Annotated in this window: 49 protein-coding genes and 3 pseudogenes; 29 read left to right on the forward strand and 23 right to left on the reverse strand. The window is 63.0% G+C overall.

Going from position 1 to position 57,227, the window contains the following annotated elements:
- Positions 1-223: 223 nt before the first annotated feature.
- The 9 genes and pseudogenes from H8S57_RS11290 to H8S57_RS11330 form a co-directional block, all read right to left on the reverse strand.
- Complete coding sequence (locus H8S57_RS11290) at positions 224-829, reverse strand: DUF3795 domain-containing protein (protein WP_186908198.1); 606 nt, start codon at positions 827-829, stop codon at positions 224-226.
- Positions 826-1,440, reverse strand: coding sequence for a signal peptidase I (gene lepB / locus H8S57_RS11295; protein ID WP_186908199.1), 615 nt, complete (start codon positions 1,438-1,440; stop codon positions 826-828). Before lepB ends, H8S57_RS11290 begins: the two co-directional genes overlap by 4 nt.
- Positions 1,441-1,480: 40 nt before the next feature.
- Positions 1,481-3,745, reverse strand: a complete 2,265-nt coding sequence (locus tag H8S57_RS11300) for an ATP-binding protein (RefSeq protein WP_186908200.1) — start codon at positions 3,743-3,745, stop codon at positions 1,481-1,483.
- Positions 3,742-4,836 (reverse strand): metallophosphoesterase family protein, encoded by a 1,095-nt coding sequence (locus H8S57_RS11305; protein ID WP_186908201.1) that lies wholly within the window; start codon positions 4,834-4,836, stop codon positions 3,742-3,744. Before H8S57_RS11305 ends, H8S57_RS11300 begins: the two co-directional genes overlap by 4 nt.
- A gap of 83 nt (positions 4,837-4,919) precedes the next feature.
- Positions 4,920-5,699, reverse strand: coding sequence for a TIGR00282 family metallophosphoesterase (locus H8S57_RS11310; protein WP_186908202.1), 780 nt, complete (start codon positions 5,697-5,699; stop codon positions 4,920-4,922).
- 289 nt (positions 5,700-5,988) lie between these two features.
- A pseudogene (locus H8S57_RS11315) lies at positions 5,989-6,111 on the reverse strand (alpha/beta-type small acid-soluble spore protein); the annotation flags it as partial.
- Positions 6,112-6,176: 65 nt separating this feature from the next.
- Positions 6,177-7,889, reverse strand: a complete 1,713-nt coding sequence (locus H8S57_RS11320) for a recombinase family protein (protein ID WP_186908203.1) — start codon at positions 7,887-7,889, stop codon at positions 6,177-6,179.
- A 36-nt stretch (positions 7,890-7,925) separates the two neighbouring features.
- On the reverse strand, positions 7,926-8,081 hold the full coding sequence (locus H8S57_RS11325) for a hypothetical protein (RefSeq protein ID WP_186908204.1): 156 nt from the start codon (positions 8,079-8,081) through the stop codon (positions 7,926-7,928).
- A 49-nt stretch (positions 8,082-8,130) separates the two neighbouring features.
- On the reverse strand, positions 8,131-9,051 hold the full coding sequence (locus H8S57_RS11330) for a tyrosine-type recombinase/integrase (protein WP_186908205.1): 921 nt from the start codon (positions 9,049-9,051) through the stop codon (positions 8,131-8,133).
- Positions 9,052-10,119: 1,068 nt separating this feature from the next.
- On the opposite strand from H8S57_RS11330, the gene H8S57_RS11335 reads away from it, so the two are divergent.
- Together H8S57_RS11335 and H8S57_RS18050 are read left to right on the forward strand one after the other, a co-directional pair.
- A complete protein-coding gene (locus H8S57_RS11335) occupies positions 10,120-11,397 on the forward strand; it encodes an ATP-binding protein (RefSeq protein WP_186908206.1) in 1,278 nt (425 codons plus the stop codon).
- Positions 11,398-11,677: 280 nt separating this feature from the next.
- A pseudogene (locus tag H8S57_RS18050) lies at positions 11,678-11,808 on the forward strand (IS200/IS605 family transposase); the annotation flags it as partial.
- Between the two features lie 159 nt (positions 11,809-11,967).
- On the opposite strand, the gene H8S57_RS11340 reads toward H8S57_RS18050, so the two are convergent.
- Both H8S57_RS11340 and H8S57_RS11345 read right to left on the reverse strand, forming a co-directional pair.
- Positions 11,968-12,312, reverse strand: a complete 345-nt coding sequence (locus H8S57_RS11340; protein WP_369807616.1) for a hypothetical protein — start codon at positions 12,310-12,312, stop codon at positions 11,968-11,970.
- A gap of 15 nt (positions 12,313-12,327) precedes the next feature.
- Positions 12,328-13,608 carry a DUF362 domain-containing protein gene (locus H8S57_RS11345; RefSeq protein WP_243204802.1) on the reverse strand — a complete coding sequence of 427 codons (1,281 nt, stop codon included), beginning with the start codon at positions 13,606-13,608 and terminating at the stop codon, positions 12,328-12,330.
- Positions 13,609-13,726: 118 nt separating this feature from the next.
- On the opposite strand from H8S57_RS11345, the gene H8S57_RS11350 reads away from it, so the two are divergent.
- On the forward strand, positions 13,727-15,124 hold the full coding sequence (locus H8S57_RS11350) for a sigma-54 interaction domain-containing protein (RefSeq protein WP_186908207.1): 1,398 nt from the start codon (positions 13,727-13,729) through the stop codon (positions 15,122-15,124).
- Between the two features lie 38 nt (positions 15,125-15,162).
- Here the strand turns inward: H8S57_RS11350 and H8S57_RS11355 are convergent, their stop codons facing one another.
- From H8S57_RS11355 to H8S57_RS11370, 4 genes are read right to left on the reverse strand one after another with little or no spacing between them, the layout of a single operon-like run.
- Complete coding sequence (locus tag H8S57_RS11355) at positions 15,163-16,485, reverse strand: hypothetical protein (protein WP_186908208.1); 1,323 nt, start codon at positions 16,483-16,485, stop codon at positions 15,163-15,165.
- 60 nt (positions 16,486-16,545) lie between these two features.
- Positions 16,546-16,833, reverse strand: coding sequence for a hypothetical protein (locus H8S57_RS11360; protein WP_186908209.1), 288 nt, complete (start codon positions 16,831-16,833; stop codon positions 16,546-16,548).
- Between the two features lie 33 nt (positions 16,834-16,866).
- The gene (locus tag H8S57_RS11365) at positions 16,867-18,090 is read right to left on the reverse strand and encodes a M24 family metallopeptidase (RefSeq protein WP_186908210.1); all 1,224 of its coding nucleotides are present in this window, start codon (positions 18,088-18,090) and stop codon (positions 16,867-16,869) included.
- 18 nt (positions 18,091-18,108) lie between these two features.
- Positions 18,109-19,356: a M24 family metallopeptidase gene (locus tag H8S57_RS11370; protein WP_186908211.1), complete on the reverse strand. Its 1,248-nt coding sequence runs from the start codon at positions 19,354-19,356 to the stop codon at positions 18,109-18,111.
- A 375-nt stretch (positions 19,357-19,731) separates the two neighbouring features.
- On the opposite strand from H8S57_RS11370, the gene H8S57_RS11375 reads away from it, so the two are divergent.
- The 8 genes from H8S57_RS11375 (at position 19,732) to H8S57_RS11410 (ending at position 28,394) form a co-directional block, all read left to right on the forward strand.
- Positions 19,732-20,976 (forward strand): M24 family metallopeptidase, encoded by a 1,245-nt coding sequence (locus H8S57_RS11375; protein ID WP_186908212.1) that lies wholly within the window; start codon positions 19,732-19,734, stop codon positions 20,974-20,976.
- A 27-nt stretch (positions 20,977-21,003) separates the two neighbouring features.
- On the forward strand, positions 21,004-22,236 hold the full coding sequence (locus H8S57_RS11380) for a M24 family metallopeptidase (protein WP_186908213.1): 1,233 nt from the start codon (positions 21,004-21,006) through the stop codon (positions 22,234-22,236).
- Between the two features lie 27 nt (positions 22,237-22,263).
- On the forward strand, positions 22,264-23,424 hold the full coding sequence (locus tag H8S57_RS11385; protein ID WP_186908214.1) for a thiolase family protein: 1,161 nt from the start codon (positions 22,264-22,266) through the stop codon (positions 23,422-23,424).
- A gap of 13 nt (positions 23,425-23,437) precedes the next feature.
- Positions 23,438-24,346 (forward strand): 3-hydroxyacyl-CoA dehydrogenase NAD-binding domain-containing protein, encoded by a 909-nt coding sequence (locus H8S57_RS18055; RefSeq protein WP_186908215.1) that lies wholly within the window; start codon positions 23,438-23,440, stop codon positions 24,344-24,346.
- A gap of 30 nt (positions 24,347-24,376) precedes the next feature.
- Complete coding sequence (locus H8S57_RS11395) at positions 24,377-25,219, forward strand: beta-keto acid cleavage family enzyme (protein WP_186908216.1); 843 nt, start codon at positions 24,377-24,379, stop codon at positions 25,217-25,219.
- A gap of 12 nt (positions 25,220-25,231) precedes the next feature.
- A complete protein-coding gene (locus tag H8S57_RS11400; protein WP_186908217.1) occupies positions 25,232-25,837 on the forward strand; it encodes a PduL/EutD family phosphate acyltransferase in 606 nt (201 codons plus the stop codon).
- A 12-nt stretch (positions 25,838-25,849) separates the two neighbouring features.
- On the forward strand, positions 25,850-27,019 hold the full coding sequence (gene buk, locus H8S57_RS11405) for a butyrate kinase (protein WP_186908218.1): 1,170 nt from the start codon (positions 25,850-25,852) through the stop codon (positions 27,017-27,019).
- A gap of 61 nt (positions 27,020-27,080) precedes the next feature.
- A complete protein-coding gene (locus tag H8S57_RS11410; RefSeq protein WP_186908219.1) occupies positions 27,081-28,394 on the forward strand; it encodes a hypothetical protein in 1,314 nt (437 codons plus the stop codon).
- A 210-nt stretch (positions 28,395-28,604) separates the two neighbouring features.
- Here the strand turns inward: H8S57_RS11410 and H8S57_RS17710 are convergent, their stop codons facing one another.
- The gene (locus H8S57_RS17710; RefSeq protein ID WP_369807617.1) at positions 28,605-28,766 is read right to left on the reverse strand and encodes a small, acid-soluble spore protein, alpha/beta type; all 162 of its coding nucleotides are present in this window, start codon (positions 28,764-28,766) and stop codon (positions 28,605-28,607) included.
- 387 nt (positions 28,767-29,153) lie between these two features.
- Between H8S57_RS17710 and nuoE the strand changes: the two genes are divergently transcribed.
- The 8 genes from nuoE (at position 29,154) to H8S57_RS11455 (ending at position 39,343) form a co-directional block, all read left to right on the forward strand.
- Positions 29,154-29,684 carry an NADH-quinone oxidoreductase subunit NuoE gene (gene nuoE / locus H8S57_RS11420; protein WP_186908221.1) on the forward strand — a complete coding sequence of 177 codons (531 nt, stop codon included), beginning with the start codon at positions 29,154-29,156 and terminating at the stop codon, positions 29,682-29,684.
- The gene (locus tag H8S57_RS11425; RefSeq protein WP_186908222.1) at positions 29,681-31,435 is read left to right on the forward strand and encodes an NADH-quinone oxidoreductase subunit NuoF; all 1,755 of its coding nucleotides are present in this window, start codon (positions 29,681-29,683) and stop codon (positions 31,433-31,435) included. The genes nuoE and H8S57_RS11425 overlap by 4 nt, the downstream gene beginning before the upstream one ends.
- Before the next feature lie 16 nt (positions 31,436-31,451).
- On the forward strand, positions 31,452-34,940 hold the full coding sequence (locus H8S57_RS11430) for an FAD-dependent oxidoreductase (protein WP_186908223.1): 3,489 nt from the start codon (positions 31,452-31,454) through the stop codon (positions 34,938-34,940).
- Between the two features lie 257 nt (positions 34,941-35,197).
- On the forward strand, positions 35,198-35,758 hold the full coding sequence (locus H8S57_RS11435) for an FUSC family protein (RefSeq protein ID WP_186908224.1): 561 nt from the start codon (positions 35,198-35,200) through the stop codon (positions 35,756-35,758).
- A 190-nt stretch (positions 35,759-35,948) separates the two neighbouring features.
- Positions 35,949-36,521 (forward strand): inorganic diphosphatase, encoded by a 573-nt coding sequence (locus H8S57_RS11440; protein WP_186908225.1) that lies wholly within the window; start codon positions 35,949-35,951, stop codon positions 36,519-36,521.
- A gap of 129 nt (positions 36,522-36,650) precedes the next feature.
- On the forward strand, positions 36,651-37,823 hold the full coding sequence (gene glf, locus H8S57_RS11445) for a UDP-galactopyranose mutase (protein ID WP_186908226.1): 1,173 nt from the start codon (positions 36,651-36,653) through the stop codon (positions 37,821-37,823).
- Between the two features lie 9 nt (positions 37,824-37,832).
- Positions 37,833-38,861 (forward strand): glycosyltransferase family 2 protein, encoded by a 1,029-nt coding sequence (locus H8S57_RS11450; RefSeq protein WP_186908227.1) that lies wholly within the window; start codon positions 37,833-37,835, stop codon positions 38,859-38,861.
- Between the two features lie 146 nt (positions 38,862-39,007).
- Positions 39,008-39,343 (forward strand): helix-turn-helix domain-containing protein, encoded by a 336-nt coding sequence (locus H8S57_RS11455; protein WP_243204803.1) that lies wholly within the window; start codon positions 39,008-39,010, stop codon positions 39,341-39,343.
- Positions 39,344-39,384: 41 nt separating this feature from the next.
- On the opposite strand, the gene H8S57_RS11460 is transcribed toward H8S57_RS11455, so the two are convergent.
- The 5 genes from H8S57_RS11460 to H8S57_RS11480 all read right to left on the reverse strand — a co-directional run bounded on the left by H8S57_RS11460 (position 39,385) and on the right by H8S57_RS11480 (position 43,572).
- Positions 39,385-40,209, reverse strand: a complete 825-nt coding sequence (locus tag H8S57_RS11460) for a metallophosphoesterase (RefSeq protein ID WP_287880253.1) — start codon at positions 40,207-40,209, stop codon at positions 39,385-39,387.
- Positions 40,206-41,648, reverse strand: a complete 1,443-nt coding sequence (locus H8S57_RS11465) for a nicotinate phosphoribosyltransferase (RefSeq protein WP_186908229.1) — start codon at positions 41,646-41,648, stop codon at positions 40,206-40,208. The genes H8S57_RS11460 and H8S57_RS11465 overlap by 4 nt, the downstream gene beginning before the upstream one ends.
- Positions 41,649-41,883: 235 nt before the next feature.
- Positions 41,884-42,198 (reverse strand): cysteine hydrolase family protein, encoded by a 315-nt coding sequence (locus H8S57_RS11470; protein ID WP_243204804.1) that lies wholly within the window; start codon positions 42,196-42,198, stop codon positions 41,884-41,886.
- A gap of 47 nt (positions 42,199-42,245) precedes the next feature.
- A complete protein-coding gene (locus H8S57_RS11475) occupies positions 42,246-42,749 on the reverse strand; it encodes a GNAT family N-acetyltransferase (RefSeq protein ID WP_186908230.1) in 504 nt (167 codons plus the stop codon).
- Positions 42,750-42,783: 34 nt separating this feature from the next.
- Positions 42,784-43,572: a TIGR04255 family protein gene (locus H8S57_RS11480; RefSeq protein ID WP_186908231.1), complete on the reverse strand. Its 789-nt coding sequence runs from the start codon at positions 43,570-43,572 to the stop codon at positions 42,784-42,786.
- 128 nt (positions 43,573-43,700) lie between these two features.
- Here H8S57_RS11480 and H8S57_RS11485 point away from each other — a divergent pair, with 128 nt between their 5' ends.
- The 8 genes and pseudogenes from H8S57_RS11485 to lysA all read left to right on the forward strand — a co-directional run bounded on the left by H8S57_RS11485 (position 43,701) and on the right by lysA (position 53,535).
- Complete coding sequence (locus H8S57_RS11485) at positions 43,701-44,579, forward strand: aldose 1-epimerase family protein (RefSeq protein WP_186908232.1); 879 nt, start codon at positions 43,701-43,703, stop codon at positions 44,577-44,579.
- 163 nt (positions 44,580-44,742) lie between these two features.
- Positions 44,743-45,090: pseudogene (locus H8S57_RS17395) on the forward strand (dipicolinate synthase subunit A N-terminal domain-containing protein); the annotation flags it as partial.
- A gap of 134 nt (positions 45,091-45,224) precedes the next feature.
- The gene (locus H8S57_RS11495) at positions 45,225-46,820 is read left to right on the forward strand and encodes a recombinase family protein (RefSeq protein WP_186908233.1); all 1,596 of its coding nucleotides are present in this window, start codon (positions 45,225-45,227) and stop codon (positions 46,818-46,820) included.
- 59 nt (positions 46,821-46,879) lie between these two features.
- A complete protein-coding gene (locus tag H8S57_RS11500; protein ID WP_186908234.1) occupies positions 46,880-48,691 on the forward strand; it encodes a sigma-54 interaction domain-containing protein in 1,812 nt (603 codons plus the stop codon).
- A 270-nt stretch (positions 48,692-48,961) separates the two neighbouring features.
- Positions 48,962-49,801, forward strand: coding sequence for a diaminopimelate epimerase (gene dapF / locus H8S57_RS11505; RefSeq protein WP_186908235.1), 840 nt, complete (start codon positions 48,962-48,964; stop codon positions 49,799-49,801).
- A 173-nt stretch (positions 49,802-49,974) separates the two neighbouring features.
- Positions 49,975-50,790 (forward strand): stalk domain-containing protein, encoded by an 816-nt coding sequence (locus tag H8S57_RS11510; RefSeq protein WP_186908236.1) that lies wholly within the window; start codon positions 49,975-49,977, stop codon positions 50,788-50,790.
- A 46-nt stretch (positions 50,791-50,836) separates the two neighbouring features.
- Complete coding sequence (locus H8S57_RS11515) at positions 50,837-52,111, forward strand: dicarboxylate/amino acid:cation symporter (protein ID WP_186908237.1); 1,275 nt, start codon at positions 50,837-50,839, stop codon at positions 52,109-52,111.
- 122 nt (positions 52,112-52,233) lie between these two features.
- Entirely contained in the window at positions 52,234-53,535 is a 1,302-nt protein-coding gene (lysA, locus tag H8S57_RS11520) for a diaminopimelate decarboxylase (RefSeq protein ID WP_186908238.1), read from the forward strand.
- Positions 53,536-53,676: 141 nt separating this feature from the next.
- Here the strand turns inward: lysA and H8S57_RS11525 are convergent, their stop codons facing one another.
- On the reverse strand, positions 53,677-54,846 hold the full coding sequence (locus tag H8S57_RS11525; RefSeq protein ID WP_186908239.1) for a MalY/PatB family protein: 1,170 nt from the start codon (positions 54,844-54,846) through the stop codon (positions 53,677-53,679).
- 104 nt (positions 54,847-54,950) lie between these two features.
- Here H8S57_RS11525 and H8S57_RS11530 point away from each other — a divergent pair, with 104 nt between their 5' ends.
- Together H8S57_RS11530 and H8S57_RS11535 are read left to right on the forward strand one after the other, a co-directional pair.
- Positions 54,951-55,523 carry an NAD(P)-dependent oxidoreductase gene (locus H8S57_RS11530; protein WP_256176132.1) on the forward strand — a complete coding sequence of 191 codons (573 nt, stop codon included), beginning with the start codon at positions 54,951-54,953 and terminating at the stop codon, positions 55,521-55,523.
- Positions 55,524-55,525: 2 nt separating this feature from the next.
- Entirely contained in the window at positions 55,526-56,110 is a 585-nt protein-coding gene (locus H8S57_RS11535; RefSeq protein ID WP_186908240.1) for a dipicolinate synthase subunit B, read from the forward strand.
- Positions 56,111-56,229: 119 nt separating this feature from the next.
- Here H8S57_RS11535 and H8S57_RS11540 read toward each other — a convergent pair whose 3' ends face one another.
- The gene (locus H8S57_RS11540; RefSeq protein ID WP_186908241.1) at positions 56,230-57,159 is read right to left on the reverse strand and encodes a sugar phosphate nucleotidyltransferase; all 930 of its coding nucleotides are present in this window, start codon (positions 57,157-57,159) and stop codon (positions 56,230-56,232) included.
- Between the last annotated feature and the right edge of the window lie 68 nt (positions 57,160-57,227).

Below are 57,227 nucleotides of genomic sequence, written 5' to 3' on the forward strand. Positions count from 1 at the left end.
AAAAAGTACATGAATATGAAGCACCTGGAGGCTGCCGTTGAGGACGCCTCCATTGCTGGCTGACTTCATTCATTCCAGAGCCTGCAAACCAATTTGCGCAAAATCCTTGACACTACCCGAACCGTAGGGCCAGGTGCATGGATTGCGTAAAGCGGCAACCAAAGGCGGATACGGGATTTTCGTGAAAAAATGGGAGGCCGCACTTGCAAGTGCGGCCTCCCATTCATAACAAACAAACTGTTTTCCTTAAGCAGCATACAGGGGATTCCAGTCCCAAAACTTCAGCATTTGGGCTCTTGCGCAGCTTCAGCTCCAATCCCGCCGCCTGGGCGGCGGCGAGGCACTGTGCCGCCAGGGCGGCACGGTCCCGGACGCAGGAAACGTCGGCACACTCCGCATCCAGGGCGGCCAATGTCTGCCGCAGCTCCGGAGGCGGAAGCAGATAGACCGCCGTGGTGAACAGCTGCTTGCGCCGCCCGTCATTATAGTGGGCCAGCAGGGTTTCCGACAGGGAAGATTTTTCGTCCAGCTCCGCCCGAAAGGCCGCCGCGCCCATAGACGCAAAGCGTTCCAGGTCCCGCACCATATTCCGGTGAGGGAGGAACGAGTCATACTCCATGGCCTGTGCGAAGCGGGGACAGGGGTATTGGGCGCACTGGCTGCAAAATTCCGCCGCCCCGCGCTCCCGGCTGCACCGGATGAAGGCGCAGCTCTGGTGCCCCTCTCCTCCGCCGCAGCCGGGACAGTGCCCGCCCCGGTGCATGGGACACAAGCCGCAGCAAAGGCCGCACAGGGAAAAGGCGGGGTCCGCTCTCCGGTAGCCCTTCATACGGTCTGCGCACCCGCGGGGATGGGACCAAAGTGTCCGAAAGGCAGCAGGATGAGCAGGGCGCGGCCCAGCACATACCGCTCGTCCACCACGCCCAGGGCCACATAACGGCTGTCTGAGGAGTGGTTGCGGTTGTCGCCCATGACGAAAATGGATCCCTCCGGCACGGTGAGCGAGGTGAGGTTTTCATAATAGGGCTCGATCATGGCCTCGTTGATATAAGGCTCATCCAGAACCTCGCCGTCCACAGCGACGGTACCTGCGCCGTAATCGATCTCCACCGTCTGTCCGCCCACAGCGATGACCCGCTTGACGATGGGATCGGTCACCGTGTCGAACGCCTTGGTGAGCACCACCACGTCCCCCTGCCGGGGCTCGTAACCGATGCTTTGCAGCAGCAGCATGTCCTTGTGGTGCAGGGTGGGGTACATGGAATTTCCGTCCACGCCGATGATGCGCCCCACCAGGGTGAACACCAGGATCAGCGCCACCAGGGCCATGACCAGGGCCTGGAGCCAGAAATACAGGTCCAGCTTGAGGGAGTCGCCGCTGGAAAGCTCCTCTTCCGGCTGCTGGGGGGTGTCTTTTTTTGCCAAGGGTATCAGCTCCATCGCGTTCAAATCAGTTGAAAGGTATTATATCCCATGCCGTTCAGGAATGCAAGCGGATGCAGGCGGCGTCCGCCCGTCCGGCCAGATACGCCCGCTCCCGCCCGTGGCAGGTGAACAGGAGGATCTGGCGCTCCCGCCCCAGCTGGGTCAGGTAATCCAGCGCCAGCCCCATGCGGGAATCGTCGAAATTGGCCAGCGCGTCGTCCAGCACCAGGGGGACGGGGTCGTCGTCCGGCAGCACCTGCCGGCACACCGCAAGGCGCACCGCCAGGTAGAGCTGATCCGCCGTGCCCTGGGACAGGGTCAGCGCCCGGCGGGGCGTCAGGCCGCCGGCCTGCGCCGCCAGCGCCTCAAACTGACGGGTGAGGGAGACCTGGCCGTATTTGCCGCCGGTAAGACGGGAGAGGATCTCCCCCGCCGCCCGGTTCAGCTCCGGTGAGAAGCGGGCCTGAAGCTCGCCGTTGGCCTGGGCCAGGCCGTCCAGAGCCAGGGTAAGCGCTTCCTGCTCCCCGCGGCGGCGCTCCAGCTCCTCCAGGATCTCCTCCCGGCGCAGGCGGAAGCGGTCCGGATCCCCCAGGGTGTTCAGCTCCCCCTGGGCCAGGGCCTGGGCGTTGCGCAGACGGGCGGCCTCTCCCTCTGCGGCCGCCCGGCGGGCGGCCGTCTCCGCCGGGTCAAAGCGGGGCTCCACCCCTTCCGGCGCTTCCGCCTCGCCCGGCTGGGGGCGGGGAAGACTGTCGGCCAGCTGCGCCGCCCCCTCCAGCTGGACCCGCGCGTGGGAGAGGCGCTCCTCCAGGCTCAGCGCCCGGGAGATGGCCGCCGAAATCCCGAAGAGATCGCGAACGCCGGGGGCAAAGGTGTGGACCAGCGACAGCAGGGCGGCTTTCAGCGTTTCCTGCTGGCCGGTCAGTTCCGCCAGGGCGGACTCCACCGCCTCCCGCTGCTGCTGCGTCTGTGCCGCCACTACGCAGGACTCCCGGTAGGCGTTGGCCCGGCTCAGGATGTCCTCGGGGGTCTGCGCGCCATAGCGGTCCAGCCGTTCCATCCGGCGCCCGGCGGCGCGCCGCGCCCCCAGGCGGGCGGTGACCAGCAGGGCGATGCCGGACGCGGCCAGGGCGGCAGCCGCCCCGGCCGAGACCAGAATCGACGCTACGCTTCCGCCCAGCGGGGCGGGCAGAACACCGCACACCGCGCTCAGAAGGCCCGCCAGACCCACGGCCAGAAGGGCTGCGCCTGCGGCATATCGCCCGCCGTACCGGGGCGTGTGTCCCGCCGCCTGGGCGTCGGCGTTGGCCTGCCGCCACGCCTCGTCGGGGGTCTGTCCGGGAAAGAGGGGGTCACGGGCGGCGGCGAGCGCCTGCTCCGCCCTCTGCCGGGCCTCCTCCGCCTGGCGCTGGGCCAGCTTTTGGTTGGCGGAGACGGTATTGAGATAGTTCAGATCCTCCTGTGCCTTGCGCAGCGTTTCCACGTCCGGGGGCGTGCCATGACGGCTGCGCTGGGCCTCCAGATCGTCCACCAGAGCCTGCGCTTGGGCGCGGGCGGCGCAGGCCGCCTCGTACCGCTGGCGGCGTTGGGCCTGCTGCCGGCCCCGGTGGACGGCCAGTTCCCGATCCAGCCGGGCGATCTCCGCCTCCAGCCGTTCCAGCTCCCGCCGGGCCTCCTCGGCCAGACGGTGGGCTTTGGCCTGCCGGGCCAGCGTGTCGTCCAGCACGGCCAGTTCCTCTTCCAGCCTGGGGATCAGACCGGTCCTGTTGTGCTGGCGGCGGTTGCGCCAGTCCTTGAGCCTCCGCTCCACTTGGGAATAGGACACGTCCTCCTCCCCGCTGGAGGCCAGGGCGGCGATGCGCCCCTCCAGGGCGGGCGCGCCGTCGATGGTGGTATTGCCCTGGCCCACAAAGGCGGAGCGCTCAAAGACCTCCCGGGGCGCGCCCACCAGGGTCTCCCCGCAGTTCTCTCCCGTCAGGCCGGGCACCGGCTCCTCCGTGCCGGTCCATACGGCTTCCAATTTGCCGAAGGGGGCCCCCGCCCGGCTGCTCCGGCGCAGCGTGATGTCCCTGCCCTGCCAGGTCAGCTCCATCGTACCCTCCATGGGCGCGCCCGACCAGGGCTGGTACCGGTTTTTCTCCGCGATATAGCCCTGTTTGTCCCGCTGCTTGGTATTGATACCGTAGAGCATGGCCCGCAGAAAGGCCGACCAGGTGGATTTTCCGCCCTCGTTGGGCGCTTCGATCACGTTCAGCCCCGCCTGCAGGACCAATTCCTCCTGCTGCAGCCGGCCGAAGCAGGCACGCATGGTATGGATGATCATGGCACATCCTCCCCGTTCTCCAACGCCGCCAGACCGAAGCGGGCGGCCTGCTCCAGCCGGGCCCGGGCGCGGGCGTCCGTCTCCTCCGCCAGACGCCGGCGCATCTGACGCAGGAAAAGGCCGGTCAGGCTGTCCTCGTCCGAGCGCGCCCACAGGTCCCGCCGGGGGCGGGTCTCGTCCCGCAGGGACAGGGAGTAGAAGCGGGGCGCCGCCAGGGCCTCCAGGGCGGCCAGATCCAGGGCCGTCTCCCGCTCCCCGGTGAGGATCAGGCGGTAGCAGTCGCGCTGCGTTCCCTCCGGCAGAGCGGACAGCAGCGCCGCCTCGGGGGACGGCGCTGCGCTCACGTCCACCGTCAGGATGCCGTAGCGCCGCAGCGCCAGGGGTACGAATTCCGCGCAGACCTCCCCGCCGTCCACGCGCACCAGGAGCGCGCCCTTGTCTCCCAGCTCGTCAAAGCCGCGGCCCTCCGGGCAGCCGGGATAGGCCCACCAGGTGCCGCCCGCCCGCTGCAGGCCCGAGCAGGCATGGACATGCCCCAGGGCCAGGTAGGTCAGCCCGCTGGAGGCGATATCCTCGGTACGGATCGGGCCGTAACGGTCCCGGCCGTCTACGTCCCCGTGCAGGACCATCAGGTGGGTCCGCCCGTCCCGGGGAGCGGCAAAGCCCATCAGGGGGGAACGGTCGGCCAGGGGCGTGGTGAAGGCGGCGCCGTGGACCACGCAGCCCAGTGCAGGCAGTTCCACGGATTCCACCTGCACGGTGGAAAAAATATGTACGTTTTCCGGCCAGCGCGTCCCGGCGTAGATGGAGCGGGGCGAGTAAAAGTCATGGTTGCCGGGGGCGATGAAGACCTGCGCCTCCATCCGCCCCAGGGCGGAGGAGAGGGCCTGAACGGTCTCGTGGTAAGTTTCGCCGGAGTCCAGCAGGTCGCCGGAGAGCAGTACCAGGTCCGCCTGCTGCGTCCGGGCCAGAGCGGCAAGGCGCTCCAGAAGCTCCCGCTGTTCGGCACGGCGCCGGCGTGCCTGCTCCGGCGCCAAAGACGCGAAGGGCGCGTCCAGATGCAGGTCCGCGGCGTGGAGAATGGTCAGCATATCGATTCCTTTCCAGAATTGGTTTCGTCGATCCGCGCCCTGTGGGAACAGGGCGGACCGGTTTGTCCGGCGGAGGCGCCGGTTCAGCCGTGCAGGTCCAGGCGCTCCGCGCCGATACAGGTCCGGGTGTCGGTGTCGATGGAAAAAACCGCGCTTTCTAGCTTGCAGGGGCCGTCGGCGGGCTCGAAGCGCCGGGGCAGCCCCCCCAGGAAGCGGTTGATCGCCTGCTCGGGCCGGATGCCCAGCACGCTGTGGGACGGACCCGTCATGCCCAGATCGGTCACAAAGCCAAGCCCCTTGGGCAGCACCTGGGCGTCGGCGGTGGGCACGTGGGTGTGGGTGCCCCAGAGCGCCTGGGCGCGCCCGTCCAGATACCAGGCCATAGCCCCCTTTTCGCTGGTGGCTTCGGCGTGAAAGTCTACCAGCACCACGTCGGCGCCCATGCCCTTCAGGGCCCGGTCGGCCGTGGTGAAGGGATTTTCAAAATTGCTGTCCATCTCGCACCGGCCGATCAGGTTGAGCACCCCGATGCGCAGCCCCTGCGGGCCGTCGTACACGCCCCAGCCGCGGCCGGGGACCCGGCTGGTATAGTTGGCCGGACGCAGGGTATAGCGGTCGTCCTCCAGAAAGTCCGCGATCTGGATGCGGTTCCAGGTGTGGTTGCCCAGGGTGACCACGTCCGCCCCCGCGTCGAAGATGGCCCGGGCCTGCCGGGGCAGGATGCCCACGCCGGAGGCGTTTTCGCCGTTGACGACCGTAAAGTGGATGTTTTTCAGCTTTTTCAGCGCCCGCAGGTGTTGGCCCAGATAGTCCAGACCGCCGTCGCCCACTACGTCGCCCACAGCCAGTACGTTCAGGATCATGGCGCGCCTCCTTTGCCTGCCTCAGCGGAACAGGGGCCTCCCGCCCGTACCCTGCCCGGAAAACCGTATGGCCGGTGTTCGCTGAGGAGATTCACAGGCTATTATTATATGTGATTTTTTGAAAAAGGGCAATCGTATATCTTCCAATTCCCAAGATGGAATCGTTGGGGCCCAACCAGGCTGCGTTTGCAGAGCGGGCGGCGCGCCCGCTCGCTGCGGGAAGGCCTGAAATACGGGGGGAGGGCAAAAACCCTCCCCCCGTATTTTTACACTGCTTTTGGGGCAGCTTTTACTTCATGCCGTTCTCGTAGGCCTCGATCATCTTCTTGACCATCTGGCCGCCGACAGAACCGGCCTCGCGGCTGGTCAGGTCGCCGTTATAGCCCTGCTTCAGGTTGACGCCCACTTCCCTTGGTGTTCCTTCTCCATCTCAAAGGGGTTTGAGGCCAAATTTCTTGTCTCAGTTCGACAAAAACATCACGCCGAATTTGGCTCATTGTCCAAATTTTCGCTCTGTTTTAAGATGGAGACATCAACGGGCAGAGCCCGAATTGTGTCCGTCTGCATCTCTCCGATGAACTTGTAAAAGATGCGGATGCTCTGCCGATAGGGCTGATTGCGATGGGTGGCCTTCACGGTGCCGTCGGGATATTCCTTGGGCCCAACTTCGATCTTCTCCACAAAGGTCAGCAGAATGTCCCGGTTCAGCTCTGAAATCTGGGTGTACTCCCTGGCCAGGGCGAAAAAGCGGCGGTAGTTTTCCTCTACCTCGTGGGCGGGGCTGACCGCGCTCAGCTCGGCCAACGTCGCCTTCAGCCCGGCGGACTCCTTCTCCAAGTCGGCCATCATCCGCCGGAGCCGGTCGTCGTCCAGGCGGCCCTCGGCGTTGTCCAAATAGAGCTTGCCCACCATCTTGTCGATGGTCAATAGCCGGGCCTCCGCCTGCTCCCGCTGGAGTTTCTTCGCCTTGAGGACTTCCTCACTGCCAAAGCGCTTGAGGGCCTCTTTTACCATCCGTTCCATCTGGTCGTCTGTCATGGACAGAAGGTGGTTCAGATCCTGCCGCACCACCTCCAACAGGTCGGCGTACCGCACCCGAACCCCGGTGCAGGGCTCGGCAATATCCTGCCGCTGGTGGGTGCAGGAGAGATACCAGTACTTTTCCCGCTCCCCCTTGTAGACCGTGCCGCAGGAGCAAAGGGAATAGCCGCACTTGGCGCAGACGGCGATGCCGGAGAAGATGCTCTTTCGCACCTGGTCGTAGGCCCGGTAATCCCGGCTGCCCCGGCCCAGATTCTGCTGGGCCCGCTCATAGAGCTGCTGCGTGACCAGAGGCGGGTGGGTGTTCTCCGTCACCGCCCAGTCGTCCCGGGGGACCGGGACTTTTTTCTTCGACTTCACGCTGACCTTTTTGCTTTTGCCCAACAGGGTGTGGCCCAGATAGACCGGGTTTTTCAGGATCCGCTTCACCGTGGTGTAGTTCCACACATCGCTGGCCCGGGCGGCGCCCTCCCGACTGAACTCGTCCCGATACAGCACCCGGTACTTCAGCGGCGGGATGATCCCGTCGGCGTTCAGGTCCAAAGCGATCTTCCGGGAGGAGTCCCCCTTGGCCGCCCGCTCAAAGATGCGCTGTACCACCGGGGCGGTCTGCTCATCGGGGGCCAGCCGGTACTTGTCCTCCCGGTCCTTACGGTAGCCGTAGGGCGGGCAGGCACAGTACTGGCCACTCTCCCGCTTGCTGCGGAGCACATCCTTCACCTTCCGGGAACCGTCCCGCAGGTAGACCTCGTTCATGGCGAACAGGAAGGGGGCCATAATGTTCTCCCGCTCAGTGTCGAAGTTGTCCCCAATGGCAATATAGTGGATGCCGTGCTCCGGGAAGAATTGCTCGGCGTAGTAGCTGGCCTCCCGCATATCGCGGCCCAGTCGGGAGAGGTCCTTGGTGATGACGGTGTTGGCCTTGCCTTGGGAGAGCTGACGCATCATCTCCTGAAACGCCGGCCGGTCAAAGTTGCCGCCGGAGTAGCCGTCGTCCACAAACTCCCGCACCAGGGTGATGCCGTTCTGCTTGCAGTAGTTCTGCACAATCATGCGCTGATTGGTGATACTGGAGGACTCGCCGCCCTGGGCCTCCTCGTTGGACAGCCGCAGATAGGCGAACCCCAGCGTCAATTTGTCGGTTCTCATCCTCGCCTCCTTACGACGAACCGACCCACAAGGCCATTATATGACCTTGGGGTGCCCTTCGTCAAAGGGAGGATTTTCCGCCAGTCGCTTGGCCAGACGCTCCGCCACCAGTTCTGAGGCTGGGCGGGTTCCGGTGTAGACCCGGCTGATCTGATAGGTGACCTGTCCCAGTGTGATCTCTTGCTGTTCCATACATTCGCCTCCGGGCGTAGTTTGACCCGGACGCTTATGATTCATTCCGTTATTTCCCATGGCGCTCTCCTTTGGGCAGAGAGGCCAAGTAGATATTGCTCACATCGGCCCGCTCGTGGCCCAGCAGCCGGGACACGGCGAAGTGGGCGTCCAGGGCGCTCCTGCCACTACCAGTCAGTTCCCGGTACTTCTCCGCCGCGTAGGTATGTCGCAGCCCGTGGAAGGTCAAGGGCCGGTCGGAGCCCGCGTCCCGCACCTCATCCCGGTGTTTCATGATGAAGAGCTGCAACAGGTTGATGGCCCGATCCGTGTGCATATCGTCGGGCACCAGAAGTTTCTGGCCCCGGGGAGTGCGGTCCAGCTGTTTCCGCATGGCAACGGCGATCTGCTCGTTGATGGGAACAATACGGACCTTGCCACCCTTGCCCTTGATGGTGATGGCATTTTCTCGGAGGGCCCGCTCCGCCGTGGCAGTGTCGATGCGGAAACACTCGTGAATGCGCAGACCGGCGTACCGGCCCAGATAGAGGGCCAGGATGAAGTCATAGCGGTCCTCGGCCAGCGCCTTGCCCAGCATTTTGTTGAACTCGATGTTGCTCCAGGTGCGGTCCACGCCGCCGAAACAGCGCCGCTCCAGTTCCACGGCCAGCTCGTCATTGGTGGGCAGCTGATACTTGGGCCGACTCATTTTGTCGTGGAAGAACCGGATGGCGGCCAGGTCGGTCTTGATGGTGGAGGCGGACTTGCCGCTCTCCTGCATCCAGAGGGCGTAGCTGGTCAGGTGCTTGCCGCTGATGTTCTCCAGCTTTTGCAGATGATACTCGTCCGCCAGATAGGCGCAGAACCGCTTGAACGCCTCGTAGTAGCGTTCCTTGGTGCGGAAACTGCCCTGGCGGTTGTGGCGGGCCAGCTTGTCCAGTTGACTCACCAGAGTCAGGTAGAGGCCTAAGTTTTGGATTGATTTTGCCATATATGAAAAGCTCTCCTTTTTACCATATTTATCATAGGTCGTTCAGATGGGCGCAGTCCACCCCTTGGCAAGTCCGTCTGTTTCCGCCGGATTTCCAGAGAAAACTCCAGGGGATCGGCGGCTTGACGCAGCCGAAATCCCTTGGAACAGAGGCGCTTTGGTGCATAGAGCGATCTGCCGGCAAACGTCTGTCTCTCTTCCATTTTGAGCCAGGTCAGTACGGACGCAGTATGGGGATGGTCCCTGTTGTCGGTGCGTATTGCTCCGACGACGACTGCCGACACGGCCGCTGAACTCGGCTGCGGGGGATGGCAAACACCATGGCCCGCGTGTGTCGTGTGATCCCTTCGGCCGGGATCAGGAGTGTGCGTCCTCCGTGCTGCCGAACCGGCGCAACGCCGGAGCAGGGAGGGGTAAGCCTGCTGCCACAGGCCCCGAGGTGTTACATCCCAAATCCCTCCGCACACCTCGACGCGGAGGAGGGTATCGGTCATGATTCGTCTGGAATTCCTTTATCGCCTCACCTCAGACTGGCAGGATCTGGGGCGGCCCTCAACAGGGCAATGGGACATGGACGCAAAAAGAGGGTACGAAAAGTTCCTTCTATGCCCGATAGACTCAAGCAGTAAACTTTTCGCACCCTCAAACAGGTGACTATATTCTTTCTTGTGGCTGTCCGAAGAAACAAATCCTTTCTTCGGCGCAACGCCGTATCGCCAAAATGAAAGCAGCCGATGGGCATAGTACGACCACGGCTGAAACGTACAAACTTAACAACGTGTGCAATGCAGGTTTTCCCTGCTCACAGGCAAATGCCAGCCCCCGCATTTCAGCGGAGTACGCACAAAAATCAATCACAATTTCTACATACCACAAAATACCGGGTTTGTCAAGCAAAAAATACTATATGTTGTGTTTTGGCGTTTCAATTCTATATATGGTCTAATACTCCGACACTAACACTGTGTTAAAACAACCCGAACAGTTTTTTGAAATTTGGCTGAATAGAGTTGTAAAATTTATCTGAATAGAATATAATAATTTCACTGAATTCTTGAGGTGAATGCCATGGACAAGCGAAACTACAAGCCCCGCATCATTGACCGGCAGGTGGAGGAATACCTGTCCGCCTTTGGCGCCGTCTGCATCGAGGGGCCGAAATGGTGCGGCAAGACCTGGACCTCCTCCTACCACAGCAAGAGCGAGATCTACATCGGCGACCCCGCCGGCAACTTCCAGAACCGCCAATTGGCAGAGCTGTCCCCCGCTCTGGTACTGGATGGGGAGACGCCCCGCCTTATCGACGAGTGGCAGGAGGTGCCGCCCCTCTGGGATGCGGTGCGCTACAAGGTGGATCAAAGCGCCCAGAAGGGGCAGTTTATCCTTACCGGCTCCGCAACGCCAAACCATAAGGGCATCCTCCACAGCGGCGCGGGGCGCATCGCCCGTCTGCGGATGCGCCCCATGTCCCTGTGGGAGTCCGGTGACTCCAGCGGCAAGGTCTCGCTGGAGCAGTTGTGCCATGGGACATTGACGCCTGCCATAACTGGCGAGGTGGACTTGAAGAAACTGATCGAACTGATTATCCGGGGCGGATGGCCGGGGAGCCTGGGCCTGCCGCTGGAGCAGGCAGCGCTGCTCCCGGCTCAATACCTGGACGCCGTCATTGACGATGACGTGTATCGGATCGACGGAGTAAGGCGGGACACCCAGAAGATGCGTCTGCTGCTGCGCTCCCTGGCCCGGAACGAGAGCACCACTGTCACCAATAAAACGCTGATGAAGGACATCAAGGCGGTGGACGACGAGGACATCGACGCCAACACCGTGGCGGCCTACCTGGACATCTTCAAGCGGCTGTTTATTACGGACAACCAGCCGCCCTTCTCCTCCGGCATCCGCTCCTCTGTACGGGTGAAACAGGCGGAGAAACGGCACTTTGCCGACCCCTCTCTGGCCTGCGCCCTACTGAAGGCCACGCCTGCCGGGCTACTGGGGGATTTGGAGACCCTTGGCTTTCTCTTTGAGGCCTTGTGTGAGCGGGACCTGCGAATTTATGCCGAGTCCTTTGGAGCACATCTCTATCACTATCAGGATTACAAAAATCAAGAGATCGACGCGGTAATCGAACTGCCCGACAGCCAGTGGTGCGCCTTTGAGATCAAGCTGGGGGCCAACCAGATCGACGCTGCGGCGGGGAACTTGCTGGAGATCAAAAAGCAGATCGAGGCGGACCTCAAGGGCAAGCCCCCCGCCGTGCTGTGCGTCCTGTGCGGTATGGCAAATGCGGCATATCAGAGACCGGATGGGGTGTTCGTGGTGCCGGTGACGGCGCTAATGGCATAAAGCTGTTCAAAACTTATCTTAGCCTCTTTGTCTCCCAAGGAGACAAGATCATAGAAGCGGAAGCGTGCCCCAGCCACATCCATCTGTTTGTAGAGATACCACCGGAAATGTTAGTATTACACTTTATGTGTATCTGAAAGAGAAGAGCAATACCATGCTGTATGAGCAATTCAGCAAGTTAAAATGCAAGTGACGGAACTGAGAATTTTGGTGAAGAGGGTTCCATGTGAATGGGTAGGGAAAAACGAAAGCCGAATTGCAGAGTAACTCTCCAATATTTTATTATGTAGATACAGTGGGACGAAACAAGAAAGCAATTAAGCGTACATAGCTAACCAACTGCAAGAAAACCAGATAGCGGATCAAGTGAGCCTAGAGGAACTCACTGACCCGTTTATGGGTAGTAAGTAAAAATAAGGCAATTACACAAGCCCCTTAAGGGACATCCCGAAAAAGTAATGCACTCGGCAAACCGTTTCGGGCCCCTCAAGGGGCTTTGTCTGTAGTAAGCCCTCTAGGGCTTATTTGAGCCACTGACACAGCCGGTAGTTTTACCTTGGGCAACGCTGCTTACTCGTCCTTGTCCGGCACATCTCCAGAGGGGCCATAGCGCAGATCCGCCGCAGATCTGACCATCTCCTCCCACGAGGAGAATTGGGTGCTCTCCCGCACAATGGCATCCAAGCGTTCCCGCGCATAAATCAGCACATCCGACTCCCAGTTCACCACCACCGCGCTGGAGTAGCGGAAGGACTCAAAATTCTCGAAGTTGGTATATTTCGCCATAAAGCGGTCCGTAAAAATCTCCTCCAAAAGGCCACGCATCTCCGGGGAACTGGGCACCACGTCAAACCCCTGCACGGAGCCGGACGCGGCGCACTGCCCACACGGCTCATGTCCGTCCACGCCGTTCACGCTCCCCTCTCCGTTCTACCCGTTCTGTCTGTGGTATTCCTCCGCCATTTTGAGCACGTACTCCCTCCACACCGGCGCCGTCGCGGCCTTCCGGGTGACAATCCGCTCAATGTCCTCCGCTGTGGCGGTGTCGTCATTCATCTCGCTGCGGTCGATGATGGTGTTGTGCAGCCCCCCTTCGGCGGGCGGGCAGCCCTCGATAAACAGGCCGCGGTCGCGCCACTTCCGGGTGCAGTTGCCGTGGAGAATCAGCCGCTCCTTGGGAATATCCTCTGGAATAGAATCCTTGCGGCCCACCACAATCACCGCGTCGGTGTTTTTGTCGTACTCCCCAATGGCTTTCAGGGTCTCCATGTTCAGGGCCAGCAGGGCCTGACAACTGGAGCAGGCGTTCTCGCACAAGATGCGGTATTCCGGCCACCGCGTGCTCATGTCTCCCAAATAGGGCACCCACATGTGGATGGCGTGGTCGGCCACCTTCTCCCCGATGACCTCGATCTCTTCATCTGTGGCGGCGCCCAGGCCCACTTCGGCCGCCACCTTGAAGTAGCTGACCTCGTCGGGGTTGATTCCACTGAGATGGCAGGCCACCCGATCTACGGCCACGGGATCCCGGGAGCCCATGATGCAGCCGATATACTCAGGGACAGGGGTATGGGGGGAGAAGCCTCCGGCGGCATAGATGGCGTCCACAATGTTGATGTCCGCCCGTACGGCCCACCACACGTCCATCATCGCCATGGTCAGGTTCTCCCGGTGCATGTCCAGATGGACCTTGTCCTGTACCACGCCCTTGATGTTTTTCAGGGCGCAGGAGAACACCATGCTGGCATGGGCTTTCAAAATCGGCAGGTTGATGATGTGCTCCGCCTCCAGGAGGAACCGGGGCAGCTTGACATGGGAGATATTGGAGTGGTAACCCCGCACCGGAATGTTGATCAGATCCTTCTCCCGCTTGATGTCGATGAGCTCCACATCCTCCTCTTTGGCCACCTGGGTGAGCCCGCAGGCCTCGAAGCACTCCATGGTGTCGCAGCCGATGGCCGCGGCCTCCGCGATGATGATGCGCTTGGGCTCAGCCTTTTTCACCTCCCGGATCACGGCGCGCACCACGTCCGGATTGGTACACACGGCGCTCTCCGGGGGCGCCACGTGTCCCGCGTTGGGCTTCAGAACCACGGTGGAGCCCTTCTCCACCAGCGATGACACGCCGCCCATGAGTTCAAACACCTTGGTGACACTCTCCTGAATCGTGGGCTCCTTTGCCAGGGCAACAATAGACTTCTTCTCAGACAATGCCAAGACCTCCTTTGACTGCGATTACATTCTTGATGTTTTTTGGAAAATATGATTTAATGAAACAAGTTGAATGGTCAAAATTTGGCACAGTGGGCCGCACCTGGGAGGGACATGCATGCAGGAACAACTGATACCGCCGGTTGGGGACGAGCCAATTCCCGCCGATATCCGCACGGTGGGAAACGCATTCCGGATCTCCCTGGCGCTGTTTGACCGCGACGGGAAAATTCTCTACATGAACCGTTCTTTTGCCCGGGAGTGTGGCGTGGACGCCGACCGGGCGGTGGGACAGCCGGAGACCTATTTTACCGGAGATCCCATGCTCCCCGACGTGTTTCTCTACCAGCGCATGATATGCCGCACGATTCGGCGGATGGACGGCTTCGTATTCATCACCGCCATTCCCATGTTCGATGAGGCCGGCGCCATCCGGTTTGTGGGGATGACCATGGAAAACGAGGCCGCTCTGAACGAGGTGCGCCGCAGCTTCGAGGCCCTTGTGGCCAGCACGGAGCGCAGCGTCCACATCCAGTCCGCGGCGGACCGGCACGCGGCCATCCTCCGGCCCCTCATGGGCCGCCACCAGAGCATGGTCCGGCTGCGGGAGTTTCTCAAGCAAATCGGGCCCAGCTCCGCCAGCGTACTCATTACTGGAGAGTCCGGCTGCGGCAAGGAGGTGGCGGCCGACTGCATCCAGGCCCTGAGCAGCCGCTCGGAGCAGCCTTATGTGAAGATCAACTGCGCCGCCATTCCCGCCCACCTGCTGGAGTCGGAACTCTTCGGCTATGAGCCCGGGGCCTTTACCGGGGCCAACGCCAAGGGAAAAAAGGGGCTTCTGGAGGTGGCCAACGGCGGTACCCTCTTCCTGGACGAGATCGGCGACATGCCGCCGGAATTGCAGCCCAAGCTGCTGCGCGCCCTCCAGCACGGCGAGGTCTACCGCATTGGCAGCACCAAGGTGCGCCATACCGATGTTCGGATCATCGCCGCCACCAATGTAGATCTCAACCAGAAGATCGTGGAGGGGAAGTTCCGGGAGGATCTCTATTACCGGCTGGCGGTGATCCCGGTGCGGATCCCCCCCCTCCGAGAGCGCAAGAGCGATATCTTCCTGCTGGCCTCCTACTATCTGTCCATCTACTGCGGGAAGTACAACAGGAATCTGGTATTTCCCGACGATATTGAAGAGCTGCTCAAGTCCTATGACTGGCCGGGCAACGTGCGGGAGCTGCAAAATGTGGTGGAATATTACGTGGTCTGCTCCCCTACGTCGGAGGGTCTGAGCTGCGAGCAGCTGCAAACCGTCTTCCGCCATCCCGTGACCGGGCCCGGCAGGCCGGGCAGCACACTGGAGGACAAGCTGGACGCCTATGAAAAGCAGCTGCTCCAGGAGGCGCTGGAAGAGGAAAAGAGCCTGCGCCGGGCGGCAAAACGGCTGGGCATCGACGCCTCCACTCTGAGCCGCAAGGCCAGGAAGTACGGCCTCGCCCTCCACCGGGAATCAGGTGCTTGAACGCAGGGACTGCCCTTGGGGCAGTCCCTGCTGCCGTATCAGCCCCAGACGCCCATCAGTCCGGTGAGGATGGCCAGGATGTACAGGATCACAGCGGTGCAGATGCTGCCGATGAAGATGGATGGATAGGTCTTCTTGACGCTGCAGTCCGCCAGGTTGGATTCCACGGTGATGGATGCGTTGGTGGGCAGGCCGCCGGAGAACGCCACGCCCCAGGTGACCAGGGCCGCAAAGGTGTACATGGAGATGCCGGAGGGCATGAACACGTTGAGGAAGGTGGGGCAGATCGCGGGCACGCCGCCCAGGCCGGCAAAGAACATCATGATCAGCACGATGATGGCCAGGGACACCACCATGGGCAGGCCGCTCTCCGCCAGTGCCTCCACACCCCAGGTAAAGGCGGGGGACTGGGTCAGGATCATGGTGGGCAGCACCATGAGCATCAGCTGGATGGGAATCAGCATGACGCCCTGGCCGCAGTACTCCAGCACAGAGCCGAAACGGGTCTTGGAGTTCTCATCCACGGGGTAGTACTTCCACAGGCACAGGATGGCGGCGATCACGCCGATGCCGATGGAGATCCAGGCATCAAGGCCGACCACGCTGTAGATCACAATCACCACCAGGATCGGGATGAAGCACAGCCACACGGGCGGGAGCTTGGCGCCGTCCGCCAGCTCGGGCAGGATCATGTTGCCCGGCTCAAAGTGGGCGCCCTTCCGGCGGTCCCGGGCCAGCCAGATGGTCATGAACAGGCAGAACAGCACCACAAACAGAATCCAGAGGATCAAACGGGGGATGAAATAGGCGGTGGCGCTGTAGCCGGGCAGGTTGAGCTGGAGGAACACGTTGATCATGGTGGGCGCGCCAGGCAGGCAGGTGCCGACGGAGGCGGCGAACGCGGTCAGCGCCGGGAGATGGCGGCGGTCCACATCGGCCGTGCGGAAGATGACGCCGGACACGGCCAGCATGGTGACGATGATGGCCTCATTGGCGAAGCCGGCGATGCCCAGAACCACCCGGAAAGCCACCAGACCCAGAATGCACATGACGATTTTTCCGTTGGCGCTCTTCATCAGGCCGGAGGGCTTCATCAGGAAGCGGGCCAGACTGTCAATCGCTCCGCACTTGGTGTACAGCACGCCGAATGCGGCGCCCAGCAGCGTGACGAAGATGGTGGGCATCATGGCCGCGCCCCAGGATTCCAGTCCGCTGGTAAAGGTGGCGGCATAGGGCAGGCCATTGGTCCAGATCATCAGCGAGCAGCCGATGATCACCGACAGGATGGGGTGCAGCCCCTTCAAAATGAGGAGGGATATGATCAGGACAGAGATAATCAGGGCACAAAGCTGAAATGCCATAACGGTTCCTCTCCTTTTTTCGTTTTGATTGTTCCGGTACGGATCCGGCGGAAGGCATCCTTAAATACCGAGAAGCTGCGTGTAGACGAGATAGAGCAGAATCACGAGCATGATGACGGCGCCCAGGCCCATGAAGAACCTGCGTCTCACCGCCTGCCGAGCCCCGCCCTCCGTCCGTATGGACAGAAAGCAGTCCGCGGCGGCGATGCCGCAGATCACAGCCAGTCCCAACATGGCCAGAGCCTCATTGTGGAAATACTGCCACACGGCGATGGAGGCCGCCATGATCCCCAGAACGGCGGCTATCACGATCTGCTCCTGCCGGGTCATCTGCTTTTTTCCTTCCACAGGGATTTCCCTCCTTCCAACAGCCGGGCCGGCCTACGCCTGGCACTCGATGATCTGATCGCTGCGGTAATGGGTCAGCACGTCGCAGCCCGTCTCGGTGACCAGCACCGTCTCCTTGATGCCGGCGCCGAAGTCCGCCCCGCGGGGGCCGTACCAGGTCTCCAGGGCCAGCACCATGCCGGGCCGCAGCTCCGTGGCGTCGTTGTATGCGCAGCTGAAAAAGGGCGCCTCCTGGAACACCAGACCGATGCCATGTCCCTTGGCAAAGTGCTGGCAGGCGGCCATGTCGCTGTAGCCCCAGAAGGCCGGATCCTTGGGCCACTGGGCACAGATGTGGGCGGTGGTATTGCCCGGCTTGATGGCGGAGATGCCCTTCTGCATCAGCTCATAGGCCACGGAATAGGCGTCCTTCTGCGCCTGGGATGCCTTTTCCACACAGAAGGTGCGGCCCAGGCTGGTCTTGTAGGCGCAGTAGGTGGCGGCATCCACGCTGACGTTCACCAGATCACCAGCCACCAGCATCCGGTCTGTAAAGTCATTGTGCATGGGGTTGGTCCGCGGGCCGGAGGCCACCGCCACGGGGAGCACCTCGTCGGAGCCCATGAAGTACTCCCGGCGCAGCCCCACGCTGGACAGCTTGTTCTCCGTCACACAGGCGTGGATTTCCCGGGCGATGTCCGACATAGCGGCCTCAGCAATGGCGGCGCTGATTTTGATGCAGGCAATCTCGTCGGGGTTTTTGATCATGCGCATCTCATACATGGCCTGGGTGGGGATCACCACCTGATAACCCCGCTCGTGGAAGAGCTCCTTGAGGATGGCTGGAGCCGGGGGCAGATCCAGGGCCACCACCTTTCCAACCGCGCCGTTGTCCTCGATGAAGCGGCAGACGTAGTCCATGAAGCCTTTCCACTCCTCTGGCCGGAACGCCAGCTTGCCTCCGCCGATGTCCTTGGTCACGTGATCCTTCCGGAGCCAGGGCATGACTTTTTTCAGATCGTCCGGGTCAAAGCTGGTGGTGGCGGAGAGCAGGGGCTCCCCGCCCTGGCAGAGCATGCTGATCATGCTGGCCGACCAGCGGCAGGGCACTGTGGGAAAGCCGCCGGTCATGTAGCGCATATTCCAGGCGTCCCAGCTGATGAGCGTGCCGTATTGATACTTGTCCATCACCTCGCGGACTCTGGCAAGGCGGTATTTGCGCATCCGGTCGTAGTCGATTCCCATGTACCGGTCGGTCCCGTTTGTTCCAAAAGGCATAATACTCCCTCCCTTCCCTTAATACGGACACTCGATGATGCTGTCGATGGGGAAGCGGGTCAGCAGCTCGTATCCGTCCTTGGTCACGGCCACACACTCCTCCACCCGCGTGCCATAGGCGTGGCGCTCGTGGTTGCGGTCCCCAAAGTAGGTCTCCACCGCGATGCACATCCCCTCCTCAAACTCCACCGCCCGGGCCGCCTCCGACGGGCCGCCCACGCCGAACATGGGGTATTCATGAAGGGACAGGCCGATGCCGTGGGCCAGGCACAGACCGCCCAGGATGCGCCGGTTGTCCGGCTCATAGCCCCAGAACTCCGGCCCCTTGGGCCACACGGCAAGGCAGTCGGCGGTGGTATTGCCCGGCTTGATCTGGGCCATGCCGTCGTACATCATCTTGCGGGCCACCTCAAAGCCCTCCTTCTGCTCCTCGTTGGCCTCGCCGCAGATGAAGGTGCGGTAGTAGCAGGATTTGTATCCCATATAGGAGTTGCCGTTGATATCAATGTCGATGTAGTCGCCGGGGCGGATGATGCGGTCGGTATAGTCGATATGGAGCGGGAAGGTGCGGGGGCCGGAGGCCACCACGAAATCCATGCTCTCGTCCGTGCCGTTGGCAAAGAGCGCCTCCTGCCCGATGCCCTGGAGCTCGCTCTCCCGGATCCCCGGGCGGATCGCCCGCCGGATGGCGGAGAACGCCGCGTCGGCGGTGTGGCAGGCCATGCGCACACAGGCAACCTCGTCCACGTTTTTCACGGCCCTGGCCTTGAACAGCGTGAAGACCGGATCCACCATCCGGAAGCCCAAGGTCTTCATGCGGGCCTCATACATGTAATAGTTGGGGCAGTTGTCCAGACCCACCGTGCCGGAGGTGATCCCATATTCCGCCATGATCCGCCCGATCTCCCGCAGGGTCCCCTCGATCTGTTCCGGTGTCATCGCCAGCTTGCCGCCGAAGGGCACGGGGTGGATGCGACCCTTCATCCAGGGCATCTCCTCCTCGGCCTTGTCCGGATCATAGCAGGTATAGGCGTACAGGTGGGGCTCGCCGTTGCGGGGCAGGATGGCAAACTGCTCGCAGGCCCACCGGCTCTGCATATTCAGGTAGCCGCCGGTGAGGTAACGGACGTTCCAGGGCTCCCAGGTGACCAGGAGATCCACGCCGTCCTCTTCCATCATTTTCTTGGCGCGCTCCAGCCGGTAGGCCCGCATCCGCGGGAAGTCGATTCCCTGCAGGCGGTCATACGCCATCATGGAAAAAGGCATATCTTCTTCCTCCTTTATGGTTCAGATTTGGTTTCGGGAAGCTGCACATTCCAGATATCCCTCACTGCCTGGAACTCCTGCAAGCCCTGTGCCAAGTTCCGCTTCCCCTGCAGCACGGCGATTTTCAGGTGCTTTCTGTCCCTGTGCCCGAAAAATCGTTGCATTTTTGCAACATAAATTTGCAATATGGCAACAAAACGCCATCCCGGCCGGAGCGAACCGCTCCGGCCGGGATGGCGTTTTCAGCCGGAATCCGGACGGTTTGGGGACCCAAAACAGAGCGCCATGCAACCGAGGGGGAGTTGGCACACGTTTTGCACACATCCCCATGACAGAGATGCTGACAGTGCGTCCCATGAAAAGGAGGAGAAGACTATGCCCTTTGGAAGTATCGCCAGCGACCGCCTGAGAAACATCAACTATGAGCGGATGCGGGCCTACCGGTTGGAGCGGACGAAGCAGATGATGGAGGAGGACGGTCTGGATGCCATCATCACGTGGGAGCCCTGGGACATCCGCTACATCGCCAGCGCCTACGTACCCATGGCCACACGCTGGGGAGGGCAGCAGTTCGTCGTGCTCCCCCGCAACGGCGAGCCCCATCTGTTTTCCTATACCTGTTATGCCACCGAGGCCCTGCAGGAGGAGATGCCCTGGCTCAACGGCCGGGTCTGGGCCGCGCCGGAGGGCGGGAAATTCGTCACCAGGCTGGAACAGACCGATACATTTCTCCAGCGCGTGTGCGGCATCCTGGCGGAGTACGGCATCACCTCCGGCCTGATCGGCCTGGATGCCTGCCCCAGCTTCGCCGTCTACGCCGAGGCGCTTCAGCGCGCCGGGTTTTCCGTCACCGACCCGGTGCTCACCATGTTCAAGGCCCGCATGATCAAAAATGAGGATGAGCTGGCCTGCGTGCGCTACGCCTGCTACGCCGCCGACGCCGCCTTCGCCGCCATTCAGAAGGCCATCCGCCCCGGCGTGCGGGAGTGTGAGCTCCAGGGCCTCGGCATGGAGGCCCTGTACAGCCTGGGCGCGGACGAGACCATGGATTTCGTGGTGGCCTCCGGCCCCCGGGTCAATCCGCTGCACATCGACTTCACCGACCGCATCGTGCGGCCCGGTGACTATGTGGTCATCGACATCAACGGCAACTCGTTCCAGGGCTACAAGTCCTGCTACTACCGCACCTTTATCTGCGGCGAGGCCACGGCGGAGCAGAAGGAGGGCTACGAGGTGGCCCGCAAGATGATGTACGACGGCATGGCCCAGATGAAGGCGGGCAGCACCACCGACGATGTGCTCAACGCCTGGCCCAGTGATCCCGGCTTCTGGGGCGTGGACGACACCAGCAACCTGGGCGGCTATGCGTTGGCCCACGGCATCGGCCTGTCCCTCCACGAGCACCCCATGTTCGGCGTCGGGGGCCCCAAAGGCGGCCGGCCGCCCTGCGTCACCTTCGAAAAGGGGATGTGCATCGCCATTGAGACCTATTTCGGCGACCGTGATCACAAGCGCAAGGCATACGGCACCCGCCTGGAGGAGTGCGTGGCCATCACGGAGGACGGCTATGAGCGCCTGACCAAATACCCGGTGGGCCAGATCATTGAGTGCCCGCTCTGATCAGAAAACCAGAAGGAGGTTTCGGCTATGCCCTATTCACAGATTGCAACCGACCGCAACATCGGGATCGACTACGCGGCCATGCGGAACTACCGGCTCTCCCGGGTGCGGGAGATGATGGACCGCTGCGGCATCGGCGTGCTGGTCACCTGGGACGCCTGGAATATGCGCTACATCAACGCGGGATACCCCACGGTGCCCTGCCGCTGGGCGGCCACCATGCTGAGCATCCTCTGCCGGGGGGATGAACCTATCCTCAACGCAACCACGGTAATGGACCCCTTCCGCCTCAAGGACTACTACCCCTGGATGCCGGCCGACCATGTGGTGAAGAACATCAACAGCGGCAAAATGGCCTTTACCGAGCCCATGTGGGCCGGTTTTATGGACAAGATCGAGGAACTGCGGAAGCAGTTCGGCGTCGAGGAGCTGCCCGTCGGCCTGGACGCCTGCCCCATGCCCCAGCTGGTGGCGGAGCTGTTTGCCAAGCGGGGCATCCCCGTCGTGGTTCCCACCGAGGAGCTGAGAGAGACCCGGAGCATCAAGAGCGTGGACGAGATCGCCTGTATGAAAATCAGCGCCGCCATCGCGGAGTCCTCTCTCTACGAGATACAGAAGGCCATGCACCCCGCCATCCGGGAAAACGACCTGGTGGCCATCGGCGTGCGCAAGCAGTACTTCCACGGCACCGACGAGGTGGTGCCCCCCGCCGTGGCGTCCGGCTGGCGCACCAACCCCATGCACTGCGACTATACCGACCGGCTGATCATGGCCGGCGAGCTGACAGCAGTCCACATGGACGCGGTGTGTTTCAACGGCTACAAGACCAGCCTGGGCCGTACCTTTGTCATCGGCAGGGCCTCGCAGGAGCAGAAGGACGCCTACGCCCAGGCCCTGAAGCTGATGCGGGACGCCATCGCCGCCATTCGCCCGGGCCGCACCACCGCCGATATCCAGGCGGCCTGGCCGGACAGCCCCGTATTCTGGGGGTACTCCGAGGCGGACGACGTGCGCCGCTGCGCCCGGGGCCACGGGATCGGCCTGATCTTCGAGGACGGCCCCTGGTTCAGCGCCCTGGACGGCCACGACCCCGTCACCCTCCAGTCCGGCATGACCTTCGCCCTAGAGACCTGGTACGGGCCCAAGGGCGCGGACTTCGGCGCCAGCATCAAAGAGACGGTGCTGGTCACCGAGGAGGGCTGCCAGGTGCTCACTCAGTACCCGGTGGATCAGATTATCGAGATCCCCCTGGGACAGTAGATCCAGACACGGAAAGGAGTGCTCCGCATGGAATTGCGAGACGTGGTGCTGGTGGCCTACGGCCGCTCCCCCTGCTGCAAGGCCCGGAAGGGCGGCTATGCCCGCACCAAGATGAACGCCATTGATTACACCGCCCAGGTGGTGCGGGGGGTACTGGACAGGCTCCCCCAGGTCAAGCCGGAGATGCTGGACGACTTCATCTTCGGCACTGCGGCGACCATGAACGCCCTGGCCATGAATGCCGGGCGCAACGTGGTCCACCGGGCCCAGCTCCCCGACAGCGTGCCCGCCTTCACCATCAACCGCTACTGCTCCACCGGCCTGCAGGCCATCGCCCTGGCGGCGGATGCCATCCGCACCGGGGAGATGGACATCGTGATGGTGTGCGGCGCGGAGGATATGACCAACAGCTTTGGCCCCCTGGACATGACGCACATGAACCAGTGGCTTCTGGAAAACCGCCCGGACTCCCTGACCCCCATGGGCATCACGGCGGAAAATGTGGCCAGGCGCTACCACATCTCCCGCCGCGATCAGGATCTGATGGCCCTGCAGTCCCACCGCAAGGCCTTCGCCGCCCAACAGTCCGGCGCACTGGCCAGGAGTATCATCCCCATCACCCTTCCGGATGGCAGCGTCCAGACGGAGGACGAGGGCATCCGCCCGGACACCAGCCTGGAGGCCCTGGCTGCCCTGGAGCCCAGCTTTCTGGAGGGGGGCTGCGTGACGGCCGGCAACTCCTCCCAGATGACGGATGCCGCCGCTGCCGCGGTGCTCATGTCCGCAGACAGGGCCGCCCAGCTGGGCGTGAAGCCGATCGCCCGTTACGTGGGGTTTGCCGTGGGCGGCTGCGCCCCGGACGAGATGGGCGTCGGCCCCACCGTCGCCGTGCCCAAGGTCATGGAAAAGACCGGCCTGCATATCAGCGACATGGATGTCATCGAGCTCAACGAGGCCTTTGCCTCTCAGGCCCTCTACTGCATCCGCACACTGGGCCTGCCCGAGGAAAAGGTCAACCCCTGGGGCGGCGCCATGGCCCTGGGGCACCCCCAGGGTGCAACGGGCATTTTCCTCACCATCAAGGCACTGGACTATCTGCAGCAGAACGGCGGGAAATACGCCCTGATCACCATGTGCGTGGGCGGCGGCATGGGGGCTGCCGGCATTCTGGAACTGCTAGAGCGTTAAAGGAGGAGACACCGTGAAAATCGCATTTGTGGGCGCCGGGATGATCGGCGCCGGGCTGGCGGTCAACGCCGCCCTCAAGGGGCACCAGGTCAGTCTGTATGATGTGGCCCCGCCCGAGACCGTCCAGGGGACGGTGCGCGGGATTCTGGACAGCCTGACGGAGGCGGGCGCCGTGGATGCCCCGGCGGCCTCGGCCGCCCTGGCTGGGATGTCGTTTACACAGGATCTGGCCCAGGCCGTCACCGGGGCGCGCCTCGTGCAGGAGTGCGTGCCGGAGCGACTGGAGCTCAAGCAGGCGACCTACCGCAGCATCCAGGAGCTGGTGGGGGCGGAGCCGGTCATCGCCAGCTCCACCTCCGGGATGTTCCCCTCGGCCCTGGCGGAGGGCGCGCTCTATCCGGAGCGGATCCTGGTGGGCCACCCCTATAACCCCTCGTACCTTCTGCCCCTGGTGGAGGTCTGCGGCCCTCGCGCCAGCCAGGACAGTATTGACACCGCCATGGAGGTCTACCGGGCCATGGGCAAGGAGCCGGTGCTCTGCCGCAAAGAGGTCCACGGCTTCCTAGTCAACAAGCTCTCCTGGGCTGTCATGGACGGAGCCATCCAGGCCGTGGCCGACGGCGTGTGCAGCGTGGAGGACATCGACAAGGCCATCATGTTCGGTCCCGGCCTGCGCATGGCGGTGACCGGGCAACTGCTCACCATGTCCCTGGGCGTGCCGGGCGGCTTCCGCATGATGGGCAAGAAGTACGGCAACGAGGAGGAGGATTCGGGAAAAACCGCCGTCATTCAGCGCATCGCCGACGGCGTGGACGAGGAGATCGCCTGCCGTCCGGCGGAATTCGGCAACACGGTGGAGGGCGTCAGTAAGTTCCGGGACCGGGCGTTTGTGGAGATCCTGAAGCTCCACCATAAAATCTGATTCCATGGAAACCTGAAGGAGGACAGCAACATGGCAAAGACCATCATTACCGCGTCCTTGACCGGCGCGGTCACCCCCAAGGAGATCAATCCCTACATCCCCCTCACCCCCAAGGAGATCGCGGAGGACGCGGTGCGGGTGTGGAAAAAGGGCGCGGCCATCGTCCATCTGCATATGCGGGACGAGGAAGGCCACGGCACCATGGACAAGGCCCGGTTCAAAGAGGCGGTGGACCGCATCCGGGACACCACCGATCTGGTGATCAACCTGACGTCGTCCGGCGGAAAGGACTACCCCTGCGATGAGGTCCGCTTCGAGCACATCCAGCTGCTCAAGCCGGAGATGTGCTCCTACGACGTGGGGTCCTTCAACTGGCTGCCCGGCCCGATTTTCGACAATACCCCCGATTTCCTCCGCAAGCTGGGGAAGGTGTGCATCGAAAACAACATCAAGCCGGAGATCGAGGTGTTTGATTTCGGCATGATCAACGCCGCGGTGTACTTCCAGGAGAAGGAGAAGGTTCTGCCCGAGGGTTCGCTCCACTTCCAGCTCTGCCTGGGCGTGCTTGGGCAGGCCAAGGCCACCGCCTACAACGTGGCGGAGATGTCCCGGCTGCTGCCGCCCGGCTCCACCTGGTCCGCCTTCGGCGTGGGCGCGGGGCATCTGCCCGTCCTGTACACCGCCTTGGCCTGCGGCGGAAACATCCGGGTGGGCCTGGAGGACAACGTGTACTATAAAAAGGGCGTGCTGGCCACCAACGAGATGCTGGTGGAGCGCGCCGCCCGGGTGGTGCGGGAGTTCGGCAACGAGGTCGCCACGCCTGACGAGGCCCGGGAGATTCTCCATCTGCAAAACTGCAATTACAAACACTGAGGGGGAGCTGTGATGGAAAAAAAGGAAGTGAAGGTGCTGGTACATGCCTCCGGCCGCCATGTCCACCTGAGTGAGGCGGATTTGAAGACGCTGTTCGGCCCGGAGGCGGAGATCAGGCCCAAACGGGTGCTGGGCGCGGACGGAAAAGGCGATTTCCTAAGCGACCTCAAGGTGGAGGTGGTGGGCCCTGAGGGCAAGAGCTTCTCCTGCTCGGTGCTGGGGCCCGCGCGCCGGGAGACCCAGGTGGAGGTGAGCTATACCGAGGGCCGGATGATCGGTGCGGTTCCGCCTCTGGGGGACAGCGGCAAGCTGGAGGGAACCATGCCTGTCTGCCTGCGCGGCCCCTACGGCAGTGTGAAACTCACCCGGGGGATGTTTGTGGCCCGCCGCCATGTCCATCTGACCCCGGACGACGCCGAGCGCATCGGCGTGAAAAACAACGACCCCTGCGACCTGCGTATTGAGGGGGCACGGCCCACCACCTTTCACGGGGTCATTGCCAAGGTCCCGCCCCGGGAGGTGGGCATGGAGGTGTCGGACGTGCATCTGGATTATGACGAGTGGAACGCCTGCGCGCTGTTCCAGCAGGACGGCGGCTGGCTCTCCAGGGGCGAATAGGAGGTGGATGAGATGAAAAAGATTCTGGCTATCAACCCCGGTTCCACCTCTACCAAGCTGGCCTATTTCGAGGATGACACCCCCATCCTGGAGCAGAGCCTCACCTTCCCCAAGCCCGAGGGACAGGGCCGGGTTCACGTGCTAGACGAGTACGAGGCCCGCATGGAGAGCATCACCGCCTTTTTGGAAGAGAACCACATCTCCCTGGCGGACATCGACCTCTTTGTCTCCCGGGGCGGCGCCCCCGGCCGGGTGGAATACGGGGCCTATGAGATCGACAAGACGGTGGTTCAGCTCCTCTGCTTCAGTGACGCGCCCACATACCACGCCTCCAACCTGGCCCCCATTCTGGCCTACTCCCTGGCCCAGCGGGCCGGCGGCAAGCCCGCCATTTTCTACGATGCGGTGTCCGCCGACCAGGCCAGCCCGCTGGCCCACATGTCGGGCATCCCCGGCGTGGCCCGCCGCGTGGGGTGCCATAACCTGAACACCCGCATGGTGGGCCGGGAGGCGGCCGCGCAGCTTGGGAAAGCCTATGAGGAGAGCAGGCTGGTGATCGCCCACCTGGGCGGGGGGATCTCCGTCTCCGCCCACAACCACGGCGTGATCGACGACTCGGTGATGTGCGACGAGGGCCCCATGGGTCCCCAGCGGGCGGGCCGGGTCAGCTTCCTGCAGATGATGCAGATGTGCTATGTGGAAAAGAGGACCATGCAGGAGATGCAGCGCATCACCGACGCCGGCGGCCTGCTGTCCTACTTCCATGTGGACACCATGATCGCCCTGGAGGAGAAGATCGACGCCGGCGACCGGGAGGCGGAGTTCCTCTATCAGGTCATGGCCTACCAGATCTGCAAGGCCATCGGCGAGATGTTCGCCGTGCTGGGCAGTCGGGCGGACGCCATCGTCCTCACCGGCGGCGTGGCCAACTCCAAGCGCTTCACCGGCTGGGTGAAGGACCGGGTGGGGGCCATGGCCCCTGTCCTGGTGATCCCCGGTGAGCGGGAGATGCTGGCCATGGCCCGCGGCGGCCTGCGGGTGCTCAGCGGCCAGGAGGCGGTCAAGCACTATACAGAGCTCCCCGAGGGCTTCCAGACGATGGACTCCTATATCTCCCACTTCAAGACGGTCCGGCCGGATATCCTGGACCGCCCGGCCGTACAGGCCATGCTGGCCCTATAACAGCGTCCTTTTTCTGCCTCGGCCCGCTGGGGCCACTTAAAAAGCGAGAGGAGAGGAGCCGATGTTGTTTCAGGCTTGCGCACTCATCCTGTCCCTGATCTTAATCGCATTTCTGATCTATAAGGGGCTCAGCCCCATTCTGTCCGTGGTCATCGGCTGTTCCCTGATGATCTGGACCAACGGCATGGACTATGTGGCCACCTTCCAGAGCGCGCTGTCCACATGGGGCTCTGTCCTGATGCCTGCCGTGTTCGTCACCCTGTTCGGCGCCGCCATGGGCGTCCTGTACACCAAGGCGGGCGCAATTGACAGTCTGGCGGTATGGCTGCTCAAGCCCACGCAGCGGGTCAAAAATGAGGATGCCCGGATTATTCTGTCCATTCTGCTGTTCATCGTGTTCCGCATCATTCTGGGTCTGGCGGGCTTTGTGAACGACGCGGTGATGGTGACCATGTTCGCCGTGGGGGCCGTGGTCTTCCGCCAGGCGGACATCGACCGGCGGCATCTGAACGCGGTGCTGGTGATCGCAGGCACCATCGGGCTGGTTCTGCCCGGCGCTCCTACACAGACCAATGTTATGTTCGCCCTCTATCTGCCGGGGTACAGCCCAACAGCCTACTTCCTCCCGCGGCTGATGCTGATGCTGCTCTACATCGTGCTCGTGTGCTTGATCATGTTACGCTATGTGAAAAAGGACCGGGCTGCGGGCCGCCACTTCGAACAGGGCCGCATGATGCTCACAGAGACGAACCGGGAACTCCCGCCGGTGTGGCTCTGTTTCCTGCCGATTGTGGTGGTCATTATCACGTACACCTTCCTGGGCATTGAGGCATGGGTCTCCATCACCTTCGGCCTGATCGCCACCATGATCTGCCTGTACCGCTACTTCCCGCAGGAGGAGGGGAAGAGTCACTTCGCTTCCATGATCCACTATACCAACGACGGCGTGCTTCTGATCCCGCTCCAGTTCATGCTGATGGTGCTGCCCACCATGGTCATGTCCCTGAGCCCGGCGTTCCAGTGGGGCATCGACGCACTGGCAGAAAGCGGAATCAACCCCTATGTGAGCTTTGCGGTGCTGGCGGTCATCCTGGTCTCCTTTTCCGGGGCGGGTGCCATCCCCACCATCTGCACGGTGGCAGTCAGCGGCTATATCGGACAGAGCATGTCCATGTATGCCTGCGTCATCATTGCCACCTGGGCCTGCACGGTGTTTGACTCCCTGCCCACCAACGCCGCCATCGTCATTCAAACCGAGCTGTGTGACTGCCCCATGAAAAAAGCCTATCCCACCATCTTCACCACCACGATTGTAGCCACGGGCATCATCACCATATTGGCCACCATAGCCGCCGCTGCGGGTGTGTTCGGCTGAGCCCCAGAAGGCGGAACCCATAGAATATCCGGACAAAAACCGGCAGAGTGCCTCTACATAGGCACTCTGCCGATTTTGCGCAGAGAGGGAGGATCTCCGGCCCTGCTCAGAACCGATCCAGGTGATACCCTCGTAAGGCCGCGCTTTTTACTTTGTTGTGGTTCAATTCGTCGATTTAAGTAGATTTTAATAACATTTTTCCTGTAATCTTTAAGATGGTACAGGTACACGCAGGTCCTGAGCGGCCTCCATCTTGAACTTGTTCAGAGCCTCGCGGGCGCTGGGGACGACAGGCTGATTAGAATTGTTGGAACTAGACATGATGTTGCATCTCCTTGTCTGTTTGTTTTGTTGGATTGGGAATCCGAACATATCTTTGCCCCGGGCAGATTTTATATGTGCTCCAATTTTTGCGCGTTCAGGACATTTCGCCCTCTTTTTAAAATCAGAAACGGGCCGGATCGGGTCCTGCACGTATTTCGGCGGCGGCGTTCCGGCCGCCGCCGCCTTGCCGGAGCGCAAAAGCTGCGCGGCCGGATCTGTTTTCGGATGGGAAGGGTTCAAACGAGGTCGGGCCGCGGGTGCGCGCACCGGGAAAAGAAGGTCCGGCGCCCGGGCAGGCGGCAGGAATCGACAGATCCCTTTCCTTTGAGTTACCTCTTGAACCGATCCCGCTTCTTTGCTATACTGTTTGGGACAGGGCCCCCATGGAGGCCTGCGGCCGGGTTCGGCCGTCTATTTTCTGGGAGGGAACGGCAAATGACGAGCAATGGGACGTGCTGCTGCGGCTGCGGCAGCAAAGAGGCCGCCTTTTCCGCGTTGGCTCCCGTACTGGAACAGTACGGGAAGACGCCGGGCAGCTTGATCACCATCCTGCAGCATGCGCAGGATCTTTACGGCTATCTTTCCACCGACGCCATCCAATACATTGCGGAATACACCGGCATCAAGCCCGCCAAGATCTATGGCGTGGCTACCTTCTACACCCAGTTCCGCCTGAGTCCCATCGGCAAGCATCTCATTATGCTGTGCAAGGGGACCGCCTGCCACGTCAACGGCGCGGACAGCATCGAGGAGGCGGTCACCGAGGAACTGGGCATCACCGACGGGCAGACCACCGAGGACGGCCTGTTTACGCTCAACAATGTGGCGTGCCTGGGCTGCTGCAGCCTGGCGCCGGTGATGATGATCCGCACGGCGGATGGGGATGAGACCTACGGAAACCTGACCAAGGCGAAGGTCAGGGCCATCCTGCAGGACATCCGTGCAAAGGAGGCGGCGTCGAAATGAAAGTAGTCGTTGGACAGGGCAGCTGCGGCGTAGCGACCGGCGCCCGCAAGACCTCCGATGAGCTGGAGCGGCTCATCGCGGAAAAGGGCCTGACGAATGTGGCCGTGGATCTGACCGGCTGCGTGGGCACCTGCTACCTGGAACCCATCGTGGACGTGTACGGGGACGACGGCGCCCTTCAGGCCCGTTATGTGAAGGTCCAGCCCGATAAGGCCGCCGCCATCGTGGAAGAGCACCTGATGGGCGGCAGGATCGTGGAGGATCTGGCCATCTCCCGGCAGGACGAGGCCTTCCTTTCCCAGCAAAAGCGCATCGTGCTGCGCAACTGCGGCGTTATCAATCCCGAGCACATCGAAGAGTACATAGCCGCCGGCGGCTACGAGGCCGCAAAGAAGGCGGTCACCTCCATGACGCCCCAGCAGGTCATTGAAGAGGTGCGCATCTCCGGGCTGCGGGGCCGCGGCGGCGCGGGCTTCCCCACCTGGTTCAAATGGAACGCCGCACGGCAGAATCAGGCCGACCAGAAGTATATGGTCTGCAACGCCGACGAGGGCGACCCCGGCGCGTTTATGGACCGCTCCGTGCTGGAGGGCGACCCCCACTCCGTGCTGGAGGGCATGCTCATCGGCGGCTACGCCATCGGGGCCAGCCAGGGCGTGATCTACGTCCGGGCCGAGTACCCGTTGGCCATCAAGCGCCTGGAGATCGCCATGGCGCAGGCCCGGGAGCGGGGCTTTTTGGGGCAGAACCTCTTCGGCACCGGCTTCAGCTTTGACATCCGCATCAAGGCGGGCGCAGGCGCGTTCGTCTGCGGCGAGGAGACCGCGCTCATCGCTTCTCTGGAGGGCGAGCGGGGCATGCCCCGGCTCAAGCCCCCCTTCCCCGCCCAGCGGGGCTACTGGCAGAAGCCCACCAACATCAACAACGTGGAGACCTTCGCCAACGTGCCCTGGGTCCTGCTCCACGGCGGCGCGGCCCTGGCGGCCATCGGCACGGAAAAAAGCGCCGGCACCAAGGTCTTTGCCCTGGCGGGCAAGATCAAGAAGGGCGGCCTGGTGGAGGTGCCCATGGGCCTGCCCATCCGCGACATCATTTTCGGCATCGGCGGCGGCATCAAAAACGACAAAGCCTTTAAGGCCGTGCAGATGGGCGGCCCCTCCGGCGGCTGTATCCCCGCGGAACTGGCCGGCACCACCGTGGACTACGAGTCCATCCCCAAGACCGGCGCCATCGTAGGCTCCGGCGGCATGATCGTCATGGACGAGGATACCTGCATGGTGGATATGGCCCGCTTCTTCCTGGACTTTACCCGCAAGGAGTCCTGCGGCAAGTGCAACTACTGCCGCGTGGGCACCAAGCGGATGCTGGAGATCCTGGAGCGCATCACCCGGGGCGAGGGCAGGGACGGCGACATCGAACTGCTGGAGGAGCTGGCCGAAAAGATCAAGGACGGCTCCATGTGCGGCCTGGGCCAGACGGCGCCCAACCCGGTGCTCACCACCATCCGCTACTTCCGCAACGAGTATGAGGACCACATCTACAAAAAGAAGTGTACGGCCCACTCCTGCAAGGCCTTGATCCACTATGAGATCACCGACGCGTGCAAGGGGTGTACGCTGTGTGCCCGCAACTGCCCGGTCGGCGCCATCACCGGCAGCGTGAAGCAGCGCCACGTCATTGACCAGGATACGTGCATCAAGTGCGGCAAGTGCATGGATTCCTGCAAATTCGGCGCGATCGTCAAGGACTGAGGGGAGGGGAAGCGACATGAAACAGTACAGACTGAATATCGACGGCAAAGAGGTGCTGGGCGTCCCCGGTCAGACCATCCTGGAGGTGGCCCGGGAGAACGATATCTCCATCCCCACCCTCTGCTATGACGAGCGCACCACCATTTACGGGGCCTGCGGCCTCTGCGTGGTGGAGGTGGAGGGCAATCCCAAGCTGGTGAAGGCCTGCGCCACCGAGATCGCACCCAATATGGTGGTGCGCACCAAAACCAAGCGGGTCCTGGAGTCCCGCAAGACCAACCTGGAGCTGCTGCTCTCCAACCACGTGGGCGACTGCCGCCCCCCCTGCGTGCTCAACTGCCCGGCGGGCACCGACTGCCAGGGCTATGTGGGCCTGATCGCCAACGGCCGCTTTGAGGAGGCCATCGCGCTGATCCGGGAGCGCATCCCGCTGCCCGGCTCCATCGGCCGGGTGTGCCCCCATCCCTGCGAGGACAACTGCCGCCGGGCCCTGGTGGACCAGCCGGTGGCCATTGCCTGGCTCAAGCGCTTTGCCGCCGACTGGGATCAGTCCGGGGAGGATCCCTTCCTGCCCGAGATCGCCCCGGAGACCGGAAGATCCGTGGCCATCATCGGCGGCGGCCCTTACGGCCTGTCGGCCGCCTATTTCCTGCGCCAGATGGGGCATGCCGTGACGATTTTCGAGGCCATGCCCAAGCTGGGCGGCATGCTGCGCTACGGCATCCCCGAATACCGCCTGCCCAAGTCGGTGGTGGACGAAGAGGTCGCCACCATCGCGCGCATGGGCGTCACGCTGCGCCCCAATACCCGGGTGGGGAAGGATATTTCCTTTGAGACGCTGCGGGAGACCTATGACGCCGTTCTGGTGGGCGTGGGCGCCTGGGTGTCCACCGGCACCGGCTGCCCCGGCGAGGAGCTCCCCGGCGTCGTCGGCGGCATCGATTTCCTCCGCCACGTGGTCCGCAACGAGCCCATCGCCCTGGGGAAGCGGGTGGCCATCGTGGGCGGCGGCAACACCGCCATGGACGCCTGCCGCACCGCCGTGCGCCTGGGGGCGGAGGCGGTCTACAACGTCTACCGCCGCACCAAGGACGAGATGCCCGCCGACCGTCTGGAGATCGAGGAGGCCGAGGAGGAGGGCGTCATCTTCAAGAACCTGACCAATCCGCTGGAGATCAAGGCCGGCCCCGACGGGCGGGTGAGCGAGATCGTCCTCCAGGTGATGCAGCTGGGCGAGCCCGACGCCTCCGGCCGCCGTGCCCCCAAGCCCGTGGAGGGCAAAACCGAGACCCTGGCGGTGGACACGGTCATCCTGGCGATCGGCCAGAAGGTGGACACCGCCGGCCTGCCCGGCCTGGAGCTGACCCGCAAGGGCGGCGTGGTATACGACAAGAAGACCTTCCGCACCAGCCTGCCCGGCGTGTTCTGCGGCGGCGACTGCGGCAACGATAAGATCTCCATCGCCGTGGAGTCCATTGCCGACGCGAAAAAGAGCAGCGCCGTCATCGACGCCTACCTGCGGGGCGAGGCGGCGGCCTACAAGCGCCCCTATACCGTGGAGCGCCGCGATATCACCGAAAAGACCTTCGAAGACCGGGAACGCCAGTGCCGGCCCAAGATGGAGCAGCTCTCCCCCGAAGCGCGCCGGGATAATTTCTCCGAGGTCGTGGCGGGGTACGGGCCCGAGCAGGCCATGGAGGAAGCCCAGCGCTGTCTGGAGTGCGGCTGCCACGACTACTTCGAGTGCAAGCTCATCCACTACGCAAACGAGTATCGGGTCGCGCCCGAGCGGCTCTCCGGCGACGTGAACCGGGTGGAGTATGAGGACGAGCACCCCTTCCTTCTGCGCGACCCCAACAAGTGCATCCTGTGCGGACTGTGCGTGCGGGTGTGCGACGAGGTCATGGGCGTGGGTGCGCTGGGGCTGGTGCACCGCGGCTTCGACACGGTGGTCAAGCCCGCGCTGGAGCAGCCCCTGAGCACCACCGGATGCATCTCCTGCGGCCAGTGCGTCAGCGTCTGCCCCACCGGGGCGCTGGGAGAGCGGCTCTCGCTCCAGAAGAGCGTGCCCCTGGAGACCGAGTGCACCGACACCACCTGTTCCTTCTGCTCTCTGGGCTGCTCCATGCACCTGGAGACCGGCGGCGGCATGCTCATCAAGGCCGTGCCCGACCGGGAGGGTTCCGTCAACAAGGGCCTGCTGTGTGCCCGGGGCCGCTTTGGCTTTGACTGCGCCGAGCTGGAAGAGCGGCTGAACGCCCCGCTGGTGAAACACGGGAATGTGCTGGAGCAGACCGATTACCACGAGGCTGCCGTCCGCACCGCCAAGGGCCTTCAGGCCGTGGCCGCCCGGCATGGCAAGGACGCTGTGGCCGTCTCCATCTCCGCCCGGATGACCAACGAGGAGGCCTTCGCCATGAAGCAGCTGGCCGACGCCATAGGCGCGCGGACGCTGTGCTTCGACCACCGGGAGAACGGCCTCAAGCGGGTGCTGGGCTTTGACGCCTCCCCCAACACCATCGACGAGCTGCTTTCCACCGATGTGATCCTGGCCGTGGGCTTTACCGCCGCCAAGTCGGTGATGCGGGTGAAGCTGATGCAGGCCGCTAAGAACGGCGCCAAGATCGTCCTCATCAACCCCGAGGGCGCGGAGCAGGAGCTGGCCTTCCTCCATAAGGCCGTGTACGTGAAAAACGACCTGTCCTTCCTTAAGGAGCTGGCCCGCGCGCTGCTGGACCTGGGCAAGACCAGCTCCGCCCAAGGCTTCGACGCCTTTGCCGAGAGCCTCTCCGGCGTGACGCCCGGCGAGCAGGCCAGGGAGGTAGCCGCGCTGTACGCCGGGGCCAAGAAGGCGATGATCCTCTGCCAGCAGAACCCGCTGACGGCGGACGCCGCCGCCCTGCTGGCCGAGATCGCAGCCCTGTCCGGCCACCTGAACGCTCCCCGGGACGGGATCCTCCAGCTCCGGAGCAAGAACAACAGCCAGGGTCTCATCGACCTGGGCATTACCGCCGGAGGGGAGGCGATGGAGGGCGTCAAGGCCCTGCTGACCTTCGGCGAGGATCCCCAGGCCGCGTCTGTGAAGGATCTGGAGTTCCTGGCTGTGTGCGACGTGCACCTGACCGACACCGCACGCCGGGCCGACGTGGTCTTCCCCGGCACCGGCTTTGCCTGCGCCGAGGGCACCTTTACCAGCACCGAGCGCCGCCTTCAGCCCGTTCACGCGGCCATCGACTCCGACGTGCCTCTGCTCAACTGGCAGGTGGCGGGCGCCATCGCCCAGGTGTACGAGGTCGCGCTGCCCTACGGGGATGAGGCGGACCTCTCCGCCGCCCTGGACGCGGCCCTGCCCGTCTACCGGAACGCCCGGCTGGGCGAGGTGACCGGAGGCGTGCTCACCTGCGCCGCCCCGGTCTTTGCCCCCGTCCCGGCCGGCGCCGCCCTGGTCGCGCCCACCCCCTGTGCGGACTACCTGATGAACCTGATGGATTCCCGCATGCCCTGAGGGCGCTGAGCGGGCCAACCCACTCATTCGCTGACCGGCCGCCCGTATGGGCGGCCGGTTTTTCTGTTTTTTGATCAAATTTTGTACTTTTCAGTTTATAGAGGTTGCGCCTGGTCCGATCCCTGTGTTATGATAAAAAACGACAAAACGACAGGTCCCGCCGGAAACCGGTGCAAGGCCCCGCCGGGCGGGCGCTTCGGCATGGTTTCGGCAGGCCTGGGGCCCTTGTTATCATAATCAAGTCAGGTGAGTCTGCGATGCAGGAAAAAAAACGCCGCTTTTCGTTTCCGTCCATCGGTCTTCGCAACATCAAGACCGCTCTTTCCGCCTCCCTGTGCGCCCTGCTCTATTTCTTGATCGACCGCAACCCCACCTTTGCGTGTATCGGCGCGGTCTTCGGCATGGGGGCCAATATGGAGCATTCCAAGCTCCACGGCGGCAACCGCCTGTTCGGCACGGTCATCGGCGGCTTTCTGGGGATGGGGCTTTTTCGCTTTTACCTGATCTTCTATCCGGACGGGGAAAGCCGCCTGCTGCTGGTGCCGCTTCTGTTTGTAGGCGTGGTGGTGCTCATCGTTTTGGCCCAGATTTTTTGGGTGGGCGCGGTACAGCCGGGCAGCGTGGTGCTGTGTATCGTATTGTTCAATACCCCAGTGGACGACTACGTGAGCTACGCGCTCAACCGCATGTTTGACACCGGGGTGGGCGTTGTCATGTCGCTGCTCATCAACTGGCTGCTCCCCCGGGAGCGGCTGGTGGACTGGCTGGGCAGGCTGGGCATCAAATGCCACGACACGCCCCACCTGGACGGGGTATAGCAGCCGCATAGCGCATCCGCAAGGAGGCCCTGCACAGGACCTCCTTTTTTGCGGCCCAAGGAGACGCGTATGGCATCCTGCCCGGCCCAGAGGGCGGCGGGGAATCCGAGACAAGCCGTCAGGGAAATGTTGTATTTTTTGCCGTGGGCGGATATAATGGAACTACGCAATCGGAAAAGGAGACAGGATCATGTCGAATATATGGCACGATATCAGCCCCGCCCGCATCCAGCCGGAGGATTTTGTGGCGGTCATCGAGATCCCCAAGGGCAGCAAGAAGAAGTATGAGCTGGATAAGGAGACCGGCCTCATCATTTTGGACCGGGTGCTCCATACGTCCACCCACTACCCGGCCAATTACGGCTTTATCCCCCGTACCTACGGCGACGACGGGGACCCGCTGGACGTGCTGGTGCTCTGCTCGGAGGAGATGGACCCGCTCACCCTGGTGCGCTGCTACCCCATCGGGTATATTTCCATGCTGGACGGGGGCAAGAACGACGAGAAGATCATCGCCATCCCCTTTGCCGACCCCACCTATAATACCTTCCGCGACCTGATGGATCTGCCCGGTCATATTTTTGACGAGATGGCCCACTTCTTTACGGTCTACAAAGCGCTGGAGGGCAAGCAGGCCGTGGCCGGAGACGTGAACGACCGTCAGGCTGCCATCCGGGTCATCCAGGGGGCGATGGATCACTATGCCGAATGCTTTTTGGGCGGGGTGGCTCCAAGGGGAGACTGCAGCCGCTCGGATCGGTAAGCAAGGGGTAAAATTTAAGGAATAATTAATGCTTTCTCGGTTCCAAAGGCGGTATGCCTATGGTAATATGAAGAAAACGCAGGCACAAACCTTGAATACAGGAAGCCGACCGGAAAGGAACGATCGACCATGGAACAACGATACGACTGCCTGGTGGTGGGGGCGGGCCTGGCGGGCGCCGTGGCCGCCCGGGAACTGGCGGAACGGGGCGGCAGGCGGGTGCTGGTGCTGGAGCGCCGGAGCCATGTGGGCGGCAATGCCTACGACCGCTTCGATGAGGCGGGCGTGCTGATTCACCAGTACGGTCCCCACATCTTCCACACCAATGACAAGCGCGTGTTCGACTACCTCTCCCGTTTTACCGCCTGGCGCAATTACCAGCATAAAGTGGTGGCCAATATCCCCAAGGGGGAGGGCCGCACGCTGCTGCCGGTCCCCTTTAACCTGGTGTCGCTGGAGGTGGCCTTCGGCCGCAGGCGGGCGCGGGCGCTGGAGGAAAAGCTCATCGCCGCCTACGGCGCGGAGAACAAGGTGACCATCCTGGAGCTGCGGCAGAGCCCGGATCCGGAGCTCTCCGCCCTGGCCGATTATGTCTATGACCACGTCTTTGTCCGCTATACCATGAAGCAGTGGGGCCAGACGCCGGAGGAAATCGACCCCAACACCACCGCGCGGGTGCCGGTGTTCCTCTCGCGCGACTGCCGGTATTTTCAGGACGAATACCAGGGCCTGCCCCTGGAGGGCTACACGCCCATGTTTGAAAAGCTGCTGGACCACCCGGACGTGACTGTGGCGCTGGACACCGACGCCGGCCGGCGGCTGACGCTGGGAGAAGACGGGATCACGCGGCTGGACGGCGCTGCCTTTGCAGGAACGGTGATCTACACCGGCGCGGCGGACGAGCTGTTTGGCTGCCGGTTCGGGCGCCTGCCGTACCGGACGCTGGAGTTCCAATGCGAGACCCATCCGGTGGATGCGTATCAGACCCATGGCACGGTGAACTATACCATGGATGAGGCGTTTACCCGCATCACCGAATTCAAACACCTGACCGGCCAGGTGCTGCCCAAGACCACGACCATTATGAAGGAATATGCCCGCGCGTATACCGGCAGACCGGGGGAGATCCCCTACTATGCCATCATCAACGACGCGAACAACGCCCTTTACGCCAGATACCGCTCCGCAGCGGAACGCTACCCCAACCTGCGCCTGCTGGGCCGCCTGGCGGAATACAAATATTACAACATGGACGCCATTGCCAAGCGGGCCCTGGCGCTGTGTGACGATTTGCTGAAGTGAGGAATCCCCATGTCAAAGATCATCACCTTTGCGGTGCCCTGTTACAACTCCGCCGCCTACATGGATCATTGTGTGCAGACCCTGCTCTCCGGCGGGGCGGATGTGGAGATTATTTTGGTGGACGACGGTTCCACCAAGGACGAGACCCCGGCGATCTGTGACCGGTACGCGGCGGAGTATCCGGATCGCATCCGGGTCATCCACCAGGAGAACGGCGGCCACGGCGAGGGCGTCAACCAGGGGCTGCGCCACGCCCGCGGGCTTTATTACAAGGTCGTGGACTCCGACGACTGGCTGGACGAGACCGCCCTAAGCAAGGCGCTGGATCAGCTGCGGGAATTTGCACAAATGGAGCGGCCGGTGGACCTGTTTATTGCCAATTATGTGTATGAGCACGTGGAGGATCAGACCCAGAAGGTCATGCGCTATACCAATGTCTTTCCCGAGGGACGGATCTTCACCTGGAGCGAGATCGGCCGGTTCCGGCCCTCCCAATACCTGCTGATGCATTCGGTGATCTACCGCACCCAGCTGCTGCGCGACTGCGGCCTGGAGCTGCCCAAGCATACGTTTTACGTAGACAACCTCTTCGTCTATCAGCCCCTGCCCTGGGTCAAGAGCCTGTATTACCTGGATCTGGACCTGTACCGCTACTTCATCGGACGCTCCGACCAGAGCGTCAATGAAAAGGTCATGGTCACCCGGGTGGATCAGCAGGTGCGGGTCACCAAGCTGATGATCGACGCCCACAACGTGAATAAGCTCTACCAGGAGCAGCGTAAGCTGGCCCGTTATATGGTCAGCTATCTGTCCATGATGATGACCATCTCTTCCATCTTCCTCATCATCGACGGCTCTCCGGCCGCGTTGGGAAAAAAGACGGAGCTGTGGGAATACCTGCGTACGGTGGACTCCGATCTGTACCACAAGCTCAAGTACCGCTCCGTATCCATGGTGGGCAATGTGCCGGGCTACCAGGGGCGCAAGCTCTCCGTGCATCTCTACCGGCTGGCCCGGCGTATCTATAAGTTTAATTGAGGCAGCGGCGGCGCCCGGTGCGAGGGTCGTCCCCAGTCAAAACAGGAAAGAATTACCGCTCTACAATTCGATAGAAAGCCGCAAGGATAACTCAAAATTGAGTATCCAATATCTGTATATTCCGATCGATTCCCGATACACTAGAAATGGGTGATCGGATGAATGTGGACTATTTTGCCATCGGCCAGCGGATCAAACAGGTCCGAAGAGACCGGGGCATGACGCAGGAGCGCCTTGCAGAGGCATTGTCGGTATCGGTGGGATACATCAGCCAGATCGAGCGGGGCGTGACGAAGATCAGCCTGGAGACGCTGGCGGCCGTGGCGGCCTGTCTGGCCTGTGATCTGAGTGAACTGGCTACCGGCGTGGCGGTGACGCAGGAGCACTATCTGGACCGGGAACTGGCCCAGCTGACCGCCCGCATGGATGGGCGGCAGAAAAAGCTGCTGCACGAACTGGCCCGGCTGATTCTGAAATATTGAGCATAAAAACAGGGCGGCTCCCGTCGGGAGCCGCCCTGTTTTTATGCGTCGGGGACCAGGTCCAGCAGCACCAGTTCAGGCCGGTTGAAGATGCGGGGCAGCCGGGTGGTCTCCCGGGCAAGCCCCCGGCTGACGACGAGGACGGTGCCCTCCAGATCATAGCGCCCTCCGGCGTACCGGGGGAAAAGACCCTGATTGGGGGCCGCAAGGCCGTTAATGAGGCCGGGCAGCCGCCATTGCCCCCCATGGGCATGTCCGGCGAGGATCACATCGAAGCCATAGGACAAATAGGTCTCGATGCGTTCCGGCCGGTGAGAGAGCAGAAGGGAAACCACGCCCTCCGGCCGCTGGGCCGAAGCCCGCTCCAGCTGGGCCGCCCAGGCCTGCTCGCCCACAGCGGGGTCGTCCACCCCGCACAGGGCGATAGCCGCCCCGTCTTTGGAAAAAAGCGTACAATCCCCTGCCAGCACCGTGACGCCCTGGGCGGAAAACCACGCCTTGAGCGCCTCCGCCCGCCCGGTGCGCCACTCGTGGTTGCCGGTGACGTAACAGCAGCTCCAGCGCTGCAGCAGAAGGGGGATCAGCTCCAGAGTGTTGGCGCCGGGTGCATCGTCGTCAAAGATATCGCCGCCCAGCAGCACCAGGTCGGGCTGGGCCGCCTCCAGGGCGGAGAGCAGCTGCGCCTGTCCCGCGCCGTAGTCGCAGCTGTGGAAATCGGTGATCAGGGCCAGACGGAGGGGCGCGGAGAGCTGCGGCGCGGGAATGGTATAGGTACGTACGGCCAGCCGGCTGTCCACGGCTGCCGCGCCCACGCAGACCAGCCGCGCCGCCGCCAGCAGACGCCGGCGGCGGCGCGGCCTCCTCACCGCCGGCCCTTGAGCAGCTGCTGCTTGATGTCCCATAGCTTTTGGGAAAGATCCACATAATAATTATGGGGGTTTTCAAAGCGCTTGACCTCGTCCCACAAAAGGTCGATCTGCGCCGCGCAGTAGGTGCGCATTTCCAGGATGGAGGGAGAGCGGTACACGCGCCTGCCGCGCTGGAAGACAGGTACCAGAAGTTCCTTGGCGGTAAAGTCGGTAAAGGTCTTTCGCTTCCAGGTGGCGTCCGGATCGAAGAGCTCCAAGGGCTGGCTTTCCTCCACGACCTCGTCGTGCAGCGTGATCAGATCCGCGAAGGCCTTGCCGGTATCGTTTTCAAACAGACGGTAAACCTTTTTGAAATGGGGATTGGTAATCTTGGCCGCATTCTCGCTGATCTTGATCTTGGGAATGATGTTGCCCGCGCCGTCCTCTACAGCGGCCAGCTTGTAGACCCCGCCGAACACCGGCTCGCTCTTGGAGGTAATGAGCCGCTCGCCCACGCCGAAGGAGTCGATCCTGGCGCCCTGGAGCAGCAGGTCGCGGATGATATACTCATCCAACGAGTTGGAAGCCACGATCTTGCATTCGGTCAGTCCCGCCGCGTCCAGCATCTTTCGGGCCTTCCGGGACAGGTAGGTCAGGTCGCCGGAGTCCAGCCGGATGGCGCAGCTGGTGATGCCCTGGGGCAGCAGCACCTCCTGAAAGGCGCGGATGGCGTTGGGAACGCCGGATTTGAGCACGTTGTAGGTGTCCACCAGCAGGGTGGCGGAGTGGGGATACAGCTGGCAGTAGGTCTTGAATGCGGTATACTCGTCCGGGAACATCTGTACCCAGGAGTGGGCCATAGTACCGCCGGCAGGCGCACCATAGATCTCGTCGGCCAGGGTGCAGGCAGTACCGGCGCACCCGGCAATGTAGGAGGCCCGCGCGCCCAGAATCGCGGCGTCGGGCCCCTGCGCCCGCCGGGAGCCGAATTCGCTGACCGGGCGCCCGCCGGCGGCGCGGACGATGCGGTTGGTCTTCGTGGCGATGAGGGACTGATGATTCAGCGTGAGCAGGAGAAAGGTCTCGATGAACTGGGCCTCGATGGCCGGCGCCCGGACGGTGAGGAAGGGCTCGCCGGGGAAAATGGGGGTGCCCTCCGGCACCGCCCAGATATCGCCGGTGAAGCGGAAGGTCTTCAAATACTCTAAAAATTCCGCGCAAAAGCAGCCCTTGCCCCGGAGATAGGAGATGTCCTCCTCGTCAAAGCGGAGGCGCTCGATATAATCGGCCACCTGCTCCAGACCGGCCGCAATGGCAAAGCCGCCGCCGTCGGGCACGTTGCGGAAAAATACATCGAAATAACAGATCTGACCGGCGTGTCCCGTTTGAAAATAGCCGTTGCCCATGGTGAGCTCGTAGAAATCGCAGAGGAGCGTATAGTTCATGTGATCCTTCATGGCTTGTTAACCTCCTGGCCTGCCGGCTCGCCGCGGGGCCCGAGCCTGGGCCCCGCGATAAGCGGCGGAGGGCGGCGGAAGTTCATTTCCGCGCCCGCAAAATCAAATCAAACTGGGGGTGTCCGGTGAAGGGGACCTCCACCGGGGGAACAGCACGCAGAAGCCGCAGAGGAGCGGGCCGCCTCAGCGGTTGCGCGCCGTGATCTGCAGGGCTTCCATCAGGCGCAGGGCCTGCTTATGGCGGGGTCCGGTCCGGCGGTGCAGGCGGCGACCACCACGATCTCCGCCTCCGGGAGCAGCCTGCCGCGCCATAGAGCTTCCAGCCTTCCGAAGCGCTGAGGCAGTGGGGGACCGGCAGCTTCCGGCCCTCCCGGGTATCCAGATAATCCCTGCCGTGCGTGTCCAGCGTAAAGGCCACGTCCTCGCCCGGGCAGCGGCAGCGGGCGATCTTTCGGGCGATGGGCGCATCCGGCTCCGCCGCGCCGGGAAAGCCCAGCGCACCGTCCACAAAGTCCTTCTGGTACTCCACGACCAGCAGCAGCTTTTTCATAGGGCGCCGTCTTTCCCAAATGCAGCGCCGGGGCCTGCGGCGCGGGTTCAGTTCAGGGCTTTTTCAAAGCAGGGGTAAGGCAGCGGCCTGCCGTGGAGACGGATCTCGCCCACTTTGGTAAACCCCCGGCTGAGAATGAGCGCCTGCATGCGGAGGTTGAGACGGTACGTGTCGATGCGCAGGGCGGAAAGGCCCCGCTGCCGGGCCAGCTCCTCCGCAAAGGCGAAAAAGGCCCGGCCCACGCCCTGCCGCTGGAAGGCCGGATCCACGGCCATGCGGTGAATCACCACCGCCGGGGGCGCGGTGGCCCAGGGCAGCGGGGCATACTCCGGCGCTTCGGCGGTGTTGATACACGCCGCGCCCGCCAGTACGCCGCCCGACCGGGCGGCGTACAGCTCGCCCCGCGCCAGATCGTCTGCGTAGAAGTCCCGGGTGGGGTAGTCCTCCCCCCACTGGGGGTTGCCCAGCTCGTTCATATGTGCCACCGCCCGGCGCACCAGAAGCCAGACCACGTCCAGCTCTTCGGCCCGGGCGGGCCGTATCTCGATCATAGATTTGCTCCTTTGTACCGGCTGCGGCGGGCGGTCATTCCGCCGGGGGCGTGGGCCCCAGGGCGTTGTGCAGCTCCGGCGTGATGGCGCCCCGGAACAGGCGCACCGCGTAGCGGTGCAGATCCTCCAGCTTGCCGGGCACCGAGTCGGCGCTCAGGCTGCCGTTGGCGGAGAGGTCCTCATCCAGGATAAATTTGACCTCCTTGTCGGTCTTGCCGCCCCCCAGCAGGCCGGGGCCTGCGTGGAGCTTCATGCGGTAGCCGCCGGCCAGAGCGCTCTCCACGTCCACGGCACATTTGCTCACATCGGTCTCCTCCACGTCGGGCTCCCCCAGAATGCCCAGATAGGGCTCCCGGATCAGATCGTCCCAAAGCAGCTCCTCCAGCCCCAGGGCCCGGCGGGAAAATGCGTTGACATACCGCAGGCCGATGCGCTCGAAAAAGGCGGGCTGGTAGATCTGGATAAACTGGGCCAGGGGCTTGTCCAGCCGGGCGGCAAAGTCCTCCCAGCGCTGGTAGCGCAGGGTGGACAGCGCGATGAAGCTGCTGGTCAGATTCAGCTTCCATTTTCCATCGGCGGAGACGAAGTTGTAGTTGGTAATGGGCGCCTGGGGCTCCAGCGCAGGCGTGGGGCCCGGCTTTACCTTGGGGGGCAGCTGCTCCTGACGGGCCATATAGCGGGGGAAGTCGTGACGCACCGCCTCCTGAAACTCGGCGGGGTCCTTGGCACCGATGTTCAGAATCGTGGGGAAGCGCAGCTGGCAGATGACCTCCACCAGCGGGGACCGGGCATATTGACAGCGGTCGTATTCGGCGAACAGCATGTTCCATACCGCTCCTTCCTGTGTGGGTTTCTTCTTTATTGTATCCCCGAAAGCCCCGTCTGTCAAACCGGTTGCGCCGATTTGTGCGGTGTGCTATCATCCAAATAAGAACGAAAGGAGGAGAGCCTGTGCATCTCACGCTGCAGCACGGCGCATATCGCGCCCAGGTGGATACGATGGGAGGAGAGCTCATATCCTGCCGGGACGGACAGGGACTGGAATACATCTGGCAGGGGGACGCCGCCGTCTGGCCGGGCCGTAACCCGCTGCTGTTCCCGATCGTGGGCGCTCTGGCGGACGCAACGGTCTGCTTCGCGGGCAGGGCATACCGTATGCAGCGCCATGGGTTTGCCCGGCGGCAGGAGTTTGCGGTGACCGGGCACGGGGAAAACTGGGCGGAGCTGGAGCTGCGGGACAGCCCCGAGACCCGGGCGGCCTATCCCTACCCCTTCCGCCTGCGGGTGCGGCAGACGCTGGGCGAGGGCGGCTTCACCACTGCGGTCACGGTGGAGAACCCCGGACCGGCGGAGCTGCCCTTCTGCCTGGGGGCGCATACCGGCTTTTGCTGCCCCCTGCTGCCGGGAGAACGGTTTGAAGACTATGAGCTGGTTTTTGCACAGCCCGAGACCTGCCCCGCCCTGATCCCGAAGGGAGGGGGGCTGGATCGGGGCCGCACCGCGCCCGGTCTGGAGAATGCCCGGGTCCTGCCCCTGCGGTACGAGACGTTCGATGCGCTGGATACCCTGGTGTTCGAGGGGCTGCGCTCCCGGTCGGTCACCCTGCGGCACCGGACGGCGGGGCGGGGCGTGCGCGTGGACTTTTCCGGCTTTCCGGTGCTGGCCCTGTGGACCATGCCGGACAAACACGCCCCATACCTGTGCATCGAGCCCTGGCACGGCTGCCCCCACATGGAGGGGGAGGGGACGGAATTCACCGATAAGGCGTACTGCATCCGACTGGCGCCGGGAGCGGCGCGGACCCTGTCCTACCGGGTGGCGCTGCTCTGAACGGGGGTCGGAGCTCGCGCGGGGCCCTGGCCGTCATGCATCCCCCTGTCGAAAAAGGCCTTTTTCGACAAGCTCAGGCGGACCCGCAAGGGCCCGCCTTTTCTGCACCCTTTTCGGGCCCGGGAATAGGATGAAACAGTCACGGATATCGGAGGGGAGTGCCATGAGAAACGAATTGAATCTATGGGTGATCGGAGGCGACATGCGCCAGGCCAAACTGGCCGAGCTGCTGGCCGACGACGGTCACACGGTACACGCCTTTGCGCTGGAACAGCTGGGCAAACTTCCCGGCGTGCTGCCGGAGGAGAGCCTGGAGGGCGTGGCGCTGGCCGACTGCGTGGTGCTGCCCCTGCCGGTGGCAGGGGAGGGCACCCTGCTGAATGCGCCGCTTGCCGCAGGACGCCACCCCCTGGCCCTGGTACTGGACGCGCTGCGGCCGGGGCAGGTGATCTGCGCCGGAATGGTCTCGCCCCAGACGGCCTCTATGGCTGCGGACCGGGGGCTGACCCTCCACGACTATTTCCGGCGGGAGGAACTGGCGGTAGCCAACGCGGTGCCCACCGCAGCAGTGATAGGACACGGGCGGGGCGCATATCCTCTTGGTGCCGGTCAGGCGGCGGAAAAGAAGAAAGGGGGGGAGGGCCCATGGGTCCGGCGGAACAGGGAAAACACAGGGACGGCGGCGCCCTGCGGGTGGCGGCCTACTGCCGGGTCTCCACAGAGAAGGAGGATCAGCTCAATTCTCTGTCTGCCCAGCGGCAATTTTTTCAGCGTTACATTACGGAGCATCCGCAGTGGTCGCTTGTGGACGTGTTCGCGGATGAGGGACTGTCCGGGACCTCGGTCCGGCGCCGGCTCCGGTTTGCGGAGATGATCCGGCGGGCGATGGACGGGGAAATCGACCTGATCCTGACCAAAGAGGTCTCGCGCTTTGCCCGCAATACGGTGGACGCGCTCCAGGTCACCCGGCAGCTCAAGGAGAAGGGGGTGGGCGTGCTTTTTCTCAACGACAACATCGACACACGGGAAAACGACGGGGAATTCCGGCTGACCATCATGGCCAGCGTGGCCCAGGAGGAGAGCCGAAAGGTGTCGGAGCGGACCCGGTGGGGACAGCTCCAGGCCATGAAGCGGGGCGTGGCCTTCGGCAACGACTCGCTGTACGGCTATACGCTCCGGGCGGGACGGCTTACCATCCGGCCGGAGCAGGCGGAGGTGGTCCGGACCGTCTACCGCAGCTTCCTGGAGGAGGGCAAGGGGGCCCACGCCATCGCGCGGGCGCTGACGGAGGCCGGGGTCCGCCCCCCGCTCCGGGCCGGCGGAGCGTGGTCCGCCACGATGGTGCTGCGCATGCTGCGCAACGAAAAATACTGCGGCGACCTGCTGCAGAAAAAGTACCGGACCACCGACTATCTGACCCACCGCAAGGTCCCCAACGACGGGACGGAAGCGCAGTTCTGCCTGCGGGACCACCACGAGGCCATCGTCAGCCGGACGCAGTTCGAGGCCGTGCAGGCGGAGCTGGCCCGGCGGGCGGGCCTGGCGGCGGACAAGGGCAGGTTTTCCGCCCGCTACTGGTATTCCGGGAAGATCCGCTGCGGGGCCTGCGGAAAAAGCTTTACCCTGAAGCGGACGCGCCGGGCGGACGGGACGGAATACCAGCGTTTTGTCTGCCGGGGGCGATTGGAGGGCGGGCATGCCTGCCGGATGCGGGCGGTGCCCGCGCAGGACCTTCTTGCCTGTGCCCGCGGGGTGCTGCGGGCAATTGGCCTGGACGGCCGGGCCGTCACGGAGGAGCTGGTGCGGGCGCTGGAGCGGCCGCAGCCGGACGCCGCCGGCGGGGCGGAGCCGATCCGCAGGGCCTTGCAGCGCAGGACGGAGCGAAAGGAACGGGCCCTGGAGGCATTCCTGGACGGCGACCTTGCCGGCGGCGATATGCGCCGCATGGTGGAGCGGTACGAGGAGGAGATGAAACAGCTGCAGGAGCAGCTGGAGCGGCTGGAGCAACAGGGGGCGGACGCTGAAGAGACCGGGGCGGAGCGCCGGGCCCGGGTGGCGGAGCTGGCGGAGCGGGAGCTGGCGGGCTCGGACGCGGTCCTGGACGAGGCGATCCGGCGCATCACGGTTTATCCGGAGCAGCTTCTCGTTGAGGTGGCGGAGCTGCCCGTCGTCTTTCGGGTCTGTACCGGAGGGGGCGTTCCGGCGGGGGACGGCCCGCCGCAGGATACTGCTTGCAAATAATAATCAGACATTGTAAGATAAAGAACACAAAACGCGGATATGGGAAAGGAGCGTGCCGGATGGATCTGCTGCAAAGTGTTATGAATTCCTCCTCCCACGCAATGTTTACGCTGGACCGGGAGGGGATCATCACACACATCAACCGGCAGGCAAAAAACCGGTTTGGACTGTTCAATCACAGCCAGTATTCCCATGCGGCCGGGCGGCTGGAGCCGGGGGACCTGGTGATCGTGGCGGACAGCGCCATCGGCGCCGACGATGGGAATCTGCGTCCCGCCGATCTGGAACGCCTGGGCATTCAGGATAGGAAGATCCGCTCCGGCGATATGTTTGTGGCCATCGGCGCTTTTGACCTGCCTGGGAGCAAGCCGGCCTATAAATTCCTGCCCGGCAGGGATGCGGACGTCCTGCGCCTGGAGTCGGTCCATCAAGGGACCGCGGTCCGGGCGTCCATCGGCAACCGGATCGCTTTGGCGGCGGTGGGAGAGACCGAATACGTCATCCGCTATTTTCGCTCCATCGGACAGATTGTGGTGATCGACGGCAAGACGGGGCAGGTGAAATTTTGGCAGGAAAACGGCTACTCCGCCCGAAGGGAGGGCGTGGGCAACCTGCTGCGGGGCGGGGCGTACATCGCAAAGAGCCCCGACTTCGAGATCAAGGTCGAGGGCTATCATTTTCGGGAATTTTTTGAGGGCGAACGCTTTGAACGCCATCTGGCACAGGTGATGAGCGGCCAGGTGCCGCAGTACGAGGATATGGAGTACGAGATCAACGGCTTTGAGCTGATCGCCTCCATCCTGCCGGTGCCCGGCGGCGCGCTGCCGGAGAGCGTGATCGTGAAGTTCCGGAACATTGAGGATATCCGGGTCACGATCATGGAGCGAAACAACGCCATCAAGTCCGCAGAGCGGAAATACCGGGAGACGGAGCGCAGCGTGCGGCCGGATGAAAACGCCTTTGCCGCGCTGTTCGGCATCGGCACCGCCACGGCCTCGGCCCGGCACCATGCCTATAAGCTCTCCCAGCTGGACTGCAACGTGCTCATCACCGGCGAGAGCGGTACGGGGAAATCCTTCCTGGCCCGGGCGATCCACCAGGCGCAGCCCCGCAAGGGGCCCTTCGTCACCGTGGACTGCTCCACCATTGCGCCGACCCTGTTTGAAAGCGAGATGTTCGGTTATGTGGGCGGCGCGTTTACCGGCGCCAGTCCCAAGGGAAAGGCCGGATTCTTTGAGGAGGCCGACGGGGGCACCATTTTTCTGGACGAGATCGGCGAGATCCCGCTGAATATCCAGGCCAAGCTGCTCAACGTGATCCAGAACAAGGTGGTCTGCCGGGTGGGCTCCACCAAGATGGTGCCGGTGGACGTGCGCATCCTGGCCGCCACCAACCGCAATCTGAAGGAGGATGTGGCCGCCGGGCGCTTCCGCCAGGACCTGTACTACCGGCTCAGCGCCTTTTCTCTGGAGCTGCCGCCCCTGCGCAGCTGTCCGGAGGACATCTGCTTTATCATCGACAACCTGATGGAAAAGATCCAGCAGAAATACGGTGTGACCAGAAAGAATTTGTCCGGCGAGGCCTTCAGCAAGCTGATCGCCTATGATTGGCCCGGCAACATCCGCGAGCTGGAAAACGTGCTGGAGAGCGCCGTAGCCCTGTCCGAGTCGGACATCATCTACGCCGAGCAGATCCGCCTGGAGAGCGAGCCGGTGCGAATGGGGCTGAAGGAGCGGCTGAAGATCGAAGAAGAAAAGATCATCCGGCAGACGCTGGCCCAGTGCGGCGGCAGCCGGAGCCGGGCCATGGAGCAGCTGGGGCTGTCCAAAACGGTGTTCTATGGAAAATTGAAGGAATACCAGATCGAATGAGCCGAGACGCTGTCAAAGAGAAAGAGGTTCTGATTTCGGGAAAAGGAGTCCCGAAATCAGAACCTTTTTTGTGGGGCGAAAGGGACGTGCCGGCGTTATCCGGGGGCGAGACGACAGGAAGCGGCCTGGAGATGGGCGATATAGACAAAAGGCAGGGCAGGCCATTTGCTCTTTCAGACAAAAATAAGCGGCATGCGGAGCTTGGCAGAGAATTTGCACATAGAATGGGCAGAAGCCGACGGGGTCGGAACGAAAGGAGCGTGTCATTCCATGCAGTTTTGGAAAATGAACGGGGCGGGCAATGATTTTATCATCATCGACAATATCCGGGAGCAGATCCCCGTGGAGCGGTTCGGGGACCTGGCCAGGCTTCTGTGCGAGCGGCATCTGTCGATTGGCGCCGACGGACTGATGGTGGTGGAGCCGGCCCGGGGGGACGCCGACTACCGGATGCTGTTTTACAACTCGGACGGCAGCCTGGGCGAGATGTGCGGCAACGGCGCCCGCTGTATCTGCCGCTACGGCTATGAAAACCGCCTGGCCGGCGAGGTGCAGCGGGTCGAGACCACCGCAGGCCTGGTCACCGGCCGCAGGATCGACCGGCGGCGGTATCAGATCCGCCTCAACGATCCCACGACCGTCAGGCTGAATGCGCCCATCGAGGTGGACGGGACGGTCTATGACTGCGCCTATGTGGAGCTGGGGAACCCGGGCCTTCCCCATGCGGCAGTCCCGATTTCCGGACTCAGGGCGTATCCGGACCGGGCGCTGTTCGACCTGGGCCGGCGGATGCGGTATCACCCCGCGTTTCCCAAGGGCGCGAACGTAAACTTTTATGAGGTCACCGGACCCGACCAGGTCTATGAGCGCACCTACGAGCGGGGCGTGGAGGATTTTACCTACGCCTGCGGTACCGGCACCGGTTCGGTGGTCACGGTGCTGACGCTCCAGGGCAAGGTCAGCGGGACGGGGGTCCGCGTAACGATGCCCGGGGGCGAGCTCATCGTGGATATCGACCGCCGGGGGAACGAGATCGAAAACCTGCTGCTGACCGGGCCCACCAATATTGTGGCCAAGGGCGAGGTCACCGACGAGGAGCTGTGCGATTAAAGTGTATGTAGGTCCGTAAGGACGTTACATAAAAAGAACGCGCCGCAGGGTTGTCTGGGTACCGGGAGAGTGCCCCCCGGTTTTCGTTCAGCTGTGTGGTAAAAAAGAAATGGAGGAGTTCTATCATGAAGCGTTTTCTAAAAAAAGTTGGATCAGCAGCTATCATCGCATGTATGGCACTTGGAATGATGGCCACCGCATTGGCCGTATCCGGCACCGTGAGCAAGGACCTTTACTTCAACAACATCAAGGTCTCTTTGGACGGAAAGATGGTGGATCTCAAGGATGCAAACGGAATGGCCGTCGAGCCCTTTGCCATCGACGGCACGACGTACCTCCCCGTGCGCGCGGTGAGCGATGCCGCCGGCCTTGACGTTGAATGGGACCAGAAAAATCAGCAGGTCAAACTGTCCACGGGTACCGAAGGCATGACCACTCCCGCCATTTCGTCCTGCATCCTGGTCAAACCCCACGCGGACGGGGCGCCCGAGGCGACGGTCACTCTGTATGAAAACGACGGGAATTTCTGGAAGCAGGTCCTGACCACCGACGAGGCCTTCGTGGGCCGCAACGGCACCACGAGCGACAAGCACGAGGGCGACGGCTGCACGCCCCGGGGCATCTATACGCTGGGCCAGGCCTTCGGCGTGGCGGACGACCCCGGCAGCACCCGCGATTACCTGAAACTGACCGAGGATGAGTACTGGGTGGACGACCCCGAGAGCGAGTATTACAACCAGCTGGTCCGGGCCAGCGAGACCGGCGGCGTGGTCTGGGACAGCGCCGAGCACCTGATCGGCGAGACGGTGGCTTACGAGTACGCCGTCGCCATCGATTACAACAACTCCTGCACGCCCGGCAGCGGCTCCGCGATCTTCTTCCACTGCAGCACCGGAAACGGGACGGCGGGCTGCGTGTCCGTGCCCCGCGACGTGATGGTGAAGATTCTTCAGACGCTCAAGGATGATACGCTTATCATCATCATGTAAGGCCCACTTATTACCCAAAATATTCTTTTGAGAGGTAGAGAATGTAATGAGTAACAAAGTAACACTCGACAAAAACTCCGTCAGAAAGAACTATGCTTTTCTGGCGCTGATGTTGGGCGGCATGGTCTTGGGCTGTATCGTGGGCTGGTTTGCTCCCGACTTCGGCCATACGATTAAGCCCTTGGGTACTGTGTTCATCAACATGATGTTCTGCGTGGTGGTACCCCTGGTGTTTGCCTCGATCGCCGGATCTATCGCTAACATGAGGAGCCGTGGCCGCGCGGGGAAGATCATGGGCACCACCGTGGCCACCTTTATCGTTACCGGCGCGATCGCCGCCGTCATCATGTTTGTGCTGATGAAGATATTTCCCCCGGTCCTGGAGCCTTGGCAGAACATGACCTCTGAGCAAATTGGCGAGTACGCCTCTATTTCCGACATGCTCGTGAACTTCTTCACGGCTTCCGACTTCGTAGGTCTGCTGAGCCGCAAGGCCATGCTGCCCCTGATTGTATTCTCCATCCTGTTCGGCTTCGCCACGAACATGGCTGGCGGCCCCGACAGCCTGGTAGGCCAGTGGCTGTCGTCCCTGTCCGATGTTATGATGAAATTCATCAACATCATCACCAAGTACGCCCCCATCGCCTTCTTTGCCATTTTCGCCGATCTGGTCGCTACCTATGGCTCCTCCGTTACCACCGCTTATGGACGCGCCATGGCGGTATACTATCCGCTGTGCTTCATCTACATCTTCACGGCCTTCCCCCTGTTCGCCTGGTTCGGCGGCGGCAGGCACGGCATCAAGACCATGTTCCAGCACATCGCCCGGCCCGCCATCGTCTCCCTGGGCACCTGCTCCTCCGTGGCTACCATCCCCACCAACGTGGAGGAAGCCCGCGATACCGGTATCGACGAGGATGTCGCCAACATGGTCTGCCCCCTGGGCGCTACCATGCACATGGACGGCTCCTGCTTCTCCTGTGTGCTGAAGATCGCCTTCGTGCTGGGGGCGCTGGGTCAGCCCTTTCACTGGAGCATGCTGCCCTTGGTCGTGGGCGTTGCGGTCTTGTCCTCCGTGGGCATGTCCGGCGTGCCCGGCGGCGGCTACATTGGCGAATACATCATCGCCTCTATTTTCTTCCCCGCTCAGATCGATGTGGCCTTCCCCATCCTGGTGGCCATCGGCAATCTGGTCGATCCTCCCGCCACGATGATCAACTCCGCTGGCGACTATGTCGTCTGCTACATCGTCTCCCGCTTTAATGATGGAAAGGACTGGCTGGACAGGGCCATCGCTAAGAAGACCTCTGCTGGCAAGTAACGCTGATATTCTTGCTTCCTCCCTCTCCCCAGTGAGAGCGGGGCGCGGGGCCGCAGCGCGCCGCGCCCCGGCTCCCCTCACCCCACACTATGGAATGGAACCGAAAGAAAAGGAAGAACCATATGATCTGTGATAATATTACCGTTTCCGAAAATGGACGCCTGCTTTTTGCCGGGCAGGACACGGTGGAGCTGGCCCGGCAGTACGGCACCCCCCTGTACCTGATGGACGAGGACAAGATCCGTGAGAACTGCCGGGTCTACGCCGCCGCGTTCCAAAAGCATTTCGGCGACCGCGCCCGTCCCCTGTACGCCAGCAAGGCAAATTCCTTCAAGCGCATCTACGAGATCATGAAGGAAGAACAGATGGGCATCGACGTGGTGTCCTCCGGCGAGATCTACACCGCCCTTCAGGCGGGCTACGACCTCAGCCGCGCCTACTTTCACAGCAACAACAAGACCGATGAGGACATCCGCTACAGCATGGAAAACGGCATCGGTTATTTCGTGGCCGACAATGTGGAGGAGATCCGCGCCATCGAAGCCGAGGCGGCCCGCCGGGGCGTTCGGCAAAAGGTGCTGCTGCGTCTGACTCCGGGGATTGATCCCCACACCTACGAGGCCATCGCCACCGGCAAGGTGGACTCCAAATTCGGCAGCGCCATCGAGACCGGCCAGGCGGAAGAGATCACCGCCTTTACGCTGCAGCAGCCCCATGTGGAGCTGGTGGGCTTCCACTGCCATGTGGGCTCCCAGGTGTTTGCCGAGGACGTGTTTGAGCGCGCCGCCGTCATCATGCTGGAATTCGTGGCCGCCATGAAGAACAAGTACGGCTACATGGCCCAGCAGCTGGATCTGGGCGGCGGCTACGGCGTACGCTATGTGGAATCCGACCCCGATCTGGATGTGGACACCAAGGTGGGCGAGGTGGCCGCCGCCATCCGGCAGGCCTGCGCCCGGCTGGAGATCGACCTGCCGGAGATCCATATGGAGCCCGGCCGCAGCATCGTGGGCGCGGCGGGCATGACCCTGTACACCGCGGGAACCGTCAAAAAGATCCCTGGGTACAAGAACTACGTGTCGGTCGACGGCGGCATGCCCGACAACCCCCGCTTCGCCCTGTACGGAGCCAGCTACACCTGCCTGCTGGCCAACAAGATGAACGAGCCGGCCGGCTTTGAATGCTCGGTGGTGGGCCGCTGCTGCGAGAGCGGCGATATCATCCAGGAGCACGTGATGCTGCCCGCCAGCGTGGGCCGGGGAGATATCGTGGCCGTGTGTACCACCGGCGCCTACAACTACTCCATGGCCTCCAACTATAACCGCCTGCCCCGTCCGCCCATTGTCATGCTCCGGGGCGGCGGCGAGCACTATGTGGCGGTACGCCGGGAGTCCCTGGAAGACCTGTGTCGAAACGATCGATAGCATTCCGCCCGAAACCCGTAAAACGCGCCCGCCGGAGATCCGGCGGGCGCGTCAGTTTGTCGAAAAGCCCCTCAGAGGTTCGCCGCCGCAGCGGAAAAACCGGAACCGTGTTTCCGCCCGCGGCAGGCGCGTGCGCGCTCCTTACAAAGCGTTCACGGCCGCCTCCAGCTGGGTCATGGCCTGTTTCAGCACGCTTCTGGGACAGGCGGCGTTGAGCCGCATGAAGCCGTTCAGGCTCCGGCCGAAGCTGCTGCCGTCGTTGAGCCCCAGGCCGGCCTTATGGATCATAAAGTCATGCAGCTCCCCATTGCTCAGGCCCAGCGCCCGGCAGTCCAGCCACATGAGGTAGGTGGCGTCGGGAGCCCAGGTTTTGATTTTCGGAATGCGCCGGGCGCAAAAGCCGGCTACAAAGTCCAGGTTGGCGCTCAGATAGGGGAGCAGCTGCTCCAGCCACTCCTCGCCGCCGGTGAAGGCGGCTTCCATGGCGGTGAGGGAGAAGGCGTTGTTGCGGTGGATGTCCATGTTCTGCCAGTAGCGGTCAAACACCTGCTTCATGTGGGCGTTGGGGAAGACCACGGTGCTGGCCTGAAGTCCGGCCAGATTGAAGGTCTTGGTGCCCGAAATGCCGGTGACCGCGAACCGGGCGATCTCCGGGGACAGGGCGGCCACGGGGGTGTGCCGTTTGCCGTGGAAGACCAGGTCGGAGTGAATTTCGTCGGAGAACAGCACCACATGGTGCTTCATGCACAGCCGGGCCATGCGCTCCAGCTCCTCGGGGGTCCAGACGATGCCCAGCGGGTTGTGGGGGCTGCACAGGAGAAACAGGTCGGACTGCTCCAGCTTGGCCTCAAAGTCCGCCCAATCCACACACCAGCGCCCGGCCCGCTCGGCAAAGGGGCTCTCCACCACCCGGCGGCCCCAGGCCTCGGTCATGTCATAGAACTCGGAGTAAACCGGGGTCTGGATCAATACGCTGCCGCCCTCGGGGGTGAAGAGCTTTACCATGGCGCTGATGGACTGCACCACGCCCGGGCTGAAGCTCATGAGGTCCGGGTCGATGTCCCAGCCGTGGCGGCGCTTCTGCCAGCTGCGGATGGCCTCAAAATAGCTGTCCGGGCGGGCAGTGTAGCCCCAGATGCCCTCCTGGGCCCGGGCGGACAGGGCGTCGATGATGGGTTGAGCGGTCTTGAAGTCCATGTCCGCAATCCACAGGGGGATCACATCGGCGGTGCCAAATTTTTTGGCCCGTTCATCGTACTTGGCGGCGTGGTTTTGGGAGCGGTCTACGATTTGGTCGAAATCATACTGCATGGTGGGTCCATCCTTTCTGTTTGTGTTCTGGTATGCCATCCGGCGGAACACGGCCGCCCCTGGAACAAGGTACGGACGGAAGCGCCGGGGACTGCTGAAAATAGGTGCAAAAACTGTGCCAGCTTTTGCAGGCGGCTGAGGTCCCGAGGGGATGCCGGGCCGGACGGCCTGTTTTGTGTCCGGCCGGCAATGCGGTGCCCACCGCAGAGGGGGCCATCCAGATCGCCATGGAGGAGCTGCCCATCACCATCCACGGCGCACGGGCGCTGGTCATCGGCTATGGACGGCTGGGGCGGGCGCTCTCCCAGCGGCTGGCGGGGCTGGGGGCCAAGGTCAGCGTGGCGGCGCGCAAGTTTGCCGACCTGGCCTGGGCGGAGAGCTGCGGCTACGGCATCGAGCACACCGGACAGCTGGAAGGCTGGCTGTGCTGCTACGACTTGGTGGTCAACACCGTGCCCGCCCGCATCCTGAGCGAGGAAGACCTGGAGGACCTGCGCCCGGGCTGCCTGGTCATCGACCTGGCCTCCAAGCCCGGCGGCGTGGACCTGGAGGCGGCGGCGCGCCTGGGAGTGAAGGTGATATGGGCGCTCTCGCTGCCCGGAAAGGTGGCCCCCGTGACGGCGGGCAAGAGCATCAAGATCACGATCTACAACATCCTTCACGAGTTGGGAGTGTGAACATGGAACAAATACGCGTGGGGTTCGCTTTCTGCGGCTCCTTTTGTACTTACGGCCAGGCCATGAGCGCGCTGGAGCAGGTCAAGGCCCGCTTCGGAGACGTGACGCCCATCGTCTCCGAGGCCAGCGCGGCCCTGGACACCCGCTTCGGCGCGGCCCACGATCATATGCGGGAGATGGAGCGCATCTGCGACCGGCGGGTGATCGACTCGATCCCGAAGGCGGAGCCCATCGGGCCCAAGCATCTGCTGGATGTGCTGCTGGTGTGTCCCTGCACGGGCAACACCCTGGCCAAGCTGGCCTGCGGGATCACCGACACCACGGTGACCATGGCGGCAAAGGCCCATCTGCGCAACGGCGCGCCGCTGGTGCTGGCCATTTCCACCAACGACGCCCTGGCGGCCAGCGCCAAACATATCGGCGCGCTGATGGACAAAAAGAACGTCTATTTCGTCCCCTTCCGGCAGGATGATCCGGTGGGGAAACCAACCTCTCTGGCGGCGGATTTCTCCCGGGTGAACGCCGCCATCGAGGCGGCCCTCCAGGGCCGTCAGCTCCAGCCGGTGGTGCTGGGGCCGGATCAGTAGCGATACCTGCAGCGCCGGGAAAGGAAATGGCCGGGCGGCCCGGGCCAAAGCGGAAAAGCAGGCGCCCCGTTCCCTGCCGCGGCAGGGAACGGGGCGCCTGCTTACCGTCAATCGGAGGCTCAGACGGTTGCCCACAAGTCGTCGGGATAGAGCCCGGCAGCGGTTTTTTCCGCGATGGCGGCCACCACCGCCGGTTTGTCCTCCCGATACGTGACGCCGTACCATTTCTCGGCGCTGCGCAGTACCTTGACCCGGGCCTTGCCGGCGTCGATGAGCTGGCTGACGACGCTGGGAAGAAAATACTCGCTTTTGAGCGGGTCTTCCGCCAGGGCCCGGTCCAGAAAAGCGGGGAAGCGCCGCTGTGCTTCGGAAAGAAAGCTGTTGGTGAAGCCCCACAGGTTCATCGAGACGATGGTGCCGCCGCTCAGACGGGTCCAGGTCTGTCCGCCGTCTTCCGTAAAGCGGGCGTCCGCGCCCTCCGGCTCGATGTGGGTGTGTTCCACCACCTGTTCCAGATAGTGCCCGGCATCCTCGCGGCAGACGCCGCGGGCCACATGGCCGTGCTCGGTCACGGTATTGCCCAGAAGGTAGCCCACCATGGCGTATTCATAGCAGCCGGGCCGGTCCGTGTGGCGGGAGAGATAATCGTATATGGTACGAAAGGCCTCCGGGCCGTAGTAATCGTCGGAATTGATGACGGCAAAGGGGCCGTCCACCAGGCCCCGGGCGGCCAGCACGGCATGGCAGGTGCCCCAGGGTTTTACACGGCCGGCGGGAACGGCGTAGCCCTCCGGCAGGTCGCTCAGCTCCTGATACGCGTATTGTACGTCGATGACCCGGGACAGACGCGCTCCGATGGCGGATCGGAAGTGATCCTCGAGTTCGCGCTTGATGACGAAGACTACCCGCTTGAAACCGGCGCGCAGGGCGTCGTAGATGGAATAGTCGATGATCAGCTGGCCGTGGTTTCCCACGGGGTCGATCTGCTTGAGGCCGCCGTACCGGCTGCCCATACCGGCGGCCATAACGACCAGAACAGGTTTGGTCATGGAGCACACTCCTCCGTAAATTGAAATAAAGGCATTAGGAAGCTGGACCCGCGCCCGCAGGCACGGCG

The organism is Lawsonibacter hominis, assembly GCF_014287895.1.
Classification (GTDB): domain Bacteria; phylum Bacillota; class Clostridia; order Oscillospirales; family Oscillospiraceae; genus Lawsonibacter_A; species Lawsonibacter_A hominis.

Excerpts from the sequence above, each read along its gene's own strand:
- H8S57_RS11370 (WP_186908211.1), bottom strand. The coding sequence starts at position 19,356 with ATGCCTTTTTCCATGATGGCGTATGACCGCCTGCAGGGAATCGACTTC.
- H8S57_RS11330 (WP_186908205.1), bottom strand. The coding sequence starts at position 9,051 with ATGGCAAAATCAATCCAAAACTTAGGCCTCTACCTGACTCTGGTGAGT.
- glf (WP_186908226.1), top strand. The coding sequence starts at position 36,651 with ATGGAACAACGATACGACTGCCTGGTGGTGGGGGCGGGCCTGGCGGGC.
- H8S57_RS11375 (WP_186908212.1), top strand. The coding sequence starts at position 19,732 with ATGCCCTTTGGAAGTATCGCCAGCGACCGCCTGAGAAACATCAACTAT.
- H8S57_RS11305 (WP_186908201.1), bottom strand. The coding sequence starts at position 4,836 with ATGCTGACCATTCTCCACGCCGCGGACCTGCATCTGGACGCGCCCTTC.
- H8S57_RS11480 (WP_186908231.1), bottom strand. The coding sequence starts at position 43,572 with ATGCTGTTCGCCGAATACGACCGCTGTCAATATGCCCGGTCCCCGCTG.
- H8S57_RS11450 (WP_186908227.1), top strand. The coding sequence starts at position 37,833 with ATGTCAAAGATCATCACCTTTGCGGTGCCCTGTTACAACTCCGCCGCC.
- H8S57_RS11310 (WP_186908202.1), bottom strand. The coding sequence starts at position 5,699 with ATGATCCTGAACGTACTGGCTGTGGGCGACGTAGTGGGCGACGGCGGT.
- H8S57_RS11435 (WP_186908224.1), top strand. The coding sequence starts at position 35,198 with ATGCAGGAAAAAAAACGCCGCTTTTCGTTTCCGTCCATCGGTCTTCGC.
- H8S57_RS17710 (WP_369807617.1), bottom strand. The coding sequence starts at position 28,766 with ATGTTCGGATTCCCAATCCAACAAAACAAACAGACAAGGAGATGCAAC.
- H8S57_RS11320 (WP_186908203.1), bottom strand. The coding sequence starts at position 7,889 with ATGAGAACCGACAAATTGACGCTGGGGTTCGCCTATCTGCGGCTGTCC.
- H8S57_RS11495 (WP_186908233.1), top strand. The coding sequence starts at position 45,225 with ATGGGTCCGGCGGAACAGGGAAAACACAGGGACGGCGGCGCCCTGCGG.
- H8S57_RS11300 (WP_186908200.1), bottom strand. The coding sequence starts at position 3,745 with ATGATCATCCATACCATGCGTGCCTGCTTCGGCCGGCTGCAGCAGGAG.
- H8S57_RS11535 (WP_186908240.1), top strand. The coding sequence starts at position 55,526 with ATGGAACAAATACGCGTGGGGTTCGCTTTCTGCGGCTCCTTTTGTACT.
- H8S57_RS11365 (WP_186908210.1), bottom strand. The coding sequence starts at position 18,090 with ATGCCTTTTGGAACAAACGGGACCGACCGGTACATGGGAATCGACTAC.
- H8S57_RS11510 (WP_186908236.1), top strand. The coding sequence starts at position 49,975 with ATGGCACTTGGAATGATGGCCACCGCATTGGCCGTATCCGGCACCGTG.
- H8S57_RS11380 (WP_186908213.1), top strand. The coding sequence starts at position 21,004 with ATGCCCTATTCACAGATTGCAACCGACCGCAACATCGGGATCGACTAC.
- H8S57_RS11385 (WP_186908214.1), top strand. The coding sequence starts at position 22,264 with ATGGAATTGCGAGACGTGGTGCTGGTGGCCTACGGCCGCTCCCCCTGC.
- H8S57_RS11500 (WP_186908234.1), top strand. The coding sequence starts at position 46,880 with ATGGATCTGCTGCAAAGTGTTATGAATTCCTCCTCCCACGCAATGTTT.
- H8S57_RS11430 (WP_186908223.1), top strand. The coding sequence starts at position 31,452 with ATGAAACAGTACAGACTGAATATCGACGGCAAAGAGGTGCTGGGCGTC.
- H8S57_RS11335 (WP_186908206.1), top strand. The coding sequence starts at position 10,120 with ATGGACAAGCGAAACTACAAGCCCCGCATCATTGACCGGCAGGTGGAG.
- H8S57_RS11290 (WP_186908198.1), bottom strand. The coding sequence starts at position 829 with ATGAAGGGCTACCGGAGAGCGGACCCCGCCTTTTCCCTGTGCGGCCTT.
- H8S57_RS11355 (WP_186908208.1), bottom strand. The coding sequence starts at position 16,485 with ATGGCATTTCAGCTTTGTGCCCTGATTATCTCTGTCCTGATCATATCC.
- H8S57_RS11425 (WP_186908222.1), top strand. The coding sequence starts at position 29,681 with ATGAAAGTAGTCGTTGGACAGGGCAGCTGCGGCGTAGCGACCGGCGCC.
- H8S57_RS11410 (WP_186908219.1), top strand. The coding sequence starts at position 27,081 with ATGTTGTTTCAGGCTTGCGCACTCATCCTGTCCCTGATCTTAATCGCA.
- dapF (WP_186908235.1), top strand. The coding sequence starts at position 48,962 with ATGCAGTTTTGGAAAATGAACGGGGCGGGCAATGATTTTATCATCATC.
- H8S57_RS11325 (WP_186908204.1), bottom strand. The coding sequence starts at position 8,081 with ATGGAACAGCAAGAGATCACACTGGGACAGGTCACCTATCAGATCAGC.
- lepB (WP_186908199.1), bottom strand. The coding sequence starts at position 1,440 with ATGGAGCTGATACCCTTGGCAAAAAAAGACACCCCCCAGCAGCCGGAA.
- H8S57_RS11470 (WP_243204804.1), bottom strand. The coding sequence starts at position 42,198 with ATGAAAAAGCTGCTGCTGGTCGTGGAGTACCAGAAGGACTTTGTGGAC.
- H8S57_RS11475 (WP_186908230.1), bottom strand. The coding sequence starts at position 42,749 with ATGATCGAGATACGGCCCGCCCGGGCCGAAGAGCTGGACGTGGTCTGG.
- H8S57_RS11465 (WP_186908229.1), bottom strand. The coding sequence starts at position 41,648 with ATGAAGGATCACATGAACTATACGCTCCTCTGCGATTTCTACGAGCTC.
- H8S57_RS11525 (WP_186908239.1), bottom strand. The coding sequence starts at position 54,846 with ATGCAGTATGATTTCGACCAAATCGTAGACCGCTCCCAAAACCACGCC.
- H8S57_RS11395 (WP_186908216.1), top strand. The coding sequence starts at position 24,377 with ATGGCAAAGACCATCATTACCGCGTCCTTGACCGGCGCGGTCACCCCC.
- lysA (WP_186908238.1), top strand. The coding sequence starts at position 52,234 with ATGATCTGTGATAATATTACCGTTTCCGAAAATGGACGCCTGCTTTTT.
- H8S57_RS11515 (WP_186908237.1), top strand. The coding sequence starts at position 50,837 with ATGAGTAACAAAGTAACACTCGACAAAAACTCCGTCAGAAAGAACTAT.
- H8S57_RS11350 (WP_186908207.1), top strand. The coding sequence starts at position 13,727 with ATGCAGGAACAACTGATACCGCCGGTTGGGGACGAGCCAATTCCCGCC.
- nuoE (WP_186908221.1), top strand. The coding sequence starts at position 29,154 with ATGACGAGCAATGGGACGTGCTGCTGCGGCTGCGGCAGCAAAGAGGCC.
- buk (WP_186908218.1), top strand. The coding sequence starts at position 25,850 with ATGAAAAAGATTCTGGCTATCAACCCCGGTTCCACCTCTACCAAGCTG.
- H8S57_RS11440 (WP_186908225.1), top strand. The coding sequence starts at position 35,949 with ATGTCGAATATATGGCACGATATCAGCCCCGCCCGCATCCAGCCGGAG.
- H8S57_RS11540 (WP_186908241.1), bottom strand. The coding sequence starts at position 57,159 with ATGACCAAACCTGTTCTGGTCGTTATGGCCGCCGGTATGGGCAGCCGG.
- H8S57_RS11455 (WP_243204803.1), top strand. The coding sequence starts at position 39,008 with ATGGGTGATCGGATGAATGTGGACTATTTTGCCATCGGCCAGCGGATC.
- H8S57_RS11400 (WP_186908217.1), top strand. The coding sequence starts at position 25,232 with ATGGAAAAAAAGGAAGTGAAGGTGCTGGTACATGCCTCCGGCCGCCAT.